The following is a 57115-nucleotide window of genomic DNA, read 5'->3' on the forward strand; positions in this document are numbered from 1 at the left end:
GCAGCGCCGGGAAGGTCGACTTGGCCTGCACCTCGTCCTTGCCGGCGGTCTTGCCGAGCTGTTCGGAACTGGCTTCGACATCGAGGATGTCGTCACGCACCTGGAAGGCCAGGCCCAGCGTCGCGGCAACGGTATCCAGCGTCGCCAGATCGGCGTCAGCTGCCTCGCCACACAGCGCGCCCATGCGTACCGCCGCGCGGATCAGCGCGCCGGTCTTGAGCGCATGCATGCGTTCCAGATCCTGCAACGGCTGCTGACGGCCGGTGGCATCGATATCCAGCGCCTGGCCGCCGCACATGCCGGCCGCGCCGGAGGCGTGCGCCAGGGTCTGCAGGCAGGCCACGCGCAGCGTGGCCGGCAGGGCCGCATCGGCGATCAGGCCGAACGCGCGGGTCTGCAATGCATCGCCGGCGAGGATCGCGGTCGCTTCATCGAAGGCGATGTGCGTGGTCGGTCGGCCGCGACGCAATGCGTCGTCGTCCATCGCCGGCAGATCGTCGTGGACCAGCGAATAGGCATGGATCAGTTCCACCGCCATCGCGGGGGCATCCAGCGTGCTTTCATCCGCACCGAAGATCCGGCCGCTGGCATACACCAGCAGCGGCCGCATGCGCTTGCCGCCACCGAGCACCGCATAGCGCATCGCCTGGTGCAGGCCACGCGGGGCATCGGTCGGGGAGGGCAGGCTGGCGTCTAGATGAAGTTCGATCCGGTCGCGCCAACGCGCGAACGTGGCCTCAACCGTCATGGCCGGGCGGGTCGAACGGGACGGCGGTGTCGGGCTGGGCCGGATCGCTGAGCAGGCGCACGCGCAGTTCGGCCTGTTCCAGCGCCTGCTGGCACTGGCGGTACAGACCGACACCACGTTCGTAGGCGCTGAGCGATTGTTCCAGGCTCATTTCGCCGGTTTCCATCTTCTCCACCAGCTGCTCCAGCTCTTCCAGCGACTGCTCGAAGTGGGCGACCGGGGAGGTTTCATTGGGGGACTTCTTTGCCATGCGCCAAGTGTGGGCCGCCGGCCCGGCGGGGTCAATTCACGCCGCGCCCGGCGTCCACTGCAACTGCGCATGATGGGCGTGCAGCCACGGCTGCAGGGCGGCACCGATCACGCGGTCGCCGGCCGCCAGCAGGGTTTCCTCATCGAACAGCAGGGGCAACTGGCGGCGTTGCCACGGCGGCAGGCCCTGCTGCTGCAGCAGGTCTTTGAGGGCGTGCGAATGCGCGCGCCCGGGCAGCTGGATGCGCTCACCGCCGCGCCGCGCCCGGATCTGCACCGGCGTATCGAAGCCATCGACCGCACCGATCAGGCGCAGCTCGCCGCCATCGGGCAGGGCCAGCGGCGCGCGCCCATCCCAGTGCACGCTCCAGTCGGCCGGCAGCGCCAGGCTGGCCGAGAGCAGGTGCAGTTGCCCGCGCCAGCGACGGATGCGGGCACCCTGCCAGGCGAACTGCGCATCGGCATGGTGCGCGGCCGGCAGCAGCTCGCGTTCGACCGCCTCGACACCCGCGGCCGGCAGCGGTGGCAGGCCGCTGCCACGCACCCAGTGCCGCAGCAGGCGCGCGCGCCGTTCGACCGGCTGCCGCATCAAGCGCGCGCAGTCGATCACGCCGGGGCCCACGCTGCAGCGTTCCAGCGCGTCGCGGTCGGCGCTGTCGAGCAGATGCTGGGATTGCGCGCACAACGCCGCGCTGCGCGCGAAGGCCGCGTCCGCCTGCGGCCAGCGCTGGCGCAGTTGGGGCAGCACGTGCAGGCGCAGGAAATTGCGGTCGGCGTCGTCGCTGGCGTTGCTGGGGTCTTCGATCCAGTCCAGCCCTTCGGCCTGCGCATGCGCGCGCAGGCTGCTGCGCGGAACCTCCAGCAAGGGCCGCCACACGGTGCCGGCGCCGAACGCGCTGGTCACCTGCATGGAGGCCAATCCATCCACGCCGGAGCCGCGCAGCGCCCGCAGCAGGAAGGTCTCGGCCTGGTCATCGCGATGATGGGCCAGCGCCAGGTGTTCGCCGGGCAGCAGCTGCGACGCGAAGGCCTCGCGCCGCGCATGCCGTGCGGCGGCTTCCAGCCCCTGTCCCCGGTTGCGCGGTACCTGCACGCGGATGACCCGCAGCGGGATGCTCCAGCGGGCGCAGACCTGCGTGCAGTGCACGGTCCAGGCATCGGCCTGCTCCTGCAGACCGTGATGGATGTGTACGGCGCGCAGGCCAGCCGTGCGCTGCGCCGGCGAGGTGGCCAGCAAATGCAGCAGGACGGTGGAATCCAGCCCGCCGCTGAAGCCCACCAGGACCGGATGGACGACAGAGGGCGGTGGCGGAAGCAGGGGGGTCATGGGGAGTGCGGCCTCAGGCAGACCGGCAGTATCGGGGCTGCGCGGTGGTGATGCCACGCCACGCCGTCATGGTGCGTCATCGTCCATCGCTGAGTGGCCCTGGCGGTCGATGCGATACCAGGTGCCGCCGACCATGGCGGTATGGCCGTGGTCGTCCGGCGGGCCCCGCCGGCAGCCTTGGCAGACCCGGGCCACGCCGTCCTCGAAGGCCCAGCCGAAATCGAACGTGGCCGGGAACGCCTGACGCAGCTCGGTATCGAAGTAGCCGATGCGCGCGCCGACGCGGCCGCGCACCAACCCTTCCACCACATAGTCCGGGCCGTTGTCGAAGGTGATCACCGGCAGCTGCCGGCCATCGGCGCGGACATAATGGAATCCGCCGCCGGCATGGACCGCCGCCAACCCGTCCTGATCGTAGGACAGCGAGGCCAACGCCTTGGGCGCGAGCGCAAGACGCCCGTTGGCCCACTGGCACCCGGCCAAAGGTTGCAGGCCGTCCTCCTCGGTCAGGGCGGCGCAGTCCGCGCCCGCGCCCCAGGCCAGGGCGGAGGCGAACAGGCCGGCCACCAGCAGCAGGGGCCGCACATGGCGGCCCCTGTGCGTTGCATTGCGGAGAGGCAGACGCATTACTTCGTATCGCCTGCCTGGCGCTCGAACGCGGTCGGCTTGGGCAGCTCGACCGGCACGCCCTTGGCGTCGCAGGTGCCGGCCTCGCACAGGCGCTGGCGCAGGCGCGGGGTGGCCTGCACGATCATGTGGTAGATCGCGTTCTGCTCCATCGTGCCGCGCACCGCCTTGCTGCCCGGGCCACGTGCCCAGATGCCGACGTCTTCGCCGCCATGGGATTCGCTCTTGGCCGGCACCAGCGCTTCCTGCATGTAATCGGGATGCTCGGTATCCACTGCGGTGAGGTCAGGCCGGCCAGTGGTCGGATCGAAGCTGCTCGGGTTGTGCGGATATCGCTTCGGCCCGACCGGCTGCTGGTTGGTGGCACCGGTGTAGCCCGGGCCGTTGGCGTAGGTCAGCGTCGTGTAGGGCAGGCCCAGGCCATCGCGGGCCAGCTCCAGCTTGCCGGCGCCGTCTTCGCCCCCCTTGTCCTTGACCTTGCCGAGGATCGGATTGCCACGCGCCGGATAGCCGACGAAGTTCAGCGTGTGCGAGTGGTCGGCGGTGACGATGATCAAGGTGTCCTGGTCCGAGGTCGCCTCGACCGCGGCACGTACCGCATCGGACAGCGCCACCGTGTCGGTCAGGGCGCGGTAGGCATTGCCGCTGTGGTTGGCGTGGTCGATGCGCGCGCCTTCCACCATCAGCACATAGCCTTCCTGGTGGCGCGACAGGTTCGTGATCGCGGCCTTGGTCAGCTCGGCCAGGCTCGGCTCACCGGCCGGATCGTCCTTGCGCTCGGCCTCGTAACGCATGTGGTCCGGCTCGAACAGGCCGAGGATCGCCGGTGCCTTCGCGGCGGCCTGCAGCTGCGCGGCGTTCCAGACATACGCACCCTGCGGGTGGGCCTGCTGCCACTCGGTCACCAGGCTGCGCCCGTCCAGGCGCTGGCCGACCTTGTCGTCGTATTCCGGATCGCGTTCTTCCACGGTGGTGAACTCGCCGCGGCCGCCGCCGAGGGCGACCAGCGGGCCGCGCCCGAAGCGCGCGGTCGAGAGCAGCTGCTGGGCGATGTCGCGGCAGCCGGCGGCCTTGGCCGCTTCCGGCACATCGGCATCGTTTTCCCAGTTGCGCTCCGGCGAGTGCGCATAGGTCGCCGCCGGGGTGGCATGGGTCAGGCGCGCGGTGGAGACCACGCCGGTCGCCATGCCGGCGCTGTCGGCCAGCTGCAGCCAGGTCAGCAGCCCCTTGTCCAAGCTGTCGGCGCAGTCATTGCGGGTGCCTGCGCTCACGCCGATCGCGCCCATGTGGGTCTTCACGCCGGTGGTGATCGCCGTCATCGTGCCGGCCGAATCCGGTGTCTGCGAATCGGTGTTGTAGGTCTTGCTGAACGCCGTGGCCGGGAAGCGCTCCCAGGACAGCAGGTTTTCCTCGCCCGGGTGGCCGTTGCGCTGGCCTTCGAAGATGCGCGCCGCCGCCACCGTGGTCAGGCTCATGCCATCCCCCAGGAACAGGATGACGTTCCTGGCCTTGCCGTCCATCGCCCCGGTGCTGGCCGCACGTGCCGCGCCGCTGCGGTACCACCACTGCGGGGTCTCCCCGGCGGGGTGGGCAATGGCCGGCACATCGACCTGGACCGCGCCGGCAGAGGCGCTGGAGGAGGGAGCGGTACTGGCGCAGGCGCCGAGCAGCAGGGTGGTGACGGCGGCCACCAGAGGCGTGAAACGGGACATGGACAGGCAAATCTCACATGTGAAACGGGCGTTCATTATGCAGAACGCCGCAAGGCACGCCGATGACACGCTGATTTTCCGTGCGCGCCTCGTTCCAGGGCGCCGCTTGGGCTAAGGTGCCTAGCTGTCAATTTACCTCTGGAACGCGCATGAAGCTGGTCTCTGCCTGGCTGCGGATCCCCTTCTGGCAACGGGTCCTCGGCGGCTTCGTCCTCGGCGCACTGGCCGGCTGGCTGCTCGGGCCGGCCGCTGAAACCTGGTTCGGGCCCCTGGGCGATCTTTACGTCACCCTGATCAAGATGATCGCGGTCCCGCTGGTGTTCTTCGCCGTGATCAACGCCATCTCCTCGCTGCACGGGCAGAAGTCCGTCGCGGCCCTGGGCGGGCGCACCTTCCTGTGGTTCATCATCACCGCCGCGCTGGCGGTCTGCGTGGGCCTGGCCGTCGGCACCGTCATGCAGCCCGGCAGCGGCGCGCTGAGCCTGAGCATGGACCACAGCTACACCCCGCGCGAAGTGCCCAGCGTGATCAAGGTGCTGATGGATGTGGTGCCCTCCAACGTGTTCTACGCGTTGACCGGCATCGGCACCCGTATCAATGCCGCCGGTGAAACCGTCCTCGCCGCCGGCCGTGGCTCGATCCTGCCGGTGATCTTCTTCGCCGGCCTGCTCGGCTTTGCCATGGTCAAGCTGGGCGACAAAGTCAGCGAAGCCCGCAAGCTGACCGGGCAGATGAGCGAGATCATGATCCAGGTGACCCGCTTCGTGCTGGAGATCACCCCGCTGGGCACCTTCGGCCTGATCGCCGGCCTGGTCGGCAGCTACGGCTTCGAGAAACTGCTGCCGCTCGGCAACTTCGTCCTCGCCCTGTACATCGCCTGCGCCGTGCACATCGTGGTGGTCTACGGCAGCCTGCTGCTCATGCACGGCCTGAACCCGCTGAAATTCTTCCGCGGCGCCGCACCCGGCATGCAGGTCGCCTTCGTCAGCTCCTCCAGCTTCGCCGCCATGCCTGCCGCGATGCGCTCGATCACCCACAACCTCGGCGTCAACAAGGACTACGCCTCCTTCGCCGTTCCCCTGGGTGCCAGCATCAAGATGGACGGTTGCGGCGCGATCTATCCCGCCCTGTGCGCGGTCTTCATCGCCCAGTACACCGGCGTCCCGCTCACCCCCGAGCAGTACATCGTCGTACTGATCGCCTCGGTGCTGGGCAGCTTCGGCACCGCCGGCGTCCCCGGCACCGCTGTGGTCATGGCCACCGTCGTGCTCAGCGCCGCCAACCTCCCGCTGGAAACCATCGGCTACCTCTACGCCATCGACCGCATCCTCGACATGATGCGCACGATGACCAACGTCACCGGCCAGATGCTGGTCCCGGTCATCGTCGCCAAGGAAACCGGCCTGCTCGACCGCGCGGTCTACGACAACCCATCGACCAACCTCGGCGTCGATGAAGGCGAAGAACGAACGTCCTGATGCAGGCACGAACGCAGCACCCAAAGACCGGCGAGAGCCGGTCTTTTTTTGCTTGTGTGCAACTGCTTTCGCATCTTCGCTTCTTCCTGCCGAACACGCAGATGTCTGGCATCGCCGGCCCCCACGACAAAGCGACTGGCTGAAGCTGTACAAGCAAACCCGGAGCGAGCCTGAATCCGCACCGTAAACTCCTGTATCACCCGGTGTAACACTGTTGATACACCCGCACTGCGCCTACCTGTCAGCGCCACGTGATCACCGCACCAACCCATTCATCCGCTCCAACGCCAACGCCCCTGTAACAGCAATGTTGCGTGCGGATAACACGAACCGCACAGAAACCCCGCAAATACGGGCGTTCCCAACTTGGCACGAATGCTGCTCCACCCCTCCGCATGTCATCGGAGGTCGCCATGGACAGCGTTGCCGCATACCGCACACGACACACCCCACTCTGGCTGCTCGCCGCCGCGCTCATCCTGCCGGCCGCCGCCCATGCCTCCGGCGCGCGCCAGGGCGTCAAAGCCCAGTCCGGCGAAATCGTCCTCCTGCGTGATGTCTCCGCACGTCCCGCCTACCGCCCCGCACCGCCGGGCATGGCCCTCATCGCCGATCCCTCACCGCAGCGCGAAGTCGGCCAGGCCCTGGGTACGTCCGCCGGCATGGACGAACTCAGCGACGATGACTACGCCTCGCTCGGCTCCAATACCGGTGCCGGCATTCCCCGCGGGGCCACCACGATCGAACGCGTTACCGGCCACACCGTCAACAGCACCCTGGGCAAAGCCACCGACAGCGGCATGCTCTCCAGCGGCCAGTTCAGCAACACCATCGGCGGGCCCATGGGCGCGGTCGGCAACGCCACGCGCGGCATCGGCGACCAGGTCCGCGGCGCACTCGCGCAGTTCCCGCTGGGCCAGCCTGCCGGTGGGCCGGGCAAATGAACACCGTGCTGCGCACCGTCCTCCTCAGCAGCCTGCTGCTCGCGCCGCTGGCCGCCCACGCCCAGCAGCGCAATGACTATGCCGCGATGCTCTCCTACCTCAACCAGAGCCGCATCGACGGCCGCACCCTGGCCGGCGCCGATGGCGCCATCACCGTCAACATGGCCGCCGGTGATCTCAACCAGCAGGCCAACCTGATGGGCATCGCCAATGGCCGCAACGCCCACATCACCGTGGACGCGCGCCAGCAGCAGTCCAACAACGTCAGCCTCAGCGACACCGCCATGGACGCCAGCGCCACACTCGGTGGCCAGGCACTGAACGGCGCCAGCGGCGTCGCATCGATCAACCAGGCCAGCGGCAACGGCAACGCGACGCTCAACGTCGTCACCGCCACGCTGGCGCAACAGGGCATACGCGAAACGAACGACGAGGCCTTGGCCGCGTCGGGCGCACTCGCGTCAGCAGGGGGGCAGGGGGCCGTCAACAGCGGTCGGTCGGCCGGAACTCGCAGGGTGGCGGTCGAAGCCTCCGCGCTGCAGGGATTCGACGGCGTCCTGCAACTCAATCAGATCGCGGGATCCGGCAACGCCACCGCAAACCAACTGAGCATTTCGGTGCAGTCCACCCCGTGAGTAGTCACATCCACCCGATTGTCTGTGATGAGAGAGAGGGCACCATGAACACCAACATGAAACGGACCGTACTGGCCATCGCCGTTGCCGCCGCATCCGCTTCCGCCGGCGCCAATGGCTGGGGCAATGACCGCGACAACCAGAACCAGAGCGCCAACATCAACCACCTGCACAACGTGGCTGAGACGCGCACCAATACCAACACCGATACCAACACCGAAACCAATACGAACACCAACACCGATTCGCGTACCTGGAACCGGACCTGGAACAACACCCGCAACAACAACAGCACCACCAACACCACCATCAACGACAACGTCACCAGCAACCGCAACGTGACCAGCAATCGCAACGTCACCGAGAACGTCAACAAGACCAGCAACATCCAGGCCGACGAACGCCAGGAGAAGAACAACCACGGTGTTGACGTCAACATCGAAAAGGACCTGCGCCTGAGCTCGGACATCCGCTTCTCGGGTGATCCGGAAATCACCGGCTCGATCGATATCGACTCGGCCGCCATCGCGATCATCGACAACCGCCAGTCGATCACCAACAACCTGGCGGGCAATACCCTCGTGACCAACAGCGCCTCGATCGCCGACGACGTCGGTGCCGATGCCTCCGGCAACCTGGGCTTCAACGTCGCCGCCGGTGACAACAACGCGCAGGACAACGCCGCCTCGCTGTCCGCGGCCGACGCGTCCTTCAGCTTCGGCATGGCCGATGCGGAAGTCTTCGTCAACCAGTTCGGCGGTGGCAACACCACCCTCAACTCCGGCGTAACCAACGCCGCGGGCCTGGGTGGCAATGCCTTCAGCGGCGCGTCCGGCAACATCGGCGCCAACGTCGCCTCCGGCAACAACAACGAGCAGAAGAATGCGCTCGCTGCATCGGTGGCCACCAGCGCCTATGCGACCTCGAGCATCAGCTCCAACCAGGTGTCCTCCGGCAACACCGTCAGCAACGCCGGCTACCTGCAGTCGATGACCGACACCGTGGACGTGAACCTCAGTGGTCGCGTTGCCGGTGCGACGTTGGCCGTGGGTGCAGGCCGTTACAGCGGCTCGGGTAGTGCCTACCAGAAAGACAACTACTACCTGGATACCTGGAGCGGCGCGCTGGACCATCCGAGCGGCAGCGAAACCGGTCATATCGACATGGATAGCGATATCCAGAATGCCACCGCCAACCCGAATCGTCCGGGCGTGGGCGGCATTGCGTTCGACACCGATGAGCGCGGCACCAGCCAGTTCGTGGAACTGGGCGTGGCCGACCTCTACGCGAGCCTGAGCGGCACCGTGTCCACCACCCGCTGGGTGAACGTGGATGCGACCAACACCGCGGCGTTGTCCGGCAGTGCGTTCTCCGGCGCCTCCGGCAACATCGGGGTGAACGTGGCCTCCGGTACCGGCAACCTGCAGGCCAACAGTCTGGCCCTGGCGGTTGCGCAGCCCTCCACCGGCGGCGGTGGTGGCGGCGGTCCGGAACAGTAAGTCTGTCCGCTTTCGCAAGCAGTACGCGTTGAGCGTAACAAACCCGGTCATCCGCCAATGACCGGGCTCCCCGGGAGCCCCTGTCCCTTCTCCCCCTTGGGGCAGGGGCTCCTTCCTGAGCCGGAGTACACGATGTCCACCCGAATGCGCACCTGGATGCTGGCCTGGGCACTGTCGATGCTGATGATGCCGATGGGTCTCGTGCGTGCCGGCGATGTCGGCTTCAGTGGCGTGCTGCCCAACGGGGCCGTGCTCACCCAGCGCGTGGAAAGCATGCAGGAACGGCGCTTCCGCAACGTGGTGAGGCAACACACCGATTACAGCTGCGGCGCGGCTGCCCTGGCCACGATCCTGCGCTACGCCTACCACCTGGAGGCGGATGAGGGCACGGTGATCGAAGGGATGATGGGGGTTTCGGATCCACAACTGGTCCACCAGCGCGGTTTCTCGCTGCTGGACATCAAGCGTTACGTCGAATCGATGGGCATGCGCGGCCGCGGCTACCGCGTCAACGAAGAGCGCCTGCGCTCACTGCGCGTGCCCGGGCTGGTGCTGATGGATGTGCGGGGCTTCCGCCATTTCGTGGTCCTCAAACAGGTCCGTGGCGATGTGGTGGATGTAGCCGACCCGATCCTGGGCAACCGCAGCATTCCCGTCAGCGAATTTCTCCAGGCGTGGCCGTCGCGCGCCGTGTTTGTCGTGATCGGTAGTGACTTCGATCGCAACACGGTCCTGCTGCAGCCCGGTGAACGGCCGAGTGCCCGTTCGCTGTATGCCAGGCAGGGACCGATCACCGATGCCGAATTGGTCGACTTCGGATTCACCCATGCCGATCTGTTTTAAGGAGGCACCATGAACATCGCACCCTGGACGCCCGGCATCGTATTGCTCGCGCTGCTGGGCATCGCGCCGGCGCACGCCGACGACAGCCGGCCCGGCAAGGGATTGAGCGAGATCCCCGATCCGGAATTGAACCTCATGCGTGGCCGCTACACCGTCGGTGGCAACACCGTGGCGTGGTTCGGCGTCACCATGGTCTCGCAGTGGCAGACCGCCGGCGGGCAGTCGGCGCAGAGCGCGCTGAAGCTGGGCATGGACTTCAGCCACGGTGGCAGCACGCCGAAGATCAGCTTCGCACCAAGCGTGAGCGTGACCGCGGCCGATGCGCCGCTGCCGGTGACACCCGGGCGCAGCGTGGAGTCCAGCGGCCTGCAGAACGTGGCCGGTCTGAGCCAGAGCATCCAGGTCGCCGGTGACGGCAACCTGGCCAGCAATGCCACCCAGTTGACCGTACGCGATGGCACCGCACCCACGCCCACCGGCGAAGGCGCGCACCTGGCCAGCGTGCAGCAGGGCGGTGTCAGTGCGTTGGCACAGCTGGAAGGCAACACGGCGAAGGTGCAGCTGCAGATCGAGGGTGTCGGTGCGGTCCAGCAGTGGATCCGCAACGGCAGCGTCGGCCAGAGCATCGCACTGGGCAGTGATGGACAGTCGGTGACCAACCGGCTGCAGATCGACCTCGTGCGGCAGTCGCTGGTCAACAACGTTCCGCTCAACCAGAACGTGGCGCAGGCGATGACGCTGGTACGTGGGGTAGGCATGGGGCCGGGCCAGTGATCCAGCGGCACGGCAGGGGGAGCGTCAACACAACGGTGGGCCAAGGCAATGCACACGATGATCCGCGCAACACCGCTGGCGCTGGCGGCGCTGGCACTCATGGCGGCTGCGTCCGCCCATGCACAGGCGCAACAGCCTGCGCCGGATGACGCGGCCGACGTCAAGGCGCTGATGGCGCAGCTGGAAAGCCTCAAGGCCAACTACGCGCAGGAAGTACGACGCCTGCGCGAACTGGACATGCAGGTGCAGGCCATGCAGGCACGGCTGACCGGCAAGACCGCGCCGGTCGCCGGTGCCGCACCTCCACCCCAACAGGCAGTGCCGGCAGGCACGCCCGCAGCGCCGGCCAGTGCCGACGGCTATGCCAGCTCGGCGGCCGAGGCCCAACAGGCCAAGCAGGAATCGCGGCGCAGCGTGGATGACGTCAAGCAGCAGCAGGCTGCGCTCTTCAGCCGCCGCTTTACACTCGAAAACAGCCTCTCCTACGCCCGCTATGACCGCAAGCAGCTCAGTCTCAACGGGTTCCTGGCGCTGGATGCGATCTTCCTGGGCAATATCGCCATCGAGAATGTCGAGTCGGACACGCTGACCTACAACCTGGCTGCGCGCTGGGGCGTCAGCCCGCGCCTGACCTTGAACCTGGACGTCCCCTATCTGGCGCGCAAGACGGTGTTCCAGAAGGGCGGCGCCGGCGGTTCGGCCGCGGCGATCGCGCAGGAAGAAACCACCGGCAACGGCATCGGCGATGTGGGCATGAGCGCCAACTACCGGCTGTTCGCCGAACGTGGGCGGCTGCCGGAAACCGTGCTGACCGTGGGTGCGACCGCGCCGACCGGGCGCGCGCCGTACGGGCTGGACTGGAAGGTGCTCGAGCGCGACGACGATGACTTCATCCGTTTCGCCGTGCCCGAACAGCAACCCACCGGCAATGGCGTGTGGCAGGCCAACATCGGCCTGTCGGCGGTGAAGACCGCCGATCCGGCGATCCTGTTCGCCAATATCGGCTACATCCATTCGTTCCCACGCAGCTTCGATGATATCGACGCCAACCCGGACACCACCAACCCGGGCGACGTGAAGCTCGGCGGCTCGTACTACTTCGGTGCCGGCGTGGCCTTCGCGTTCAACGAGCGCACCAGCCTGAGCATCTCCTTCAGCGACAAGCTGAGCGCGCGCGCCTCCACGCGCTACAAGAACGGCCAGTGGCTCAAGGTGATCGGCAGTGATGCCAACGCGGGCACGCTCAACCTGGGCATCACCTATGCCCTCAACCAGAAGACCACCCTGGTGAGCCTGCTCGGCATCGGCCTGACCCCGGACGCACCGGACTTCACCCTGGCCTTCAAGGTGCCGTACAGCTTGTGAGCGCGACTGCGCACACGCTCGTTGGTCGGCGTCAGCGCAGTTCGGGCAGCGCGAGCTGGTGCTTGCGGCACAGCCGGTAGACCGTCACCCGCGAGACCTGCATGTGGCGGGCGCAGGCGGTGATGTTGAAATCGTTCTGGCGCAGCGCATGCAGCAGGGTCTCGCGTTCGGCGACCTGCTTTGCCCCCTGCAGGCCACGCTCGACGGTGGGCAGCAGCGGTTGGCTCAGCTCCAGGTCCGCCGCGCTGATCAGCTCGGTATCGCTGACGATCGCCGCACGCTGCACCCGGTTGAGCAGCTCGCGCACATTGCCCGGCCAGGCGAAGCATTCCAGCGCCTGGATCGCCTCGGCGGTGAAGCCGCGCGCACGGGTGACGTGCCGGTGCCGGAAGCTGGCGAGGAAGTGGTGGGCCAGCAGCGCGATGTCGCTGCCGCGCTCACGCAGAGGCGGCAGGGGCAGGCGCAGCACATTGAGCCGGTAGAACAGGTCGCGACGGAAGTGGCCCTGTTCGACCGCCTTCTCAAGATCCACGTGGGTGGCGGCGAGCACGCGCACGTCCACCTCCAGCGGCCGATTGCTGCCGACGCGCTCGACCGTCCCCTCCTGCAGCACGCGCAGCAGGTTGGTCTGCGCATCCAGCGGCAGGTCGCCGATTTCGTCGAGGAACACGGTGCCGCCACTGGCCGATTCGAACAGGCCCAAGCGCCGCGTCGCCGCACCGGTGAAGGCGCCGCGCTCGTGGCCGAACAGCTCGGACTGCACCAGCGCGGCCGGGATGGCGCCGCAGTTCACCGCCAGGAACGGGCGCGCGTGGCGTGCCGACAGCGCATGCAGCGCCTGGGCGGCCAGTTCCTTGCCGGTGCCGGTTTCGCCGGTGATCAGCACCGGCAGGTCCACCGGCGCGTATTTGCGGATCGCCGCACGGGTCACCTGCAGCACGGCACTGTCGCCGATCAGGGACTGTGGGCCATGTTTGGCGGGCGGCGGTTCCGCGCCGGCCAGTTGCTGCAGCCGCTGCACGACGCGCGGCAGGTCGATCGGCGCGGTGTAGGTATCCACGCAGGCAGCGAGCAGTGCATCCAGCATCGGCGAGGCGCGCAGCGGCGCGGCCGGCAACAGGGCCAGCAGGCTCATGTGGCGGTGGTCGACCAGCAACTGCTGGAGATGGGCCAGGTTGGCCGGGACCGTGGTGCGCAGGTCCAGCAGGCCCACGACCTGGTCGCTGCCGCGCATGCCGATGCCGGCGCACTGTTCGGGGGCCACGCCGCGGACCTGCCAACCGGCCGCAGCGAGGGTCGCCCGTTCAAGCGCGAGGGGCTGCCCAAACCAGATCACACACCGGGCAGGAAAATCGGGGACAGCCGCCATGCGTCACCTTGTCGACGAGGATCGCGGGCGGTGTCTGCTGCCTGATCGGTTGCCACGGACGTGCCGCCCCACGTCCGGGTCCGTCCCCCGCCACGGTGCGCAAGCGCCGGGCGCGTCGCCGGCCGGGAAAACGGCGGTGACAGAGAAGGGAACGCGGGTTGGGCCGGTCAGCGGCCAGTGCCGGTCGCCCAACGAAAAAGGCCGCTGCAGGGCAGCGGCCTTCGATCGGGCGGTTCAACAGGGCGCGTCAGAGGTCGACGCGGCGGGCCTGCATGAACTTGCCGCCCCAGTAGCCGCTGACCAGGCTGTCGACGCGGACGTCCTTGCCGGTGCTGGGGGCATGCAGGAAGCGGCCTTCGCCGACATAGATGCCGACGTGGTCGACCCGGCCCTTGCGGCCGAAGAACACCAGATCGCCAGCCGCCAGCGCGTTGCGGTCATTGATCAGTTCGGCAGCGCCGTCATGGGCCATCTCGCGGGAAACGCGCGGCAGTTCGACGCCCAGCGCGGTCCGGAACACATAGCCGACCAGGCCACTGCAGTCGAAACCGCTGTCCGGCGAGGTGCCGCCCCAGCGGTACGGCGTGCCGAGCAGGGTCATCGCACGGCGCAGCAGGGACTGGACCTTGCCGTTGTCGGCAGCGCCGCCGACCACGGCATTGGCGCCGGTGCTGGCGTCGTAATTGGCGAGCAGGCGGCTCAGATCGCCGGCGAACATCGCCGAGCGGTCCATGAGAGGGATGGTGTCGTTGGCCGCCAGGTGCGGAAGCAGGGCGGCGAGGGTGGCGCTGGCAGCGGCATCGGCCTTGCTGCGGGCCGGCGCATCCGCTTTGGGCTTGGCCGGCGCGGAAGAATCAGGGGTGACAGTGACGGGGGATGCGGCAACCTCGGGAGCGGTCGTCGGTGCGGACTGTGCCCAGGCCGGAAGGCTGGCCAGGCAGAGTGCTGCAGCGAGGAAAGCAGGTCGGGCGCGTCGCCGGGTTGCGGCGGTCTGGCCTTTGCACGTCAGGTCGTCTGTCGTCACGCGGCGGTCACTGAATAAAAACGATGGGTGATGATGCCGTGTAAGCGCAGTGATTAGGTACAAATTTCGTTAATTTTTCGTTTAAAACTACGTGACTTTGGTCACAAATTTGGACCTTACCCCTGTTCAGTTTAGTTAAGGACGCGTTTCGCTCCCGTGTAGTGGTCCTTCCAGTAGGGCCCGCCCAGTGAGTCCAGCCGCACCGTGCCGCCGGTGCTGGGGGCGTGCACGAAGCGGCCTTCCCCGACATAGATGCCGACATGGAAGACGTTGCCCTTGTTGCCGAAAAACACCAGGTCGCCGGGCGCCAGGCGCTTGGGATCGATCTTCGGCCCCTGCACGGCGGCCAGATCGCGCGAGGTGCGCGGCAGGCGCAGGTCGAGCATCTCGCGGTACACATACGCGACCAGGCCGCTGCAGTCGAAACCGGATTCGGGGGTGTTGCCGCCGTAGCGGTAAGGCGTGCCGACCAGGCCGATCGCGCGCATCAGCACGGCGTTGGCGGCCTGCGGATCGTTCGGGGCCACGCTGGGCCAGACCTGGGTCGAGGCGGGCGGCGGGGCCGGGCGGGTGGTCTTGCCGCCGCTGCAGGCGCTCAGCAGGGCGATGATCGCCAGCAGGGCCAGCTGGCCGGGCAGGCGGGTCAGGCGCGAAACTGGCGTCATGTGCATGTTGTCCGGATAATGCGCGACCTTAGAAGGCCGTCATGATGGCGGCGTATCCGGCAGGCCACAACCCGCCTCACCCGTCTGCCCTCGGCAGTCTCCAGACCAGAGTTGCGCATGAAGATCGAAAAAGACCGCGTCGTCCGTTTCCATTACACCGTCGCCGAGCAGGGCCAGGAGCCGATCGAGAGCTCCAAGGACCGTGATCCGCTGGCGATCCTGATCGGCCACGGCAACATCATCCCGGGCCTGGAAAACGCCATGATGGACAAGGAGGCCGGCGCCACCTTCGAAGTGGACGTCAAGGCGACCGACGCCTACGGCGAGCGCCGCGAAGGCCTGACCCAGCGCGTGCCCAAGAAGCACTTCGGCACCAGCAAGCTGGTCCCGGGCCAGCAGGTCGTGCTGCAGACCAACTTCGGCCCGCGTGCGGTCACCGTCGAGAAGGTCGGCATGAGCGTGGTCGACGTCGACCTGAACCATCCGATGGCCGGCAAGGACCTGCACTTCAACGTCGAGATCGTTGACGTGCGCGAAGCCAGCAAGGAAGAAATCGAGCACGGCCACGTGCACGGCGACGGCGGCCACCAGCACTGAGTGCGGTGACCCTTCGTTGATCCAACGGCCCGCTTCGGCGGGCCGTTTTCGTTTGTGCGGCAGGCCCGCGCGCGCACGGCATAATGGTGGACCTGGTCAGCGGATTGCCTGTGAACGCAGCTTCTTCACCTTTGCAGCCGGTGGGTGCCCACGAGCGCATCGCCGTCATCGACATCCTGCGCGGGTTCGCGCTGCTGGGCATCCTGCTGATGAACATGGAGGCGTTCAGCAGTCCGCTGGATCTGTCGTTCACCGGCATCGATCCGCATTGGCAGGGCGCCGACTACTGGGCCGACGCGGCCATCTACGTGCTGGTCCAGGGAAAGTTCTTCACCCTGTTCTCGCTGCTGTTCGGCGCGGGCTTCTCGGTGATGGCGCAGCGCGCAGAGCTCGCCGGCCGCGCGTTCACGCCGTTCTATCTGCGCCGCAGTGCGGCACTGTTGCTGATTGGTCTGTGCCACGCGCTGCTGGTCTGGTCCGGCGACATCTTGGTCATCTATGCGCTGATCTCACTGCTGTTGCTGGCCTGCCGCGAGGCGCCGCGCAGTTGGCTGCCGGCGATGGGCGCGATCAGCTACCTGGGCGCGGCCGCCCTGGTGATGGTGCTGGGCGCCTTGATGAGCTGGATGACCAGCATGGAGCATACCCAGGCGCCGCTGCGCGAAGCCATCGCACAGGCCGAACAGACGATCGAACTGCAGCGTCAGGCCTACGCGCACGGCAGCTGGGCGCAGGCCGTGGGTCAGCGCCTGCATGATCTGGGCGCGATGTTGTCCGGGATCTTCGTCATCGGCCCGGAAGTGCTGGGCATGTTCCTGATCGGCAGCTGGTTCGCCCGCAGTGGTGCGCTGGCCGAGCCGGAGCGTTTCGCGCGGCTGTATGCACGGCTGCGCTGGGTTGCGCTGCCGACCGGCCTGGTCCTGATGCTGGGCAGTGCGATCTGGCACCCCTACCAGGCGCCCGGCACACTCGATCTGCCCGGCGGCGCAGCGTATGCGATCAGTGCGCTGGCCGGATTGCTGATGTGCCTGGGGTATCTGGCCTGGATCGTGCACTGGCGCGCGCGCCTGCAGCTGCTGGCACCGATGGGGCGGATGGCGCTGACCCATTACATCGGCCAGTCGCTGGTCTGCACCTGGGTGTTCTACGGCTACGGACTGGGGGCGTTCGAGACGATGCCGCGGCTGTGGCAGATCCCGTTCGCGCTGGCATTGTTCGCGGTGCAGGTCGCGATCAGCCATGCGTGGCTGCGGTATTTCCGTTTCGGGCCGCTGGAGTGGATCTGGCGCGCGATGACCTATCTGCAGTGGCCGCCGCTGCGTCGGGCCTGACACGGCGGCGCCACGTCCCCTCACGTCTGGATCGCGGCCGGTCGTGGCATGCTGGAGGTGCGCATGAGCGTCGGCACCGGCCCGTTGATGGCAGACCTGATCAACCACGCACGCCGGCGTTCGATCCTGCCCCTTACCGAGTTGAGCGATGCCAATGACGACGCAATACGACTATGACCTGATCGTGCTGGGCGGTGGTTCCGGCGGCTTGGCTGCGGCCTTCCGCGCGGCGCAGCACGGCCAGCGGGTGGCGATGCTGGAGCCGGGTGAACTCGGCGGCACCTGCGTCAACGTCGGCTGCGTGCCGAAGAAGGCGATGTGGCTGGCCGCCGATCTGTCCGGGCGGATCGGCCTGGCCGCGGCGATGGGCTTCGATGTCCCGGTGCGCCCGTCGCTGGACTGGAAGGAACTGGTGGTGCATCGCCAGGCCTACATCGCCAACATCCATGCCAGCTATCTCAAGCGCCTGGATGAGAACAAGGTGGTACGCGTGCCGCGCCGCGGTCGGCTGGTCGATGCGCACACGGTGGAATGCAGCGATGGCGTGCGCATCAGTGCCGCGCACCTGCTGATCGCGACCGGCGCACATCCGCAGCGCCCCGATATTCCCGGTGCCGGACTGGGGCTGGTCTCCGATGATTTCTTCAACCTGTGCAGCGCGCCGGCGCGGGTCGCGATCGTCGGCGGCGGCTACATCGCGGTGGAACTGGCCGGGCTGCTGCAGGCGCTGGGCAGCCGCGTGACCCTGCTGGTACGGGGTGAGCGCCTGCTCGAGCGTTTCGATGCGGAACTCACCGCGCAGCTTGCCGAAAACCTGCGCCATCAGGGCGTGCAGGTCCACTTCGGCTATCGCCTGCGCGAGCTGCAGCGTGACGGCGACGCCGTGGTCGCGCTCGGCCATGATGGGCCCGCCGATGGTCACTTCGATGCGCTGTTCTTCGCCACCGGCCGACGCGGCAACAGTGCCGATCTGGGGCTGGAAGCGGTGGGCGTGGTGGTGGGTGACAAGGGCGAGGTGGAGGTCGACGAGTGGCAGACCACCGCAGTGCCGAGCATTCATGCCGTGGGCGATATCGCCGGGAAGGTGGGGCTGACGCCGGTGGCGATCGCCGCCGCGCGCAAGCTGATGGACCGCCTGTTCGGCGGCCAGCCGCAGGCGAAGATGGACTATGAGAACGTGGCCAGCGTGGTGTTCTCGCACCCGGCGCTGGGCGCGGTGGGGCTGAGCGAAGAAGAGGCCTGCGCGAGGTACGGCGACGTCCGCGTGTACCGCAGCAACTTCCGCCCGATGCTGCAGGCGCTGGCCGATGGCACCCAGCGCAGCCTGTTCAAACTGGTCTGCGTGGGCGAAGAGGAGCGGGTGGTCGGTGTGCACCTGCTCGGCGAGGCGGCGGATGAAATCCTGCAGGGGTTCGCGCTGGCGGTGAAGATGGGCGTGACCAAGGCCCAGTTCGACGACACCGTGGCGATCCATCCGACCTCGGCAGAAGAAGTCGTACTGATGCGGTAGCAACGCGCATTCGCGCATCGCTCCCAAGGTTTGCGATGCAAACCTTGGGCCCCGCCTCACCATCACCCACATCCCCGCGCCTGTCGGCGCGCCCCCTTGACTCAAGGGGGCTGCTCCACCCGCCTGGTATCCGTGGGTGTCGAGCATGCGACAATTCCAGTTCCCCCGCTGCCCAGCCGCCTCCGTGCGGCTGTCCGCCGTCCTGATGTCGTCACCCGTTTCCCCGCTTCCCACCTCCTCCAGCCGCATCGCCGCCGGCGGCATCGCCCTGGCCGCGATCGGCGCCATTGCCGCCTCGGGCAAGGCGGTCATCGTCAAGCTGGCGTATCGGCATGGCGTGGATGCCACCACGCTGCTGGCGCTGCGGATGTTGATGGCCTTTCCGCTGTTCGCCCTGCTGGCCGTCTGGTCCGCGCGGCGCGCGCCGGCGCTGTCATGGGGCGATCGCGGGCGGGTGGTGTGGCTGGGTTTCACCGGCTATTACCTGTCCAGCCTGCTGGACTTCCAGGGCCTGCAGTACATCAGCGTCACCCTGGAACGGCTGATCCTGTACTTGAACCCGACGCTGGTCCTGCTGATCAGCCTGGTGCTGCTGAAAAAACGCCCCGGACGCTGGCAGGTCGCCGCACTGGTGCTCAGCTATCTCGGCGTACTGCTGGCCTTCGGCCATGACCTGCAGCTGGAAGGCGGGCGCATCGTGCTGGGCAGCGCGCTGGTGTTCGCCAGTGCGCTGAGCTATGCGCTGTATCTGTTCGGCAGTGGCCAGGTGGTGGCGCGGATCGGTGCGATTCGGCTGACCGCTTATGCCAGCTGCGTGGCCTGCGTGCTGTGCGTGCTGCACTTCGCGGTGCTGCATCCGATGTCGGCGCTGGGCCAGGCACCGGTGCCGGTGTACTGGCTGTCCCTGATCAATGCGACGGTGTGCACGGCGCTGCCGGTAATGGCGATCATGCTCGCGGTGAAGCGGATCGGCTCGTCGCTGGCCGCGCAGGTGGGTATGCTCGGTCCAGTCTCCACCATCGTGATGAGTCTATGGCTGCTCGACGAACCCATGGGGCCGTGGCAGATCCTCGGCACGGCGCTGGTCCTGCTCGGCGTGCTGCTGGTCAGCCGGGTCCGCGCGTGAACGCGGCCGCGATCGGCGATGACCCGGCGGCACAGGCGCGTGCGCGCATCCTGGCGGTGATCCGCGCGATCCCGCGCGGGCAGGTGATGGGCTATGGCCAGGTGGCGGCCAAGGCGGGGCTGCCGGGCAGGGCGCGGCTGACCGCGCGCGTGCTTGGCATGAATGACGACCCGGAACTGCCATGGCACCGCGTGCTGCGCTCTGACGGGCGCATCGCGATGCCGGAAGGCTCGGCCGGCTGGAAGGAACAGAGCCAGCGGCTGCGCGCCGAGGGCGTGGCGATCGAGCGGGGGCGGGTCAAGGGCATGCCGGCGGCCGGCGCGGACGATCTGGATGCCGCCCTGTGGGGCCCGGGCTGACGCTGCCTGGGCGTTGAACAAGGCGCGCTGGCGCGCAGCGTGCGGCCGGGTGCTGCGGCTATGATGGGCGCAGTTCCAAAGGATGCCCCCATGTTTCCGCGACTGCCTACCGTCACCAAAGCGTTGTTGATCGCCAACGCCGTGCTGTTCCTGCTGCAGCAGCCGTTCCTGCTCGGCAACGGCACCTTCGAGCCCTTCATGCTGCAGCCGTTGGGCGGCGGCTTCGATCCGTTCTCGCCGGGTGGCAACTTCCAGCCGTGGCAACTGCTCACCTATGGCTTCCTGCATGGGAGCTTCGGCCATCTGTTCTTCAACATGCTCGCGCTCTTCATGTTCGGTGCGCCGCTGGAACAGACCTGGGGCGAAAAGCGCTTCCTGACCTATTACCTGGTGTGCGTGGCCGGTGCCGGCCTGTGCCAGCTGCTGGTCGGCATGATGCTGGCCGACCCGGCCACGGTCCTGGGCGCTTCCGGTGGCGTGTTCGGCCTGTTGCTGGCCTACGGCATGCTGTTCCCGAACCAGCGCGTGATGCTGCTGTTCCCGCCGATCCCGATGAAGGCACGTACCTTCGTGATCGTCTTCGGCGCGATGGAGCTGATGCTGGGCGCCACCGGCTGGCAGCCGGGCGTGGCCCATTTCGCCCACCTGGGCGGCATGCTGTTCGGCTGGCTGTTGATCCGCTACTGGCGCGGCCAACCGCCGTTCAACAACCGGCGTCCGCCGGGCCCTCCGAAGCGACCCAATCACCTGCGCAGCATCAAGTAAGGCAAATAACAGGGACGGAGGTAGTTAATAACCACCTCCGTCCCCGTTAAATGAAAAGGGCGCCCGGTGGGCGCCCTTTTCGTCTGCTGTGTTGCAGCGCTCAGCGCCAGACCTTGATCTGGTCGTTGTCCACGCGCTGCATCGGCTGGCCCGGCTTGCAGGTGAAGGTGGCACCAAAGGCCGGCAGGTTGGACAGCGGGCCGTTGGTGCGCCAGCGGCCCGGGGCCAGGATGTCCGAGGTCACGCGCTGGGCGGCGACGTTCGGCGACAACTGCTGCGGCCACAGGTTCGCCCAGCCACGGAAGAAACCCTGCTGCGCGGCCGGCTTGGCGGCCGGTTCGACAGCCTTGTAAGCCTCCCACGCCAGTTCCAGGCCGGCCAGATCGGCCAGGTTCTCTTCGCGGGTGAGTTCGCCGTTGACCTTGGCCCCCTTGACGCCCGGGTAGTCGTAACCGCTGTACTGCGCGGCCACGCGGTTGCCGAACAGGGTCCAGGCGGTCTTGTCGGCCGGGGTCCACCAGCTGCGCAGTTCGCCCTTGGCATCGACCAGCGCGCCCTTGGCGTCGATCGCACGGGTCAGCTCGTGGGCGACCAGCGCGCCGTAGCTGCCGAACAGCTCGGCGGTATCGCCCTTGGCATTGAACACCGGGCCCTGCAGCACGGCGGCGGTGACGATCAGGCGGTTCTGCGCGATGTCATACGCCAGCGCCGGCTGCTGCGGCAGCACGTCCCAGCGGCGGTCGGCGTTGCCCTTGCCGATGCGCTTCATTTCTTCGCGGTGGCGCCAGGTGGAGGCGATCAGCATGTTGCCGCCGAAGCTGCCACGGCCCATCGGCTGCACGGTGTAATCCAGATCGCGCAGCGGGGTGCCGATCTCGATCTTCAGTGCGGCCAGTTTGGCCTGCGCTTCGGTCTTGGCTTCGTCGCTCATCCAGGTGCTGCGCTTGACCGCGTCGATCTGCACTTCGCGGATCTTGTCCACGACCAGGGCGGCCTTGCGACGGTCATCGGCCGACAGGTGCCTGGCCGCGTACTCGCGACCTACCATCGGGCCGGCAGCGACGTTGATCGCGTCCAGCACCTGCTCCCAGCGCGCCGGCGGCAGGGTCTGGCCACGGATCACGCGGCCGCGGAATTCGAACTCGGCGTCGCGGTAGGCCTTGGACAGGTACGGTGCCATGGCATCACCCACGCGCCAGCGCAGGTAGACCTTCCACTGCTCCGGCTTGAGCCGGGTGATCATGCCGTCGAGTTGCTTGAACAGCGCCGGATCGGACAGCGAGACCAGGTCGTCGTTGACGCCCTGTGCCTTCAGGAAGGCCTCCAGCTGCAGGTTGCGATAGCGGCTGTTGAGCTCCTTGGTGGAGATCGGCGCGTAGTTGTTGAACGGGTTGTTGATGCCCGCCAGCGACTGCGCGTTGCGCGCCAGTTCGGTTTCCAGGGCGATCACCGACTGCGACTCGGCATCGAGCTTGTTGGCCGGGGTGCCGGTCAGGGCCAGCACCTGCTTGACGTAATTGCGGTAGCGCCCCATCAGCGCGACGGTGTCGGCATCGGTGCGGGTGTAGAACGCCGGGTCCGGCAGGCCCATGCCACCCTGCATGAAGTAGCCGATGTGGCGGTCCAGCGCCTTCAGGTCCACGTCCGGCGCGAAGTTGAAGGCCACCGGGATACCGACCTGGTGCAGCGCGGCGATCGAGGCCGGCACGTCCTTGGCCTTCTTGATCGCGTTGATGCGGGTCAGCAGCGGGGCGATCGGGTTGGACCCGTCGGCTTCCACCGCGGCCTCGTCCAGGCCACTGGCCCAGAAGTCGCCCAGCAGCTTCTGCACGTTGCCCTGCGGTGCCTTCATCGCGCCATCCAGCAGTTCACGCTGCTGCTGGCGGGTACGGTCGGCCAGCTGGCCCAGGGCGGTGGTGGCGCCGGTCTGCGGTACCGGGTTGGCCTTCAACCAGGTCGCATTGGTGGCCTCGTAGAAGTCGCTGCACTGCGCGCTGACGGCCGGCGCGCGGGCGGCGGCCTTCTTCTTCGGCGCGGCATGCGCATCGTGTGCGATGACCAGGGAGGCCAGGCTCAGGCCCAGGGCAATGGCGAGCGGACGGAGGTTGGACATGTAAAGCGAATCCAGCGGGGATGAGATCGCGCGAGTGTACCAAGCAAAGCGAAACGAGCGTGATGGCAAGCGCGCGCCCAAAAAACAAAGGCCCGGGAAAATCCCGGGCCTCTGCATGGATCACATCACGCCGGGGCGTGACGGCTTACCAGATCACGACCTGCTGGTCGCCTGCACGCACCATCGGCGAGCCGGCCTTGCACTGGAACGCAGCGGCGAAGGTCGGCAGGTTCGACGGGGCACCCATTGCACGGAACTGCGCCGGGGCATGCGGGTCGGTCGCCAGACGGACCTTCATGTTCTCCGGGGTGTACTTGGTGCGCCACACGGTGGCCCAGTTGAAGAAGAAGCGCTGGTCGCGGGTGAAGCCGTCGACCTTCGGGTCTTCCTTGCCGGCCGAGGCCTTCTGCAGGGCGTCGTAGGCGGTCGCCAGGCCGCCCAGATCGGCGATGTTCTCGCCCAGGGTCAGCTTGCCGTTGACCGCCTGGCCGTCCACCTTGTAGCCGTCGAACTGCTTGATCAGCTTGCCGGTCAGGCCGCTGAAGTTCTTGGTGTCGGCGTCGGTCCACCAGTTCTCGAAGTTGCCGGTCGGCCCGAAACGGCTGCCCTGGTCGTCGTAACCGTGGGTCATTTCGTGGCCGATCACCGCACCGATGCCGCCGTAGTTCAGCGCGTCATCGGCCTTCGGATCGAAGAACGGCGGCTGCAGGATGGCGGCCGGGAACACGATCTCGTTCTGCAGCGGGTTGTAGTAGGCATTGACCGTCTGCGGGGTCATGCCCCACTCGGTCTTGTCCACCGGCTGGCCGATCTTGGACAGCGCGAACTTGTAGTTGAACGCGTTGGCGGCGCGGACGTTGCCCAGGTAGCTGTCGCGCCCGGTGCTCAGGCCGCTCCAGTCACGCCACTTGTCCGGGTAGCCGATCTTCGGGGTGAAGGTTTCCCACTTGGCGATCGCCTTGGCCTTGGTCTCGTCGCTCATCCAGGTCAGGCCCTGGATGCGCTCCTTGAGCGCGGCGGCCAGGTTCTTGACCAGTTCTTCCATCTTCGCCTTGGCTTCCGGCGAGAAGGCGACCTTGACGTACAGCTGGCCGAAGGCGTCGCCGGCATCGTTCTCGATGGTGCCCAGCACGCGCTTCCAGCGCGGCTTCTGCTCCTTCTGGCCGTTCAGGGTCTTGCCGTAGAAGTTGTAGCTCTCGTTGACGAACGCATCGGCCAGGTACGGCGAGGCGCTGTCCACGGTGTGGAAGCGCAGGTAGGCGCGCCACACCGACGGATCGGTATCGCCGAGTGCCTTGCTCACTTCCTGGTGGAAGCTCGGCATGGCCAGCGAGAATTTCTCGGGCGTGGCGATGCCCTGGGCCTTGAAGAACTCGCTCCAGCTGAAGTTCGGGGTCAGCTTGTCCGCATCGGCCACGGTGACCGGGTTGTAGAACAGCGAGACATCGCGCGACAGCTCGACGCTGGACTTGGACGCCTTTGCCAGGCGGGTTTCGAACTTGACCACGTCGGCGGCCTGCTTTTCAGCATCGGCGGTCGCCACGCCGGCCAGTTCCAGCACCTTGGCTACGTGGGCCTGGTAGGCCTTGAGCTTGTCGGCGTTCTTGGCGTCGGTGTAGTAGGTGGTGTCCGGCAGGCCCAGGCCGCCCTGGCTGGCGTAGGCCAGGTTCATGCTGGAATTCTTGAAGTCCGCTTCCGGACCGAAGCCGAACAGCACGTTCTCGCCCTTGGCCGCGCTGGTGCGCAGGTAGTTGGCGATCGCGTCCTTGTCCTGCAGGCCGTCGATGGCGGCCAGGTCGGCCTTGATCGGCTCGATGCCCTGGGCATTGATCTTGGCTTCGTCCATGCCGGTGGCCCAGAAGTCGCCGACGATCTTCTCGATGCCGGTCGGGTTCTTGACCGCCGCGACCTGCTCGGCGAGCTGGTGCTGCACGGCGACCGAGCGCTCGTCCAGGATGGTGAAGGCGCCCCAGCTGGTGCGGTCGGCCGGGATTTCATTGGCGGCCAGCCACTTGCTGTTGACGTAGTCGCCGAACGCGCCGCAGGCGTCCATGCTGGTGTCCAGATCGGACGGGTGGAAGGCGTTGTAGGCCGGCAGCTTGCTCTCGTCGAGCGTGTACTCGGTGGCGGCCGTGGCGGCCGGCGCGGCAGTGGAGGCTGCGCTGTCCGTCGCCGGGGTTTCGTTCTTGCCGCAGCCGACCAGCGCGGCCGAAACGGCCAGGGTCAGCAGTACCAGTTTGGGTGTACGAGCGATCACGTGATTGGCCTCCAGGCCGGAAAGTCATGCAGGAATGGCCCGCAAGGGCCCGTGGGCCAGACGATACGCCGCTGGCCCGGCCTGCAAGGGTGTCGAAGGTCATGGCCGATGGCAAGCGGCCTGATCCGGTCAATCGTGGACCAGGGCCCGGCCCGGTGACGGCCAAGGAAAAGCCCCGCCTTGCGGCGGGGCCCGGGGGTGTCATCCTTGGTGCGGCTTAGTTGGTCTTGGTACCGAAATCGTACTTGGCCTGCACGTACACCGCGCGACCGTACGGGTTGTAGATGCTGCTGTTGTACGGCGAGGCGACGTTGCCGGCGTAGCTGTGGGCCTGGCCGTCGGGCATCTTGTTGAACACGTTGTTCACCATCAGCGAGAGGGTCAGGTTGTCCAGCGCCCGGTAGTTCACGCTCAGGTTGTACGTGGTGTACGAGCCCCACTTGCCCGCCTTGTAGCCAGACGAATGCACGTAGTCGTAGCTCTCGCCCAGGTAGGACATGTAGTTCGGCGTCTTGCCGATGTAGTTGAAGTACAGCGTGGTGGTCCAACGGTCCTTGGCCCAGCCCACCGAACCATCGGTACGGACCTTGGCGTAGGCGTCGTAGTACCACATCGCATACGGGTCGCGCAGCAGATCCAGGTAGCCGTCGCCCGGCTGCGGCTGCAGCTCGCGCTTGAGGATGTTGGTGTAGTTGCTGGCGAACTGCAGCGAGCCGAAGCGGCCGATGTCCTGCACGTACTTGAAGCTGGCCGTCAGGGCCTGCAGGTTCTGGCGCGCCACGTTGAGCTTCGGCGTGAATATCTGCTCGATGTTGCCGGCCGCATCGCGGGTGATCCAGTCGGCGACGTTGTCGCAGCTGGCCGAGGTCGGGTTGTCCTGCCCGTTGCGGCAGTAATACTCCGCGCGCAGCAGCTGGTCCGAGCTCAGGGTGTCGACTTCGTTGTCGATCTTCCAGTTGTAGTAGTCCACCGAGACCGACAGGTTGTTGATCGGTGCCCAGACAACGCCGGCATTCCAGACATCGGCGGTGATCGGTTCCAGCTCGGTGTTGCCGGCCTGCACGCCGAACACCGACTCGTTGCCGTACGGGCAGGCGAGGGTATCGGCCGGCGCATAGCCGAGCTGGCCGCAACGGTAGTAATCGACCGCGCCGTTGGCGTAGTAACCGCTCTCGCCCTGGAAGGCGTCGGGCAGGGTGGGGGCACGGAAGGCGGTACCGTACTTGCCGCGGAACAGCAGGCTTTCGATCGGACGGAACTCGACACCCACGCTGTAGGTGGCCTTGTCGACGGTGTTGTCGGCGATCTTGTAGGCGTCGTAACGGCCGGAACCGGTGACGGTCAGCGAATCGATCAGCGGCAGGCGCAGTTCGGAGGTCAGCGCGTAGTTGCTGCGATGGCCATTGCCGGCCACCGAGGTGGTGCCCCACACGCTGCCGTCCATCAGCCGCTCGTCCGGGCGGTAATCCCAGCCTTCGCTGCCGGCCTCGGCGACGACGGCAAAACCGGCATCGCCACCGGGCAGGGTGAACAGCGAGCCATTGGTGATCTGGAAGCGGCCCAGGTTCTGCCAGGTCTTGCTCTCGTTGTAGGTGTAGCCGGTGAAGCTCTGGAAATCGCCGGCCGGCAGCTGCGAATAGAACGCGCCCCAGTTCGGGCTGTAGATGTTGTAGCCGTCATCGGTGGTGCCCAGCACCGGACCGAGCACGCGGTTCTCGAAGTAGCTGTCGATGTCATCGGCCCAGCGCACGAAGCCGCGCTCGGTCAGCTTGTATTCGCCGCGGCTGAAGCTGGCGCTGTAGTCCCAGTTGCCGAACGTGCCACGCCCGCCCAGGGTCACCTGGTAAGCCTTGTTGCGGTCGGTGTTGAGGATGTCCTTGTAGCCGTTCGGCCCGATGTCCTCCGGCGCGAACGCGCGCTGCAGATTCATGTACTGATCGGTGTCCTGATCATAGAACGCGCCGAAACTCAGGTCGCTGCCCCAGAACGTATAGCCCGAACCCGGGGTGTACTTGACCTCTTCCAGGCTGTACAGCGCATCGGCGAACAGGGTGAAGTTGTCGTTCACATCGAACGTCATCGAGCTGTAGAACTGGCTGCTTTCCTTGTCGTTCTTCAGCGTGCGGTAGCCGGCGCCGTAGGCCGAACCGCACGATTCGCCCGCCGCGCGGGTGCCGAGCACGGTGGTGCCGCCGAACTGGCCGGCGACGCTGGCGCAGCGGGTCGGATCCATCATCACGAACGCGTTGTTGTCCGCCGGCAGGTAGACCAGGAAGTCATTGGCCGGCACCTGCGCGCTGTAACCGACGCGGTTGTTGGTGCGGGTCAGGTCGCGCTGGTAGCCCCAGATCGGGTTGCTCTTTTCGTACTGGACGTTGACCAGCGCATTGAAGCGGTCATCGGCACTGTTGAAGCCCTTGGCCCCGCTGACGCGGATGTTGTTGCCACCGCCCTCGGAGGTGGCGCCGCCACGGACATTGAGCACACCGCCTTCCATACGCTCTTTCAGGATGATGTTGACCACGCCGGCGATCGCATCCGAACCGTACAGCGAGGACTGGCCGCCCGGCAGGATTTCAATGCGCTCGACGATGTCGATCGGGATGCCGCTGAGGTTGTTGAACGCATCGCTGCCGTTGTAGAGCGCCGGGTACTGCAGCATCGGGCGGCCATTGATCAGGTACTTGGTGTAACCCGGATCCAGGCCGAACATGCCGGCCGCTTCGGCGCCCTGGGTGAAGGAGGCCGCGGTCTGGCCGCCCTGCAGGCCGCCGGTGGTCAGCGAGGACTGCTGCAGGACTTCGGAAATGCTGGTGAAGCCGCGGGTCTGGATGTCCTCGGCGGTGACGGTCAGCACCGGCGTGTGGTTCTCGATCTCGGTCTGCGGGATCAGCGAACCGGTGACGGTGACGCGGTCGAGATTGGTGGCGCCGTTGTCCTGTGCGAAGACGGTAGCGCTGGTGAGCAGCAGGCCGGTGAGGACGGCGGCGGCAAGCGGGTGACGCGAGATCGAAGTACCTTGGCGAGACATGTGTAACCCCGTGTAGTGGTGATGTCGTGGCTTTCCCTTCCGTGGGACGTCTTGATGGCGTTCAACGGTGACCGGTCCCAGGCCTGTGGACCATCCTTGGCTGTTTCATTCTGCGTTCAGTTGAAACCGGTGTGCGGCGAACGTAACACACGCTTAACGTGAAATTCGCTGAATGGTCATCCTCGGCCGGGGACGAATATCGGTCCGCTCTGAAATCTTTTGAAAAACAATCGCCTGGGCATGGATGAAAATTTACTCATGTTCGGCCGATGAGCGAGTGCTGAATATGGCGCTGTTTAACAAGTGAGATTAAAAGCCGATTCGCATTCCGAAACCCGGGGGTTTGGACATGAAAAAGCCCCGCCTTGCGGCGGGGCTCCAGGGTCCATCCTAGGACGTGGAACTTACTTCGCGCCGAATTCGTACTTGGCCTGCACATACACGGCACGGCCGTAGATGTTGTAGAAGTAATTGTTGTACGGCGTACCCGAGGTGCCCGGGTAGTTGCTCGCCTGGTTGTCGGGCATCTTGTTGAACACGTTGTTGACCATGACCGAGAAGGTCATGTTCTCCGCCGCGCGGTAGTTCACGCTCAGGTTGTAGGTCGTGTAGGAACCCCACTTGCCGGCCTTGGCGCCCGAGGAGTGCACGTAGTCATAGCCGTTGCCGGCGTAGGCCAGGTAGTTCGGGGTCTTGCCGACGTAGTTGAAGTACAGCGTGGTGGTCCACTTGTCCAGGGCCCAGGCCAGCGAGCCATCGGCGCGCACCTTGGCGTAGGAGTCGTAGATCCACATGTTGTACGGATCGCGCAGCAGGTCCAGGTACTCATCGCCCGGCTGCGGCTGCAGCTCGCGCTTGATCATGTTGGTGTAGTTGGTGGAGAACTGCAGCGCACCGAAACGACCCAGTTCCTGCACGTACTTGGCACTGGCGGTGATGGCCTGCAGGTTCTGGCTGGCCACGTTCATCTTCGGGGTGTAGATATCGTCCAGCACGCCGGAGGCATCGCGGGTGATCCAGTCGTTGACGTTGTCGCAGCTGGCCGACGTGTTGTTGACCTGGCCGTTGCGGCAGTAGTACTCGGCCAGCAGCAGCTGGTCCGAGCTCAGCGTGTCGACTTCGTTCTTGATCTTCCAGTTGTAGTAGTCGACCGAGAAGGACAGGTTGCTCAGCGGTGCCCAGACCACGCCGGCATTCCACACATCGGCGGTGATCGGCTCCAGGTCCGGGTTGCCGGCGCGCTGGCCGAACACCGAGACGCTGTCATACGCGCAGCCGGTGGTATCGGTCGGCGCGTAGCCCAACTGGCCGCAGCGGTAGTAATCGGTCGCACCGTTGGCGTAGTAGCCACTCAGGCCCTGGAAGGCATCGGACAGGCTGGGCGCGCGGAATGCGGTGCCGTACTTGCCGCGGAACAGCAGGCTCTCGATCGGGCGGAACTCGACGCCGATGCTGTAGGTGGCCTTGTCGACGGTGCTGTCCCCGATCTTGAACGCGTCATAGCGGCCCGAGCCGGTGACAGTGAGCGAGTCGAGCAGCGGCAGGCGCAGCTCGGAAGTCAGCGCGTAGTTGCTGCGGTGACCCGCGCCGGCGACCGCGGTCGTGCCCCACACGCTGCCATCCATCAGGCGCTCGTCCGGGGTGTAGTCCCAGCCTTCGCTGCCGGCTTCGGCGACGACGGCGAAACCCGCATCACCGCCCGGCAGCGAGAACAGCGTGCCGTTGGTGATCTGGAAACGACCCAGGTTCTGCCAGGTGCGGCTCTGGCTCTCGGTGTAACCGGTGAAGGTGGCGAAGTCACCAGCCGGGATCGGCGCGTAGAAGGCGTCCCAGTTCGGTGCGAACACGGCGTAGCCGCTGCGGGTGCCGAGCTGCGGGCCCAGCACGTGTTCTTCGAAGTAGCTGTTGATCGGGTCGGCCCAGCGCACGAAGTTGCGCTCGGTCAGCTTGTACTCGCCGCGGGTGAAGCTGGCGCTGTAATCCCAGTTGCCGAGCGTGCCGCGGCCGCCCAGGGTGACCTGGTAGGCCTTGTTGCGGTCGGTGTTGAGGATGTCCTTGTAGCCGTTGGCGCTGATGTCTTCCGGCGCGAACGCGCGCTGCAGGTTCATCCACTGGCCACTGGTCTGATCCCAGAAGCGGCCGTAGCCCGACGCGGTGCCCCACCATGTGTAGTTGGAGCCGGTGGCGTACTTCACGTCTTCATAGCTGTAGAGCACATCGCCGAACAGCTGCAGGCTGTCGTTGGCGTCGAAGGTGAACGAGCTGTAGATCTGCGCGCTGTCCTTGCCGTTCTTGACCGTCTTGTAGCCCGGGCTGTAGATCGAGCCGCAGGACTGGCCGGCCGCACGCGTGCCGAGCACGGTGGTGCCACCGAACTGCCCGGCCACGTTGGCGCACAGGTTCGGGTCCATCATCAGGTAGGCGTTGCCGGCGGCCGGATTGACGACCAGGAAGTCGTTGGTCGGCACCTGCGCGGTGTAGCCGTTGCCGTTGGTGGTCCTAGTGACGTCGCGCTGGTAGCCCCAGATCGGATTGCTCGATTCGAACTGGGCATTGACCAGTACGTTGAGGCGATCATCGGCGCTGTTGAATCCAGTGGCCCCGCTGACGCGGAAGGTGCTGCCACCGCCTTCGGTGTAGGTGCCGCCGCGCACGTTCAGCACGCTGCCGTCCATCCGCTCCTTCAGGATGATGTTGACCACGCCGGCGATCGCATCCGAGCCGTACAGGGAGGACTGGCCGCCCGGCAGGATCTCGATGCGTTCGACGATGTCGATCGGGATGCCGCTGATGTTGTTGAACGTGTCGCCGCCGTTGTACAGGGCGGGGTAGGACAGCATCGGCCGGCCGTTGATGAGGTACTTGGTGTAGCTCGGGCTCAGGCCGAACATGCCGGCCGCTTCGGCACCCTGGGTGAACGAGGCGGAGGTCTGGCCGCCCTGCAGGCCGCCGGTGGTCAGCGAGGACTGCTGGAGCACATCGGCCACGCTGGTGAAGCCGCGCGTCTGGATGTCTTCGGCGGTGATGGTCACGACCGGGGTATGGGTTTCGATCTCGGTCTGCGGGATCAGCGAACCGGTGACGGTGACCTTGTCCAGGTTGGTGGTGCTGCTGTCCTGGGCGAAGGCGGTGACGGCGCTGGTCAGCAGCATGCCGGTCAGAACGGCAGCGGTCAGCGGGTGGCGAGACAGGGTGGAGCGATAGCGAGACATGGGCATCCCCGAGTGCAGTGTCGACGTGGGTGGGGGCCGTCCGTGGGAGCGATTACATTCATGGGTGAAGCTCTCCGTGCTTCGCCATCGAACGTAACACAGCCTTAACAATGCTTACACGGGTCAGTCACATGGCGATCAGGAATGAGGTGTAGAAGTTCTCGAAAATACTTATAAATCAATTATTTATTATTTTGTGTCGATGTGTAACAGTTGAGGTGATGAGCTGCAGCTGAATGCTTACATTTGAAATCGATTTCTGTTTTCGGGCTCTTGCCACCGTTTGAGGGATCTTTGCGACCTGCGTCGGGCCAGGGGCGGGCAGGGTCTGTCGGGGGCCTGAAACGAAACAAGCCCGGCGTGAGCCGGGCTTGTTGGGTGTTGCTGTTCTGGATGGATCAGAACTTGTAGGTGACGCCCATGTACATGTAACGACCGATCGAGTCGTAGTACGCGGTGCCCAGGTCGGCGCCGAAGTAGTTGACCGGCGGATCCTTGTCGAACGCGTTGTTCAAGCCCACGTAAACGTCCAGGCCGGTGTCCGGAATCGTGTAGCCGAACTGGAAGTTGTGGTAGGTGTACGACGGGTTGCGGATAGGGCTCTGCGAACCCGGGTTGGAGTTGTAGCTGTCCGGGGTGACGCGCAGATTGCCGTCCACGTAGCTCATGTCCCACGACGCGCGGAAGCCATCACGCTTCCAGGTCGTGTTGAACTGACCGCGCCAGCGCGGATCGGTGAACGAGGTCACATACTCGCTGTACTCATCCGGGAAGGCCTGGAAAGCCCACTCACGCGACTGGATCAGACGGGTGCCGACCAGGCGCATGGTGGTCTGGCCGCCGAGCAGGTTGAAGCGGTAGTCCATCTCCAGATCGACGCCGACACGACGCGACTTGGCGAGGTTTTCGGCCAATGCCACCCAGCGGATGATGCTGTACGGGGTTCCGGCATTGCCATCGGCGCGGGTGATCATGTCGCAGAACGAGTTGTTCTGGACGCCGCCGGGGGAGTCAACACAACGGGTTGCGTTGGTCTGGGCGGTGACCGAGCCGATCGCGTCTTCCAGCGTGATGCGCCAGTAGTCCACCGACATGCCGAAGCCTTCGATGAATTCCGGCTGCCATACAAAGCCCATCGACACCGACTTGGAGCGCTCCGGCTTCAGGTCCGGGTTGCCACCGCTGACGCCAGGGCGGGTTGCCGTATAGGTATCGATCCAGTTCGCCGGAATGCCCAGGGCGGCGCAGTTTGCCGCGCGCAGGGCCGGGTCCTTTGCGGTGCTGGGGCGGTTGCTGTTGGTGGTCAGCGTGTTGCAGGGATCGTTGACCGTCGCGAAGTTCTCGGACTGCGGGTTGTACAGTTCACCGATGCTCGGTGCCCGAACCGCCTTGGCCAGGGTGCCGCGGAAGCGCAGCGAGGACAGGATTTCCCAATCCAGGCCAACGTTCCAGGTCTTGGTCGAACCGATGGTGCTGTAGTCCGAGAAGCGACCGGCCAGATCCATGCTCAGGCGGTTGATGCCCGGCAGGTCGGCCAGCAGCGGCACAGTGGTTTCCACGAACACTTCCTTGACGTCGTATTCGCCGCCGCGGTTCGGAATTGCGTTCAGGAAGGTCAGGCCAGCAGCCGACATCGGATCGGTGTTTTCCTGGCTCTGCTCCTTGCGATATTCCAAGCCAGCAGCGATGCCCACATCACCAGCAGGCAGCGAGAACAGCGAGCCGTTGGCGACCGACGCGCTCAGCACCTGCTGGGTCAGCTTGGACTGATTCAGCGAGTTGGTGTTGAACCATGCTGCCGCTTCCGGGCTGATCTGGCCATTGCCCATCACGTTGAACGGCACGCAGCCGCCAACGAGAGCTGCCGAGTACTGGCGGCCGGTGTACGGGTTGATCGCCGCCGGGTTGACGGTGGTGCGGCAAGCGACGCGGCCGGTGGCCGGGTCAATCACGGCATCCAGACCCGCCTGCCAGCGTTCTTCGATGCGGTTGTTGACGTTGATACGGTCGATGTTGGTCTGACCGTAGTTGGCCGAGGCCTCGTAGCTCCAGTCGTCACCGAACATGCCTTCCAGGCCGATCACGGCGCGGGCGGTCGCACGTTCCACCTGCTCGCCACGGCGGCCGGCATCGACGTTGAAGCGCGACAGCTGCAGGGTGGTCAGGCCGTTGGCATCCATCAGCGCACCCAGTTCCGGGGTCACATAGGCATTGTCACGACGGATGCGCAGGGCGCGGGCGGTACCGACCTGATCGAAGGTCGGCTGGCCGAAGAACTCCGATTCGGTCTTGCTGTACTTGCCTTCGAAGAACAGGCGGTGATTGTCGTTCAGGTCGAAGTTAACCACGGTGTTAAAGCTGAAGCGGTCGAACGCCGGCTCCAGGTCAGCCACGGCATTCAGGTCGGCGAAGTCGCAATCCGTGCAGGTGTTGGCGCTGACGATGACGCCGTCGTAGCGGTTCTTGCGGAAGGTGCCGTCCGGGTTGAACAGATAACGGTTGGTACCGTTGAAGGCACCCAGCGTGAACGTACCGCCGTAGGACAGGGCATGGTTGCCGCCCGGGCCGCTCAGGATGGTCTGCGGGTTGCTTTCGCTGGACGGCTTGGTCGCATCGTACTTCGGGTTCGGAATCGAGGTCTGGTACTGGCGGCCGATGGCGCGGTCACCACGACCGAAGCGATCCTGGGTGCTGTATTCCATCGCGATAGCGGCGCTGCCGCGGCCGTCGGCGAAATCGCTGCCGCCGGAGAAGCTCACGAACGAGCGGCCGAAGCTGCCTTCGTCCGCCATGCCGGTCTGGCCGCGCAGCTCGAAGCCATCGAACTTCTTCTTCATGATGAAGTTGACCACGCCGGCGACGGCATCCGCACCGTAAACGGCGGAGGCGCCACCGGTGATCACTTCAACGCGCTCGATCCACTCGACCGGGATCGTGTTGACGTCAACCGAGGTCGAGCCCGGGCTTGCACCGACGTGACGGCGGCCATTGACCAGCACCAGGGTGCGCGAGGCACCCATGCCGCGCAGATCGAGCAGACCCAGGCCTGCAGTGCCGATGAAGCGCGTCGAGTTGCCGAGCGTGTACGTCGGGGTCAGCTGCGGCATCTTGGTCATCAGGTCGCCGATGTTCAGCGCCCCCGTGGTGCGGATTTCCTCTGCAGTGATCGCGGTGACCGGCGAGGGGGTGACGAAGCCGGTACGCGCGATGCGCGAGCCGGTGACGGTGACTTTGTCGAGCTCGGTCGTGGCGCTGCCGGCTTCCTGCGCCATGACGGGTGCGACGCCGAAGGCCATCAGGCCGGCCATCAGCGCGGACGTGAGCGGATGGCGCAGAGGCGCAGAACGTTGATTCATCATTTGGATCCCCACTGGATAATGTGCATGTCTCTCTTCCCTGAGTCCGTTACGGCGACGTTCATGAGCATTCCCTGCTCTCACTCGAACGTAACACAACGTTAACGATATTCACATGATGTCGTCACGTGGTATCCGTAATCGAGACATGTTGCCGTGCAACATCTCATTGATTACAGTCGGTTACCGAGCGTTGGCTGTGCGGAGTTTGCCCGTCTGAGCTTCGGCTGAATGTGCGTCGCCTTTGAAAATGCGTGAAATGCGACGTACGGCCTCACCAGCGCCCGCCCGCCCTGTGGCCCGGCCGGACCGGCTGTCCGGAGCTTGTATAGTGTTCTGTTCCCAGAGCCCCTTCCGGAGCCCCCGCAGTGAGTGCCAACCAACCCCGTCGTCCCCACGCCAGCCAAGTGCAGAAGGGCTTGTCGCCGCACCCGCGGGTCCGCAACGTGATCGCGGTGGGCTCGGGCAAGGGCGGGGTGGGCAAGTCCACCACCGCGGTCAACCTGGCGGTCGCGCTGGCCCGGCTGGGTGCGCGCGTGGGTCTGCTCGATGCCGATATCTATGGTCCCAGCGTGCCGGCGATGCTCGGCCTGAGCGGCCGTCCGGAAAGCCCGGACAACAAGTCGATCGAGCCGATGCGTGCGTTCGGGGTGGAAACCATGTCGATCGGTTACCTGATCGAGGACGAGACGCCGATGATCTGGCGCGGCCCGATGGCGACCTCGGCGATGACGCAGTTCTTCAACGACACGCTGTGGGACGATCTGGACTACCTGTTGATCGACCTGCCGCCGGGCACCGGTGACATCCAGCTGACCCTGACCCAGAAGATCCCGCTGGCCGGCGCGGTGATCGTCACCACGCCGCAGGACATCGCCACGCTGGATGCGAGGAAGGCGCTGAAGATGTTCGAGAAGGTCGAGGTGCCGGTGCTGGGCATCGTCGAGAACATGGCTGTGCATACCTGCAGCAACTGCGGGCAGGTCGAGCACCTGTTCGGCGAAGGCGGCGGCGAGCGCATGGCCGCCCAGTACGGCGTGCCGCTGCTGGGTTCGCTGCCGCTGGAAATCGGCATCCGCGAGCAGGGCGATGCCGGCACGCCGATCACCGCCGCCGCGCCGGAGTCCCCGGCCGCCCAGGCTTACGTGCGCGCCGCCGAGCGCCTGATCGAGGAAGTGGCCAAACGCCCGCGGGCCAGCATCCCGATCCTGTCGTCGCTGATCTGATTAGAATCGACACCCGGGCGCCCGTTGGCGGTGCCGTTGTCCCTTTTCGCACCCAGGACCCCCCATGAGCATCAAGAGTGACCGCTGGATCCGTCAGATGGCCGAGCAGCACGGAATGATCGAGCCGTTCGAAGCCGGCCAGGTCAAGCAGGCCAACGGCCAGCGCATCGTCAGCTACGGCACCTCCAGCTACGGCTACGACGTGCGTTGCTCGCGCGAGTTCAAGGTGTTCACCAACATCAATTCCACCATCGTGGACCCCAAGCACTTCGATCCGGGCAGCTTCGTGGACATCGTCGGCGATGAGTGCATCATCCCGCCCAACAGCTTCGCGCTGGCGCGCACCGTGGAGTACTTCCGCATCCCGCGCGACACCCTGGTGGTGTGCCTGGGCAAGAGCACCTACGCACGCTGCGGCATCATCGTCAACGTGACCCCGCTGGAGCCGGAATGGGAAGGCCACGTCACCCTGGAATTCAGCAACACCACGCCGCTGCCGGCGCGCATCTACGCCAATGAAGGCGTGGCGCAGATGCTGTTCTTCCAGGCCGACAGGGACGACATCTGCGAGACCTCCTACAAGGATCGCGGCGGCAAGTACCAGGGCCAGACCGGCGTCACCCTGCCGCGTACCTGAGCCCACGTCCCCGGTAGTGCCGGCCCACGTACCGGTAGTGCCGGCCGCTGGCCGGCAGCAGGCAGCCGGCTGCCGACAAGAAAAAAGCGCGGATCGCTCCGCGCTTTTTTTATTTCACCCGTAGCCGGCCAGCGGCCGGCACTACCGTCGTTTCAATGCTTGCCGGCCAGCGGCCGGCACTACCGTTGTTCCAGCTTGCCGGCCAGCGACCGGCATTACTTGCGGCCGAACAGCAACCCGATGCCGACCGCCACCAGGACCACCGGCCACCAGGTGAGAATCAGCTTTCCCATGTTCATGTTGGTCCAGCCCAGATTGCTGGCCAGCAGGAACAGGCCAACGAGGATCAGGACGATGGCGGCGACAAGGTTGGAACGCATCAGGGGCAGGGTCCGCTAGGGCTGGGGCGAATATCCTAGCCGTTCCTTCCAGTGCGCGACACGCTCGGCCAGCACGCCCGGATCAAAACGGTGCGCCTGCCCCTGGCCCCAGACCGGGCCCGGCCACGCCGGATCGCCGACATGGCGGCCGATCACGTGGAAATGCAGCTGGCGGACAATGTTGCCCAGCGAGCCGATATTGATCTTCTCGACCCCATCGGTGCCTTTGAGCGCCTTGCACGCCCGGTTCAATTCGGTGCGCAGCTTGTCCTGCTGCTCGCCGTCCAGGTCGATCCATTCGGTCACGCCGGCCAGGCGCGGGACCAGGATCAGCCAGGGATACCTTTCATCGTTCATCAATCGCACTTGCGATAACGGCCCTTCTGCGACCAGTACGCTGTCGGTGGCCAGGCGTGAATCCAGTTCGAACTCGCTCATCCAAGATGCTCCGCAAAGAAGTCCAGGGTGCGTTCCAGCGCCAGGTGGGCGCTGTCTGGATCATACGCATGTCCGACGCTGCGGTTGAAGGCGTGATCGGCCGGGTAGACGAAGGTGGCCATCTGCGGGAGCTTTTCGCGGTGGGCCTTGATCGCCTCCGGCGGGATGCTCTTGTCCTGGGCGCCGAAGTGGAACATGACCGGTGCCTTGGGCGTTTCGTCCAAGTACTTCACGTTGCGGGCGCCGTAATAGCTGACCGAGGGCAGGCCCAGCCGCAGTGCGGAGAGCAGGGCGATGCTGCCGCCCCAGCAATAGCCGACCGTGCCGACCTTCCCGGCCGGGGCCAGCCGCGAGGCGGCCGCGCGGACGATTTCCAGCGCCTTTTCGACCCCTAGCGCGTCGACCATGGCCAGGCCGGCGGCCACGCCATCGCTGTCGTAAGGCAGTTCCGGCGGTTCGGGGCTGTCCGGGGCCGACGCGGCCAGATCGAAGAACGACGGGGCCAGCACCGCATAGCCCTTGGCGGCGTAGTCGTCGGCCACCGCGCGGATGTGCGGGTTGGCGCCGAAAATTTCCTGGATCACCACCAGGCCCCCGCGCGGCTTGCCTTCCGGCGTTGCCTGCCAGGCGCGGACCGGTCCGTAATGCGTATCGAGCGTGACCCACTCACCCATGGTGCGAAACTCCAGCTGGTTCAGGCATTCATTATCGGCCCCGCGCGGGTTAGCGCGATGTCAGGGGGGGATGCCGTATCTGGCGGGATCGGCCCGATCCGGTTCAGGGGCGCGGACTGAACGCCGGTATACTTGCCGCCGTTTCCGGCCCCAGGTCCCCACGCCATTCCGGCATGGGCCCAGGCCCCCAGAGTCCTTGCGATCCATGTCCCAGCTGAACCCCAAAGTCGGCTTCGTCAGCCTTGGCTGCCCGAAGGCCCTTGTCGATTCCGAGCGCATCCTCACCCAGCTGCGGTCCGAGGGGTACGACATCGTTCCCTCCTACGACTCGGCCGACGTGGTGGTGGTCAACACCTGCGGCTTCATCGATTCGGCCGTGACCGAGTCGCTGGATGCGATCGGCGAGGCGATGAACGCCAACGGCAAGGTGATCGTCACCGGCTGCCTGGGCAAGCGCCCGGAGCAGATCCGCGAGGCCTACCCGAACGTGCTGGCGGTCTCCGGTCCACAGGACTACATGAGCGTGATGGAGGCCGTGCATGCCGCGCTGCCGCCCAAGCACGATCCGTTCGTGGACCTGGTGCCCGATTACGGCATCAAGCTGACCCCGCGCCATTACGCGTATCTGAAGATTTCCGAAGGCTGCAACCACACGTGCAGCTTCTGCATCATCCCCTCGATGCGCGGCAAGCTGGTCTCGCGCCCGGTCGATGAGGTGCTGCGCGAGGCCGAGCGGCTGGTGCGCGGTGGCGTCAAGGAACTGCTGGTGGTCTCGCAGGACACGTCGGCCTACGGCGTGGACGTCAAGTACGCCGAACGCATGTGGCGCGACAAGGCCTACCAGACCCGGTTGAAGGCGCTCTGCGAAGGTCTGTCCGAGCTCGATGCCTGGACCCGCATGCATTACGTCTACCCGTACCCGCACGTGGACGAGATCGTGCCGCTGATGGCCGAGAACCGGATCCTGCCGTACCTGGACATCCCGTTCCAGCACGCCAGCCCGCGCATCCTCAAACTGATGAAGCGGCCGGGCGCGGTCGACAAGACCCTGGAGCGCGTGCAGCGCTGGCGCCAGCTGTGCCCGGACATCACCGTGCGCTCGACCTTCATCGTCGGCTTCCCGGGTGAGACCGATGCCGAGTTCGAGGAGCTGCTCAGCTTCCTGGACGAGGCGCAGCTGGATCGCGTCGGTGCGTTCGCCTACTCGCCGGTCACCGGTGCGACCGCCAATGACCTGCCCGGTGCGGTGCCCGAAGAAGTGAAGCAGGAGCGCCTGGCCCGCTTCATGGAGCGCCAGGCGGAGATTTCCGCCGCGCGCCTGGAAGCCAAGATCGGCACCGTGCAGCAGTGCCTGGTCGATGCCATCGAAGACGGCATCGCGGTGGCGCGTTCGAAGGCGGATGCGCCGGAGATCGACGGCCTGGTGCATATCCAGAATGCCGACGAAGCCAAGCTGCGTGTCGGCCAGTTCGTCGATGTCGAGATCACCGAGAGCGACGATCACGACCTCTTCGGTGACGCGATCATCGCCGCCGAAGCGCGCAAGCCGTTTGATCTGCAGGTGCTGTGACCGCATCGGCGTCGACGGCCGATAGCGGCGGTCGACGCCGCTTCATCGCGCCGCCGCGCGATGCGGTGGAGGCGGCCTGCTTCGCACAGCCGATCTACGCGGGGCTGGGCGGGTTCCGGGACCTGATGGTGGCGCCTGATTGGCCCACCGTCGCAGCGCTGGACGCGCGCCTGGCGTTGCCGGACAAGCATCTGGTCGAGCAGGACGCGACGCTGCTCGCCGACGGCCTGCACTATGAAACGCGCATCGCCGGGCGTGGCCAGATCGCTACCCGTGCGGATAACTGGCACGACCTGTTCAATGCCCTGGTCTGGGCGCGTTACCCGTCCATCAAACAGGCGCTCAACCGGCAGCAGTGCCGGCATATCGCGGCGATGGCGCCGGGGCAGCGCAACCGCGCGCAGGCGGCACTGACCCAGTTCGACGAGACCGGCGTCATCGTGCGTGTGCGCGATCCGGCGCTGCTGGGCGCATGGGACCGGCACGACTGGCCGGCGCTGTTCGTGGAGGGGGCAGGGCACTGGCGCAACGGTGGGATCGCGGTCGCGGCGGTGATCGGGCATGCGCTGCTGGAGCAGGCCCTGTTGCCGGAGCGCCTGCTGGTCGGCAAGTGCGTGGTGGTGCAAGGCGATGACGATGCCGCCGCGATCGCCGTGGCAGCGCGGGCGATCACGGACGGTGCGCTGCTCACTGATCCGCTGGAGCTGCGGCCGTTGCCGCTGGCGGGGATACCCGGGTGGCACGTCCACCAGGGTGCGGGGTTCTACGCGCAGGTCGAGTATTTCCGGCCGCTGCGCGAAGGGCGCGTGTATCCCGCAGCGCTGTTGTAGATCCACGCCATGCGTGGATGCACTCCCGGTCAGCCGGGATACGCCACCGACAGGATCGCGAACCCGTGGCGGCCGCTCGGCAACTCCACCTCGAACTCATCGTCCACGCGCTTCTTCAACAGCGCACGCGCCAACGGCGAATCGATGCTGATCCAGCCCGCACCGGCGTCGGTCTCGTCCGGGCCGACGATGCGATACACGTGGATGTCGCCCGAGTCGACGTTCTCCAGCTCGACCGTCGCACCGAAGAACACCGCGTTCGGATCGGTCGGCGCGGTGTCGACGATCCGCAGCGCCTCCAGGCGCTTGGTCAGATAGCGCACGCGCCGATCGATCTCACCCAGTTGCTTCTTGCGGTAGGTGTACTCGGCATTCTCGGAGCGGTCGCCTTCCGCGGCGGCCGCCGCCAGTGCCTTCACCACTTCGGGGCGCTTGTGACGCCACAACTCATCCAGTTCGGTCTTCAACCGCTGGTGGCCCTGTGCGGTGATCAGGGCCGTGCTTTTTTCCGCGGGGGGACGCCAACGCGACATCAGGTCTGCTTGTGCTCGTCAAAAGGTGCCGCGCCACACGGCGCGACACGCAGTATCAACGCTTTCCGCCGAAAATGCCGCCGAGCAGGCCGCGCACGATCTGGTTGCCCAGCCGGGTGCCGACGGTGCGCGTGGTCTGCTTGGCCATGGTTTCGATCATGCCCTGGCGGCGCTTGGTGCCGAAGATCGCATCCTTGATCGACTGCCCGAAGCCCCCTTCCTGCGCCTCGTCCTGCTGGCGGGTGCGGGCCTTCGGCGCATCGGCCTGCTCGACGGTCTTCTGCGCGCGCTGCGCCAACAGTTCCGCGGCGGATTCGCGGTTGATCGCGGTGTCGTAGCGGGCGCCGACCGGGCTGCCGGCACGTACCTGGGCACGTTCGGCCTCGGTGATCGCGCCCATCCGGCAGCGCGGTGGTGCGATCTGGGTCTGCTGCACGGGCGAGGGAATACCCTTGTCCTGCAGCGTGGACACCAGCGCTTCACCGGTACCCAGCTTGGCCAGCGTAGCGGCCACATCCAGTTTCGGATTGGGCACGAAGGTTTCGGCGGCGACCTTCACCGCTTTCTGGTCGCGTGGCGTGAACGCACGCAGCGCATGCTGCACGCGGTTGCCGAGCTGGCCGAGGATGTTGGCCGGCACGTCATCCGGGAACTGCGAGCAGAAGTACACACCCACGCCCTTGGAGCGGATCAGCCGGACCACCTGCTCGATGCGCTGCACCAGCGCCGGCGGTGCGTCATCGAACAGCAGGTGCGCTTCATCGAAGATGAAGACCAGCTTGGGCTTCTCCAGATCGCCGACTTCCGGCAGCGTTTCGAACAGCTCCGAGAGCAGCCACAGCAGGAAGGTCGAATACAGCCGCGGCTTGAGCACCAGCTGGTCGGCGGCGAGGATGCCGATCACGCCGCGGCCATCATGGTTGACCCGCATGATGTCGGCCAGCTCCAGCGCCGGCTCGCCGAAGAAGGCTTCGCCGCCATCCTGGGACAGGCGCAGCAGTGAGCGCTGGATCGCCGCGACCGTCTGCGCACTCACCAGACCGTACTCGGTGGAGATGTCCTTGCGCTCCTCGGCGACCAGGCCGAGCAGGGCGCGCAGGTCATCCAGGTCGAGCAGCAGCAGGCCGCGGTCGTCGGCGAGCTTGAACACGATGTCCAGCACGCCGGCCTGGGTGTCGTTGAGCTCCAGGATGCGGGCGAGCAGGGTCGGGCCCATCTCGCTCACCGTGGTGCGCACCGGGTGGCCGAGCTTGCCGTACAGATCCCAGAAAATGGACGGGCTGGCGGCGGGCGCATAGTCGGCCACGCCCAGGTCCTTCGCACGCTGCAGCAGCGCATCCGTCCCGGCACCGGCTACGGCGAGGCCGGAGACGTCACCCTTCACGTCGGCCAGGAACACCGGCACGCCGATCCGCGAGAAGCCCTCGGCCAGCGTCATCAAAGTGACGGTCTTGCCGGTTCCGGTCGCGCCGGCCACCAGGCCGTGCCGGTTGCCTAGCCGCGGCAGCAGGGTGACGGGGATATCGTCGGTGGTGCCTTTGCCGAGCAGAATCGGATCCATGGTCAACTCGCAGTGTGAATAGGCGGGATTCTAAACGTCGGCATGGGCCGGCCGGCAGACGGGTTGCCCCGATGCAAGCGGCACGGCTACTCTGCCCCATCGTTCGCACACAGTGCCAAAAATGCCCGTTCCTGTCTTGCTTGTCCGTGGTTGGCCGTTGCTTGCCGTCGCCGCGATGCTGTCGTTCGTCCCCGAGGCCCATGCCCAGCGCGTCTCCGCCCGCGACAAGGCCAAGGTGGAAGCGCTCGATCAGCGCATGATGGCCGCCGAGAAGCGCTACAACGCGGCGCTGGTGCTGGTGAACAACGCCGACCCCAAGGGCACCAACGAGGCCGATGCCGCGCTGGAGGACATGGAGGACGTGATCAGCGCCTGCGTGGCCCAGAAGGGCTGCCAGGTCAGCAATCTGCTGCCGACCTACAAGCGCCTGCTCAAGAGCAACGCCGACAGCCAGCAGGACAGCGAAGACGGCGCGGCCATCGCCGACGGCACCCTGCTGGAGGCCGACCCGGACCATGTCGGGCCATTGGCTGCCGATGTCCCCGAAGCTGCCCGCGCCGCGGCGCTGCTCAATGACAAGCGGCACGCCTTCGACACCATGGTCGAGTACAACCCGGCCGTGCAGGCCGGCATCCGCCGCTGGCTGACCGACATGCGCCCGGCGCTGCTCACCAGCTACGAGAATTACCAGAACCTGCGCGCGGTGATGTGGCCGGAGTGGGAAAAGCGCGGCCTGCCCGAGGCGCTGCTGTTCGGCATCATGGCCAAGGAATCCAACGGCCGCGTGCATGCGTCCTCGCGCGCCGGCGCGGCCGGGCTGATGCAGTTCATGCCGGCTACCGGCCGTCGTTTCGGGTTGGGCCCGGACGGCACCGGCTTCGATACCCGGTTCGATGCACGCAGTGCCGCCGAGGCCAGTGCGACCTACCTCAACGAGCGCATGCGCGAGCTCAACAACAGCGTCGAGCTGTCGCTGGCCGGGTACAACGGCGGCGAAGGCCGCGCCATCCGCGTGTTCCGGCAGTACCCGGGGCAGGGCTTCTGGACCGACAGCGTCTACAACCAGTTCCCGGGCGAAACCAAGGACTACGTGCCGATGGTGATCGCCGCGGCATGGATCTACCTGCACCCGCAGCAGTACGGCGTGGAGTTCCCGAAGATCAGCGCGCAGCCGGCCACGATCCGCCTGGCCAAGTCGACCACGATCTACGAGCTGACCATCTGCCTGGGCAGCAGCGGTACCCGCGACGGTTACATGCGCGCGCTGCGCAACCTCAATCCGCGCTATGAGGCCGACGGCTGGATTCCGGCCGGCACGATCATCAACGCGACCACCCGCATCGCCGGCCTGTACAACCGCTTCTGCGTCAGCGGTCCGCGCGCCGATCTGGCCCGCACCCTGATCACCGCCGACCTCAATGCCGCGATCGTGCGGCCCAACGCGGTCAGCTATACCGGCAACGTGGCAGTGGGCAGCGTGGTCCCGGTCGCCCAGGCCCAGGCCATGCCGGCCGTGACCCCGGCAGCGCCTGTCGCCGTTCCGGCCGCCAAACCGAAGGCCAAGCCGGCCCGCAGTTACAAGGTCGGTAAAGGCGAGACCCTGGGCAGGATCGCAGCAAAGTTCCAGTGCGACGTGCCCACCCTGGCGCGGGCCAATGGCCTCAAGGCACCGGCCTATTCGCTCCGGCAGGGCCAGAGCATCAAACTGCAGGGTTGCGACAAGTAAGCCATAACCGGGTAGGCTCGCCGGCATCACGCCTGCGGCCGCCCGGCCCAGCACATCCATCGCAGCGCCGGCCGTGCCCGGCGCTCACCGCAACACGCATACAGGACAGCAAGATGGATATCACCGCGATCAACGAGATGTTCGCCAACATCCGTGAAAACACCGATTGGGACCTCAACGGCCCGATGCTGTGGGGCTACTTCTTCGTCAACACCACCCCGGAGCCGCTGCACGGCCTGGGCGAGAAGCTGGTCGAGCTCGGTTACAGCCTGGTGGAAGTGTTCGAGCCGGACCTGGAAGAGGGTGAAGCCCCGTACCACGTGTTGCACGTGGAGCGCGCCGAAGTGCACACCGAAGCCTCGCTGGACGCCCGCAACCATGAGCTGCAGGCCCTGGCCGAAGCAAACGGCGTGGAAGACTACGACGGCATGGACGTCGGCCCGGTCGAGATCTGATTGGCGCGATCCGATCGAACCGGACACAACGAAAAACGCCCCGGGAAACCGGGGCGTTTTCATTGGTGCGGATCGCAGGGTCTACCGGTAGTGCCGGCCGCTGGCCGGCTCCCCAAAATAGCTGCGATGCCGGCCAGCGGCCGGCACTACCGTTACTTCAACGTCGCCAGCGCCTGCCCCAGCTGCACCGCATGCTCGGCATCCAGATGCGGCGCGAACTCGGCCACGCCGGGCGGCAGCAGCACGATCACGGTCGAGCCGTAATTGAAGCGCGCCATCTCCGCGAAGCGCGCCAGGGTGATGCCCTTGCCGCGGTAATCCTTGCGCGTGATGGTATCGCCGTAGGCCGGAATCTCCTCGCCGCCCCACACCGTCTCCACGCCGGAGACCAGGAGCGCGCCGACCATCACCGAGACCATCGGGCCGAAATCGGTATCGAAGTGGCAGACCAGGCGTTCGTTGCGGGCGAACAGCCCCGGTACCTTGTTCACCGCGGCCGGGCCGACACTGAACAACCGCCCCGGCACATGCACGGTCTCGCGCAGGGTGCCGGTCCACGGCATGTGCACGCGGTGGTAATCCTTCGGCGACAGGTACACCGTGGCGAACAGACCGTGGTGGAACACCTCGGCATCCTTGGCGTCGCCCAGCAGTTCGGCGGCGGTGAAGGACTGGCCCTTGGCCTGGAAGATGCGCCCGTCTTCGATCGTGCCCAGCTGGCTGATCCGGCCATCGGCCGGCATCACCAGCGTGCGCGGATCGGCATCGGCCACGCGTGCGCCCGGCTTCAACGCACGGGTGAAGAACTGATTGAAGGTCGGATAGCTGCGCGGGTCCGGATTGGCCGCTTCAGCGAGGTTCACGCCGAACTTCGCGGTCACGGTGTCGATCAGCCAGCGCGAGATCCGCGGGTTGCTGGAATACGCCAGTCTGCGCGCCATGGACGACAACAGGCGGTGGGGCAGGGCGTAGCTCAGCGTGGTCATCAGACTCATGGGGCGGATTTCTCGGTCAGCAGGTGCAGGTCGCGGGCGATGGCCTGCGCTTGGAAAGGAGGGCGGATCAGACCGGCCAGGCGGCCTTCCGGGTCCAGCACGGCCAGGCTGGCCGAGTGTTCGAGGGTGTAATCCTCGGGGTTTTCATCGAAGTGCTTGCCGGGCACCTTCTGGAACACGAAGCCCAGCGAGGTGGCAAAGCGCTCCAGCGACGGCACATCGGCGGTCGCGGCCAGGGTGTCCTTGTGGAACGCGTGCACGTACTCGCCCAGCCGAGCCGGGGTGTCGCGCTCGGGATCGACCGAAATGAAGACCAGCCGCGGACGCAGCGTCTCGGGCAGGGCTTCCCACTGTTTCTGGGCCTGGGCCAGGTCGGCGAGGGTGGTCGGGCAGACGTCCGGGCAGAAGGTGAAGCCCAGGAACACCAGGGTCCAATGTCCCTTCAGCTCGCCCGGGATCAGGCGGGTGCCGTCGGACTGGCCCAGGTTGAAATCGGGCAACGGGCGCGGTTGCGGATAGAACGTGATCGATTCGGTGGCGGGCCGGTCACCGCCCGGCGTGGGCGCGAAGACCTTCTGCGCCACGACCAGGCCCAGCCCGGCGGCGAGGGCGATCAGCAGGATGATGCCGACATTGCGATTGAACATAAGGGCCCCGTCCCGGAAGTGGCCACCATGATAGAGGGATGGGGGCGGCGGCGTCCTGTGGGTGGCCAGTCCACCGTTTCGACTGCAACGGATGCCCCGGCCCGCCCCAGCGCCTATAATCGAGGGCCACATTGTCTGTTGCCCCGCCATGACTGCCGAAACGGCCGCCGAACTCCACACGATCATCGATCTGATCCGCTACGGCACCAGCCGTTTCAACGCCGCCGGGCTGACCTTCGGGCACAGCTATGACAACGCCCTGGATGAGGCCACCCAGCTCGTCCTGCACAGCCTGCACCTGCCGCATGACCTCGGCCCGGCCTATGGCCAGGCACGGCTGCTGCAGGAAGAGAAGGTGCGCGTGCTGGACCTGTTCCAGCGTCGCATCGACGAGCGTGTTCCGGCCGCCTACCTGACCGGTGAGGCCTGGTTCGCCGGCCTGAGCTTCAAGAGCGACACGCGCGCCCTGGTGCCGCGCTCCCCGATCGCCGAGCTGATCGAGTGTGGCTTCGAACCCTGGCTGGCCGGCCGCGACGTCCATCGCGCGCTGGACCTGTGCACCGGCTCGGGCTGCATCGCCATCGCCATGGGCCACTACTACCCGAACTGGGAAGTGGACGGTGTCGACCTGAGCGACGAGGCGCTGTCGCTGGCCGAAGAGAACAAGGAACGTCTGCAGGCGCACAACGTCACCCTGCTCAAGTCCGACCTGTTCAACGGCCTGACCGGCCGTCACTACGACCTGATCGTCACCAATCCGCCGTACGTCACCAACGACGAGACCGATGCCCTGCCGCGGGAATACTCCTACGAGCCGGAAATGGGCCTGCGCGCTGGCGACGATGGCCTGGACCTGGTGCTGAAGATCCTGCGCGACGCCCCGCTGCACCTGAGCGAGGACGGCCTGCTGATCTGTGAAGTGGGCGAGTCCGAACAGCACCTGATCAAGCTGCTGCCGGAAGTCGACTTTGCCTGGGTCGAGTTCAAGGTCGGCCAGATGGGCATCTTCTCGGTCGAGTGCCGCGAACTGATCGCCCACAGCGCCCGCATCACCGAGCTGGCCAATGCCCGATAGGCCGGCCCGCGCCCCGCGCATCCGCTGGGCCGAACTGGTCCTGCTGATGCCGATGGTGTTGTTGCTGCCGTTTGCAGTGGTCATCGTGATGATGGCCGTGCGCAGCGGTGTCGCCTGCCATGTCGGCGACACCCTGCATTGCCGCTACGCCGCCGAACCGGCGCAGCAGCTGTGGTACCACCTCAAGGGCGTCGCCTATGGCAGCGCCGGCCTGCTGGCCGGGGTGGCGGTGATGCTCTGCGTGTTCGTCGACAGCGCCCTGCTGCAGCGCCAGAAGTTGCTGTCGCGCGGTCTGTCGGCGGCGCTCATGCTGGGTCTGGTGGTCGCTGTGGCCACGGTCGTGGCCAGCGTCACCGGCACGCCCGAGGGCTGGAGCGCAGGCTGGGGGCGTCCGGTGTTCATTCTCAGTTTCACCCTGCTGCCGGCCATCGTTGCCGTGCGCCACCTGCCGCGCGTGCTGCGCGCCGCCTTCCCACGTCATGCGGTTTCCCATGTCCAGTAATACCTTCGGCAAGCTGCTCTCGGTCACCACCTTCGGCGAATCGCACGGTCCGGCGATCGGCTGCGTGGTGGACGGCTGTCCGCCGGGGCTGGAGATCAGCGCCGACGAATTCGCCCACGACCTGCAGCGGCGGGCCACCGGCAAGAGCCGGCATACCTCCGCGCGACGCGAAGCCGATGAGATCGAGATCCTGTCCGGTGTGTACGAAGGCCGTACCACCGGCACCCCGATCGGGCTGCTGATCCGCAATACCGATCAGCGCAGCAAGGATTACACCACCATCGCCCAGCAGTTCCGCCCGGGCCATGCCGACTACAGCTACTGGCAGAAGTACGGCATCCGCGATCCGCGCGGTGGCGGCCGCTCCTCCGCGCGCGAAACCACCATGCGCGTCGCCGCCGGCGTGATCGCCAAGAAGTGGCTGCTGCAGCGTCATGGGGTCACCGTGCGCGGCTACCTCTCGCAGCTGGGCGAGATCACCCCGACCGGCTTCGACTGGTCCGCGGTGGAAGACAACCCGTTCTTCTGGCCGGTCGCCGACCAGGTGCCCGCGCTGGAGAGCTACATGGACGCGCTGCGCAAGTCCGGTGACTCGGTCGGCGCGCGCGTCAACGTCGTGGCCGATGGTGTGCCGCCGGGCTGGGGTGAACCCATCTACGGCAAGCTCGATGGCGATCTGGCTGCGGCGCTGATGAGCATCAACGCGGTCAAGGGCGTGGAGATCGGCGACGGCTTTGCCAGCGCTGCGCAGAAGGGCACCGAACACCGTGACCTGCTGACCCCGCAGGGCTTTGCCAGCAACCATGCCGGCGGCATCCTCGGCGGCATCTCCACCGGCCAGCAGGTCACCGCCTCGATCGTGCTCAAGCCGACCTCGAGCCTGCGCCTGCCCGGCGCCACGGTGGACGCCAGCGGCGCCTCGGTCGAGGTGATCACCACCGGCCGTCACGATCCCTGCGTCGGCATCCGCGCCACCCCGATCGCCGAGGCAATGATGGCCTTGGTGCTGATGGACCAGGCGCTGCGCCATCGCGCGCAGTGCGGCGATGTCGGCGAGATCACCCCGCGGATCCCGGGCACGATCGATGGCTGATCGGCGCCCCAAGGTCTGGGTCAGCCAGCCCCTGTTCGACGATGTCGTCGCGCCGCTCGGGCAGCATTTCGACCTGGCCATGACCGGCGACGTCACCCTCTACACGCCGCAGATGCTGGCCGAACAGCTGGCCCACGTCGACGGCGCGCTGATCACCCTCAACGAACGCATCGGCGCGGCCGAGATCGCCGATGCGCCGCAGCTGCGCGCGATCGCCAATGTCGGCGTCGGCTACAACAACCTCGATATCGACGCGCTCAGCGCCGCCGGCATCCTGGCCAGCAATACGCCGGATGTGCTGACCGAAACCACCGCCGACCTCGGCTTCGCGCTGTTGATGGCTACCGCGCGCCGCATCACCGAATCCGAACGCTGGCTGCGTGACGGCCAGTGGGGGCAGTGGTCGTTCCAGACCATGCTCGGCGCCGACATCCACGGCAGCACGCTGGGCATCCTCGGCATGGGCCGCATCGGCCAGGGCATCGCCCGCCGCGGCGCGCACGGCTTCGGCATGCGCGTGCTGTACCACAACCGTTCGCGGCTGCCCGAGGCCACCGAGGCCGAGGTCGGCGCGCAGTACGTGGACCTGCATACCCTGCTGGCGCAGGCCGATCACCTCGTGCTCGTGCTGCCTTACAACGCCTCCTCGCACCACATCATCGATGCCGGTGCACTGGCGAAGATGAAGCCGACCGCCACCCTGGTCAACATCGCCCGCGGTGGCATCGTCGACGAGCTGGCGCTCGCCGATGCGCTGGCCAACGGACGCCTGGCCGCGGCCGGGCTGGATGTGTTCGAAGGCGAGCCGACGGTGCGCCCGGAACTGCTCGCCCTGCACAACATCGTGCTGACCCCGCATATCGGCAGCGCCAGCCAGGCCACCCGCCGGGCGATGGTGCAGCTGGCCGTGGACAACCTGACCGCCGCACTGGGGCAGGGCCCGGATGCCGGCCAGCCGCCGAGCGCGATCAACGCCGATGCTGTCGCTGCCGTGAAAGCCGGCGGCGCGACCGTGGGCGGCAAAAAAATCGACGACGCAAAACGATAGGGAACCGCGCCGGCCAACAGGCGAGGTTCCCGAACCGGTAGGTACCGACCCTGAGTCGGTACACCCCCCCAAGGCACGGCAGGTACCGATCGTTGGTCGGTACACACCCCCAAAGCACGTTACGTATCGGCCACGGGTCGGTACACCCAACAGAGGTTCTCATGAGCAATCCAGATCGTCGTTTCCACGTCGCCGTCGTCGGTGCCACCGGTGCTGTCGGCGAAACCATGCTGGCCATCCTGGCCGAGCGCAACTTCCCGATCGCCACGCTGAGCCTGCTCGCGTCCTCGCGTTCGGCCGGTGGCGAGATCGAGTACCAGGGCGAGAAGATCAAGGTCCAGGACCTGAGCACGTTCGATCCGAACGGCGTGGATATCGCGCTGTTCTCCGCCGGTGGCAGCGTCTCCAAGGAGTTCGGTCCGACGTTCGCCGCCGCCGGTGCGGTGGTGATCGACAACTCGTCGGCCTTCCGTTACGACGATGACGTCCCGCTGGTCGTCTCCGAAGTGAACCCGGAGGCGCTGAAGAACCGCCCGCGCGGCATCATCGCCAACCCGAACTGCTCGACCATGCAGATGGTGGTCGCGCTCGCCCCGCTGCACCGTCAGTACGGCATCGAGCGCATCAACGTGGCCACCTACCAGTCCGTCTCCGGCGGTGGTCGCTCGGCGCTGGAAGAACTCGGCAAGCAGACCGGCCAGCTGCTCAGCTTCCAGGAAATCGACCCGCAGCGCTTCCCGGTGCAGATCGCGTTCAACCTGATCCCGCATATTGATGATTTCCAGGAGAACGGCTACACCAAGGAAGAGATGAAGCTGGTCTGGGAAACCCGCAAGATCCTCGGCGATGACAGCATCCTGGTGAACCCCACCGCCGTGCGCGTGCCGGTGTTCTATGGTCACTCCGAAGCGGTCACCATCGAAACGCGCGACAAGGTCACCCCGGATGCCGCGCGCGAGCTGCTGGCACGTTCGCCGGGCGTGGAAGTGGTCGACCGCCATGAAGCCGGCGGCTACCCGACCCCGGTCACCCACGCCTCGGGTACCGATGCGGTGTATGTCGGCCGCATCCGCGAGGATCTGTCGCATCCGCGCGGCCTGAACCTGTGGATCGTCTCGGACAACATCCGCAAGGGCGCGGCCCTCAATGCCGTGCAGCTGGCCGAACTGGTCGCTGCCGAAGGCTGATCGCAGGGGTGCCGGCGGCATGGGGATGCCGCCGGCCGCCCGCATCGAAACATCGCCGATCACGGGGGGAGCCGCTATATTGGCCGCCATGAAGAACCGGGCTCCGGGCGCACTGCGTCCGCTCAAGTATGTGTCGACGCTGCTGCTGGCCCTGGCCAGCAGTTCCGCCCTGGCCCTGGGCCTGGGCGATATCCGGGTGCTGTCCAAGCCGGGCCAGCCGCTGCTGGCCGAAATCCCCGTCATCTCCGCCGACCCGGCCGAACTGGAGAACCTCCGCGTCGCCTTGGCCTCGCCGGCGACCTTCGCCAGGGTCGGGCTGGAACGGCCGTCCGGGCTGGTCAGCGAGCTGCAGTTCGAGTTGACCCGCAATGCGCAGGGTCGCGCCGTGGTGCGCGTCAGCAGCCAGAGCTCGGTGGTGACCCCGTCGCTGAATTTCCTGATCGAAGCCGATTGGGGGCAGGGCCGTCTGATCCGTGAATATTCCGCCCTGGTGGACGCGCCCAACAGCGCGGTCGCCGTGGCCGAACCGGAGATCGTCGCCCCGGCGGGCGCGATGTCCAATGCCATCCTCCGCGAGCCGGCACCGGCGGCAGCGCCCGTCGCTTCGGCACCGCCGCGCCGTGCGGAGCCGGCTGCCACGCAGCGCCCGGTCGCGCCGCGCGCTGCGCCGGCCATAGCGGCTGCCGCCGATGGCAGCGTCACCGTGCAACGGGGACAGACGCTGTCGCAGATCGCCGGTTCGCTGGCGCGCGAGCAGGGCATCAACCGCAACCAGGCAATGATTGCGCTGCTGCGGGCCAATCCCGACGCCTTCATCCGGGGCAACGTGAACCTGCTCAAGCAGGGCGCCGTGCTGCGCACGCCGGGCGCCGAGGGCGTGGCCGAGATCGATGCACAGCAGGCTGCGGCGATCGTCCGCGAGCACACCGCGCAGTGGCGGCAGTCGCGCGCCGCCATCCCGCAACCGGCAGACAGTGGCGTCGCCGCTGCGCCGACACCTGCCACCGCGATCGCGGCAGCGAGCCAGGGCGCGCGCCTGGAAATCGCGCCGGCCGTCGCCGCCGCCGGCATCACCGCAGGCACAACCACCGGCACCGCTGCCGGCACCGAGGGCGACATGCTGGGTAACGAACAACTGCGTCAGGCCAAGGAAGACGTCGCCACCCGCGATGCCGAGATCCAGGAACTGCGCGAGCGCGTGGCCGAGCTGGAAAAGCTCAAGGCCCAGCAGCAGTCGCTGATCGCAATGAAGGACAACGATCTGGCCGCCGCGCAGCAGCGCCTGGAGCAGGCGCCCGGGACGCGCGACAGCGCCGGCGGTGGCTGGTACTGGCTGGGCCTGGTGGTGCTGCTGCTGGTGGTCGGAGGCTGGGCGCTGCTGCGCCGCCGCAAGCCATCGCCCTTGCCGCCGCTGTCGGGTGATGGGCTCGAGGGCGCCTCGCTGGCGGCGGCCGTGCCGGCGGCCGATGCTGTGGATGCGCTGGCCGCGCAGCAGGATGACGCGTATCGCGCGCCCGACGAAGAGGCCGTTGCAGAGGCCGACGTCTACGCTGGACTGCGTCGCGAGCCGGTCTTCGCGCTCGACGCGTCCTCGCACGAGGCCGCCCCGCACGACCGCATCGACGATGCACGCTGGAGCACCCCAGCGACGGACGAGGCGCCGGTGTTGCCGGAGGTCGAGGCAACCGCTGCGTCAGCCTACGGCATCGACGCCGACGCCCAGCATGTGAACGTGGACGACGCGCTGTTCCGCGAACCGGCCCCGCTGATCGAGCCGCCGGCCCATGCGCTGGAAGCTGCGGCGCAGCCGTCGTTCCGCGGTGTGTTCGAGTTCCCGGACGAGTCGGTAACCGCCGAAGAACACGCTTCGGATGCGGGCGACGATCGCGCCGGCCACGATGCTGCGCCGGCCATCGCCATCGCCAGCGGAGACGAGACCTCCGAGGCTGCCGATCCGGCCGTCGAAGAGGCGCCCATCGCGCCCATCGGCAGTCCTGGCCGTGATCGCCTGGAACTGGCCATCGCGTACCTGGACCTGGGTGACGCCGAAACCGCGCGCACCCTGCTGCATGAAGTGGCCGTCGGCGCCGATCCGCACAGCCAGGCCGAAGCACGCGAACTGCTGGCGCGGCTGGGATGAGCGACGCCCGCCCGGTAGCAGTGCGGGAGCGCCGCCTGGACTACGTCGAGTTCGCCTCGCGCGATCCCGCCGCGAGCCGCCGCTTCTTCGAACAGGTGTTCGGCTGGTCGTTCGTGGATTACGGCCCGGACTACACCGCCTTTGACGATGGCCGCTTCCAGGGCGGTTTCTTCCGTGCTGAGCCGCAGACCGCCTCCGCCGGTGGCGCACCGTTGCTGGTGATCCATGCCGACGACCTGCCGCCCATGCTCGAGGCCGTGCTGGCCCAGGGCGGGCAGGTGGTCAAGCCGGTGTTCGCGTTCCCGGGCGGCAGCCGGTTCCAGTTCCTGGAGCCCGGCGGCAACGAGCTGGCCGTGTGGTCCGAGCGCGACGCCGCCTGATGCACTACCCGGCGCCCGCGCCGGTTCTCCCGAAAACACAGAGGTTCACCATGCGCTACGCACTGGGCGTGGAATACGACGGCAGCGAATTCAAAGGCTGGCAGCAGCTCGGTGAGAGTGGCTGCCCCAGCGTGCAGGCCAGCCTGCAGGACGCGTTGTCCTCGGTGGCCAATGCGCCGATCCAGGTCGTCTGTGCCGGGCGTACCGATGCCGGCGTCCACGGCGAATGCCAGGTCGTGCACTTCGATACCGATGTCGTGCGCGATCCACGCAGCTGGATGCTGGGGACCACCACCCGCCTGCCACGTTCCATTGCGGTGCGCTGGTGCGTGCCGGTGGCCGACGAGTTCCATGCGCGTTTCGCGGCGCGTGCGCGCCGCTATCGGTATCGCCTGCTCAATCGCCAGGTCCGTCCGGCGCTGTACCGGCAGACCCTGAGCTGGGAGCGCCGGCCGCTGGATGCCGGGCTGATGCACGCCGCCGGCCAGGCCCTGCTCGGCGAGAACGACTTCAGCGCCTTCCGCAGCGTGCAGTGCGAGGCCCTGCACGCACGCCGGAACATGCAGTCGCTTTCGGTGACCCGTCAGGGCGAGGTGGTGGAGGTCGCCGTTCAGGCCAATGCATTCCTTCATCACATGGTGCGCAATATCGTCGGTTCATTGATCCTGGTCGGTTGTGGTGAGCAGCCGGTCGCGTGGATGGGGCAACTGCTGGCCGGGCGCGACCGCACCGTGGCCGGCCCGACCGCTCCGCCACAGGGATTGGTTTTCGTTGGTCCCCTGTACCCCGACAACTGGCAGCTGCCTGCCGAGGTCACCTTATGAGCCGCTCCTTCTACCGCACCCGTATCAAGTTCTGCGGCATGACCCGTGCCGGCGACGTGCGCCTGGCCGGCGAGCTGGGCGTGGACGCGGTCGGTTTCATCTTCGCCCGCGAGAGCAAGCGCCGGGTCGCGCCGGCCGAGGCCCGGGCCATGCGCCAGGCGATCGCGCCGATGGTCGACGTGGTGGCGCTGTTCCGCGACAACAGCAAGGAAGAGGTGCGCGAGGTGCTGCGCACCGTGCGGCCGACCCTGCTGCAGTTCCATGGCGAGGAAGACGAATCGTTCTGCCGCAGCTTCAACATGCCGTACCTGAAGGCCGTCGCCATGGGCGGCAGGGACGAGGTCAATGCCCGTCAGCTGCAGCTGCGTTTCCCGAGCGCGGCCGGCTTCCTGTTTGACAGCCACGCCCCCGGCGGTGGCGGCGGCACCGGCGTGGCCTTCGACTGGACCCGCCTGCCGACCGGCCTGCATCGGCCTTTCCTGCTGGCCGGCGGGATCACCCCGGACAACGTGTTCGACGCGATCGTGGCCACCCTGCCGTGGGGCGTGGATGTGTCCAGTGGCATCGAATCCGAACCGGGCATCAAGGACGGCTACAAGATGCGCAAGTTCGTCGAAGAAGTCCGCCGCGCCGACTGCCACGAGGCAGATTGATCAGCCGGACCTGCGGGTAGGTCACGACCGTTGGTCGTGATGCGGTAGTGCCGGCCGCTGGCCGGCAACCTGATATATCTGCGGCCCACCGGTTGGCCACGACCGTCGGTCGTGGCGCACTCATCCCTGCAGCTGCGCCTGCAGCCACCCGGCCAGCGCATCCACCCGTGGATCCGCCGCGCCCTCGGGCGTGGCCAGCACCCAGAACCCGCCGGTGGCGCCAAATCCCCAGGGGGCCAGCAGCCGCCCGGCCGCCAGCTCATCGGCTACCAGCGGCTCCGGCGCGATCGCCACGCCCAGTCCGGCCACCGCCGCTTCCAGCAGGTAATACAGATGCTCGAAGCCGCTGCCCAGCTGCAGCTGCGCAGGCTCCAGCCCATGCGACAACGCCCACGCCGGCCACGCCTGCGGGCGTGAGGCGGTGTGCAGCAGCGGTTCGCCCAGCAGCGCGGAGGGCGGTTGATGCCGCAGCCGTGCCGCAGCCGGGTGCTGTGGACTGACCACCACGCCCACCCGCTCCGGCGCCAGCTCCCGCACCTGCCAGCCGCGCGGCCACGGTGGCTGGGCCAGCAGCAGGACCGCATCCAGACCCTGCTGCTCGGCGGTGAAGCTGCCGTCCTGCGCGGACCAGTGCAGCGGCAGCTGGGGCAGGGCAGTCTGCAGGGCCTGCAGGCGCGGGATCATCCAGCGCGCCAGGATGCTGCCGCTGCAGCCGAGCACCAGCGCTTCGGGCCGCTGTTGGCGCTTGAGGGCCACCACCGCCTCGCGGATCTGCTCGAAGGCGCCCTCGCAGGCGGCCTGCAGATCCTCGCCGGCGCGGGTCAGGCGCAGCCCACGCCCTTCGCGCTGGAACAGCACGACGCCCAGGTGGTCCTCCAGCAGGCGCAGCTGGCGGCTGATCGCGCCATGGGTGACATGCAGGGCGTCGGCGGCCCGACCGACGCCGCCCAAGCGGGCGGCCGCCTCGAAGCTGCGCAGCGCATTGAGCGGGGGCAACGGTCCGTCGGTCATGTGAGTTTTCCTGACAGGTCGTGGCAGATATTATCGATATTCCTGTCATGACAGGTGCGTTAAATTGGCAGCCTGTCTCCACCGGCTGTCGCGCTATGTCTGCTTCCCCCGTCTCCCCCATCGTCGATTTCCACGCCTACCCCGATGCCAACGGCCATTTCGGACGCTACGGCGGGAGTTTCGTCGCCGAGACCCTGATCGGGCCGCTGCAGGAGCTGGCCGCCGCCTATGACGAAGCACGCCGCGATCCGGCCTTCATCGCCGCCTACGACAAGGACCTGACCCATTACGTGGGCCGTCCCAGCCCGATCTACCACGCCGAGCGGCTCAGCCAGCAGGTCGGCGGCGCGCAGATCCTGCTCAAGCGCGAGGACCTGAACCACACCGGCGCGCACAAGATCAACAACACCATCGGCCAGGCGCTGCTCGCCGCGCGGATGGGCAAGACGCGCATCATCGCCGAGACCGGCGCCGGCCAGCACGGCGTCGCCAGTGCCACCGTGGCCGCGCGCCTGGGCCTGGAGTGCGTGGTGTACATGGGCGCCACCGACATCGAGCGGCAGAAGATCAATGTCTACCGCATGAAGCTGCTCGGTGCGACGGTGGTGCCGGTC

Annotated in this window: 49 protein-coding genes and 1 pseudogene (2 of these 50 cut by a window edge); 29 read left to right on the plus strand and 21 right to left on the minus strand. The window is 66.8% G+C overall.

The genetic code is table 11. The features are described 5' to 3' along the window. The 5 genes from HDC96_RS00515 to HDC96_RS00535 form a co-directional block, all read right to left on the minus strand. Positions 1-748, minus strand: partial view of a farnesyl diphosphate synthase gene (locus HDC96_RS00515; RefSeq protein WP_179458305.1) — the 5' portion only. The gene continues 131 nt to the left of window position 1, outside the view; 748 of the gene's 879 nt are visible here — the first part of the coding sequence; the start codon lies at positions 746-748; its stop codon lies beyond the left edge, outside the window. Next, positions 738-998, minus strand: a complete 261-nt coding sequence (locus HDC96_RS00520; RefSeq protein WP_176989251.1) for an exodeoxyribonuclease VII small subunit — start codon at positions 996-998, stop codon at positions 738-740. Before HDC96_RS00520 ends, HDC96_RS00515 begins: the two co-directional genes overlap by 11 nt. Before the next feature lie 36 nt (positions 999-1034). Next, complete coding sequence (tilS, locus tag HDC96_RS00525) at positions 1035-2324, minus strand: tRNA lysidine(34) synthetase TilS (RefSeq protein WP_179458306.1); 1290 nt, start codon at positions 2322-2324, stop codon at positions 1035-1037. Between the two features lie 66 nt (positions 2325-2390). Further along, positions 2391-2951: a WG repeat-containing protein gene (locus tag HDC96_RS00530; RefSeq protein WP_179458307.1), complete on the minus strand. Its 561-nt coding sequence runs from the start codon at positions 2949-2951 to the stop codon at positions 2391-2393. After that, positions 2951-4663 (minus strand): alkaline phosphatase, encoded by a 1713-nt coding sequence (locus HDC96_RS00535; RefSeq protein ID WP_179458308.1) that lies wholly within the window; start codon positions 4661-4663, stop codon positions 2951-2953. Before HDC96_RS00535 ends, HDC96_RS00530 begins: the two co-directional genes overlap by 1 nt. Positions 4664-4812: 149 nt before the next feature. On the opposite strand from HDC96_RS00535, the gene HDC96_RS00540 reads away from it, so the two are divergent. From HDC96_RS00540 to HDC96_RS00570, 7 genes are all read left to right on the plus strand, one after another. After that, complete coding sequence (locus HDC96_RS00540) at positions 4813-6141, plus strand: dicarboxylate/amino acid:cation symporter (protein ID WP_176989255.1); 1329 nt, start codon at positions 4813-4815, stop codon at positions 6139-6141. A gap of 413 nt (positions 6142-6554) precedes the next feature. Continuing rightward, positions 6555-7085: a hypothetical protein gene (locus tag HDC96_RS00545; RefSeq protein WP_179458309.1), complete on the plus strand. Its 531-nt coding sequence runs from the start codon at positions 6555-6557 to the stop codon at positions 7083-7085. Next, positions 7082-7720 (plus strand): hypothetical protein, encoded by a 639-nt coding sequence (locus HDC96_RS00550; protein ID WP_257018543.1) that lies wholly within the window; start codon positions 7082-7084, stop codon positions 7718-7720. Before HDC96_RS00545 ends, HDC96_RS00550 begins: the two co-directional genes overlap by 4 nt. Positions 7721-7764: 44 nt before the next feature. Further along, a complete protein-coding gene (locus tag HDC96_RS00555) occupies positions 7765-9219 on the plus strand; it encodes an adhesin (RefSeq protein ID WP_179458310.1) in 1455 nt (484 codons plus the stop codon). 156 nt (positions 9220-9375) lie between these two features. After that, entirely contained in the window at positions 9376-10062 is a 687-nt protein-coding gene (locus tag HDC96_RS00560; RefSeq protein WP_176989521.1) for a C39 family peptidase, read from the plus strand. 9 nt (positions 10063-10071) lie between these two features. Continuing rightward, positions 10072-10836 (plus strand): hypothetical protein, encoded by a 765-nt coding sequence (locus HDC96_RS00565; protein ID WP_179458311.1) that lies wholly within the window; start codon positions 10072-10074, stop codon positions 10834-10836. A 48-nt stretch (positions 10837-10884) separates the two neighbouring features. Next, on the plus strand, positions 10885-12201 hold the full coding sequence (locus HDC96_RS00570) for a hypothetical protein (protein WP_179458312.1): 1317 nt from the start codon (positions 10885-10887) through the stop codon (positions 12199-12201). Positions 12202-12232: 31 nt separating this feature from the next. Here HDC96_RS00570 and HDC96_RS00575 read toward each other — a convergent pair whose 3' ends face one another. From HDC96_RS00575 to HDC96_RS00585, 3 genes are all read right to left on the minus strand, one after another. Continuing rightward, positions 12233-13570, minus strand: coding sequence for a sigma-54 dependent transcriptional regulator (locus HDC96_RS00575; RefSeq protein WP_179458313.1), 1338 nt, complete (start codon positions 13568-13570; stop codon positions 12233-12235). Between the two features lie 247 nt (positions 13571-13817). Beyond that, entirely contained in the window at positions 13818-14579 is a 762-nt protein-coding gene (locus tag HDC96_RS00580) for a C40 family peptidase (protein ID WP_218842042.1), read from the minus strand. A 146-nt stretch (positions 14580-14725) separates the two neighbouring features. Beyond that, a complete protein-coding gene (locus HDC96_RS00585) occupies positions 14726-15265 on the minus strand; it encodes a C40 family peptidase (protein ID WP_179458315.1) in 540 nt (179 codons plus the stop codon). Positions 15266-15376: 111 nt separating this feature from the next. Between HDC96_RS00585 and HDC96_RS00590 the strand changes: the two genes are divergently transcribed. From HDC96_RS00590 to HDC96_RS00615, 6 genes and pseudogenes are all read left to right on the plus strand, one after another. Next, the gene (locus HDC96_RS00590) at positions 15377-15856 is read left to right on the plus strand and encodes a peptidylprolyl isomerase (protein WP_088433264.1); all 480 of its coding nucleotides are present in this window, start codon (positions 15377-15379) and stop codon (positions 15854-15856) included. 83 nt (positions 15857-15939) lie between these two features. Then, positions 15940-17345: pseudogene (locus tag HDC96_RS00595) on the plus strand (DUF418 domain-containing protein). Further along, on the plus strand, positions 17342-18697 hold the full coding sequence (gene gorA, locus HDC96_RS00600; RefSeq protein WP_179458317.1) for a glutathione-disulfide reductase: 1356 nt from the start codon (positions 17342-17344) through the stop codon (positions 18695-18697). Before HDC96_RS00595 ends, gorA begins: the two are co-directional and overlap by 4 nt. A 205-nt stretch (positions 18698-18902) precedes the next feature. Further along, entirely contained in the window at positions 18903-19823 is a 921-nt protein-coding gene (locus HDC96_RS00605) for a DMT family transporter (protein WP_179458318.1), read from the plus strand. Beyond that, entirely contained in the window at positions 19820-20182 is a 363-nt protein-coding gene (locus tag HDC96_RS00610; RefSeq protein ID WP_319210956.1) for an MGMT family protein, read from the plus strand. Before HDC96_RS00605 ends, HDC96_RS00610 begins: the two co-directional genes overlap by 4 nt. Before the next feature lie 90 nt (positions 20183-20272). Then, positions 20273-20947, plus strand: coding sequence for a rhomboid family intramembrane serine protease (locus HDC96_RS00615; protein ID WP_179458319.1), 675 nt, complete (start codon positions 20273-20275; stop codon positions 20945-20947). Between the two features lie 100 nt (positions 20948-21047). Here the strand turns inward: HDC96_RS00615 and HDC96_RS00620 are convergent, their stop codons facing one another. The 5 genes from HDC96_RS00620 to HDC96_RS00640 all read right to left on the minus strand — a co-directional run bounded on the left by HDC96_RS00620 (position 21048) and on the right by HDC96_RS00640 (position 34916). Further along, entirely contained in the window at positions 21048-23060 is a 2013-nt protein-coding gene (locus HDC96_RS00620) for a M13 family metallopeptidase (RefSeq protein ID WP_179458320.1), read from the minus strand. Positions 23061-23205: 145 nt separating this feature from the next. Beyond that, the gene (locus HDC96_RS00625) at positions 23206-25314 is read right to left on the minus strand and encodes a M13-type metalloendopeptidase (protein ID WP_179459567.1); all 2109 of its coding nucleotides are present in this window, start codon (positions 25312-25314) and stop codon (positions 23206-23208) included. A 220-nt stretch (positions 25315-25534) separates the two neighbouring features. After that, entirely contained in the window at positions 25535-28348 is a 2814-nt protein-coding gene (locus tag HDC96_RS00630) for a TonB-dependent receptor (protein ID WP_179458321.1), read from the minus strand. Positions 28349-28752: 404 nt separating this feature from the next. Beyond that, entirely contained in the window at positions 28753-31560 is a 2808-nt protein-coding gene (locus HDC96_RS00635; RefSeq protein WP_179458322.1) for a TonB-dependent receptor, read from the minus strand. Positions 31561-31958: 398 nt separating this feature from the next. Beyond that, a complete protein-coding gene (locus HDC96_RS00640; protein WP_179458323.1) occupies positions 31959-34916 on the minus strand; it encodes a TonB-dependent receptor in 2958 nt (985 codons plus the stop codon). A gap of 368 nt (positions 34917-35284) precedes the next feature. On the opposite strand from HDC96_RS00640, the gene apbC reads away from it, so the two are divergent. Together apbC and dcd are read left to right on the plus strand one after the other, a co-directional pair. Then, entirely contained in the window at positions 35285-36142 is an 858-nt protein-coding gene (gene apbC, locus HDC96_RS00645) for an iron-sulfur cluster carrier protein ApbC (protein WP_179458324.1), read from the plus strand. Positions 36143-36206: 64 nt separating this feature from the next. Further along, a complete protein-coding gene (dcd, locus tag HDC96_RS00650) occupies positions 36207-36779 on the plus strand; it encodes a dCTP deaminase (protein WP_179458325.1) in 573 nt (190 codons plus the stop codon). Between the two features lie 215 nt (positions 36780-36994). Here dcd and HDC96_RS00655 read toward each other — a convergent pair whose 3' ends face one another. From HDC96_RS00655 to HDC96_RS00665, 3 genes are read right to left on the minus strand one after another with little or no spacing between them, the layout of a single operon-like run. Beyond that, a complete protein-coding gene (locus tag HDC96_RS00655; protein WP_167390309.1) occupies positions 36995-37159 on the minus strand; it encodes a DUF5668 domain-containing protein in 165 nt (54 codons plus the stop codon). Positions 37160-37174: 15 nt separating this feature from the next. Beyond that, on the minus strand, positions 37175-37597 hold the full coding sequence (locus tag HDC96_RS00660; protein ID WP_176989270.1) for an HIT family protein: 423 nt from the start codon (positions 37595-37597) through the stop codon (positions 37175-37177). Continuing rightward, complete coding sequence (locus HDC96_RS00665) at positions 37594-38271, minus strand: dienelactone hydrolase family protein (RefSeq protein ID WP_179458326.1); 678 nt, start codon at positions 38269-38271, stop codon at positions 37594-37596. Before HDC96_RS00665 ends, HDC96_RS00660 begins: the two co-directional genes overlap by 4 nt. 205 nt (positions 38272-38476) lie before the next feature. Between HDC96_RS00665 and rimO the strand changes: the two genes are divergently transcribed. Next, positions 38477-39841: a 30S ribosomal protein S12 methylthiotransferase RimO gene (gene rimO / locus HDC96_RS00670; RefSeq protein ID WP_179458327.1), complete on the plus strand. Its 1365-nt coding sequence runs from the start codon at positions 38477-38479 to the stop codon at positions 39839-39841. After that, complete coding sequence (locus HDC96_RS00675; protein WP_179458328.1) at positions 39838-40671, plus strand: DUF3025 domain-containing protein; 834 nt, start codon at positions 39838-39840, stop codon at positions 40669-40671. Before rimO ends, HDC96_RS00675 begins: the two co-directional genes overlap by 4 nt. 29 nt (positions 40672-40700) lie before the next feature. On the opposite strand, the gene greB is transcribed toward HDC96_RS00675, so the two are convergent. Continuing rightward, positions 40701-41204: a transcription elongation factor GreB gene (greB, locus tag HDC96_RS00680; RefSeq protein WP_019182651.1), complete on the minus strand. Its 504-nt coding sequence runs from the start codon at positions 41202-41204 to the stop codon at positions 40701-40703. A 55-nt stretch (positions 41205-41259) separates the two neighbouring features. Then, positions 41260-42765: a helicase HerA-like domain-containing protein gene (locus HDC96_RS00685; RefSeq protein WP_179458329.1), complete on the minus strand. Its 1506-nt coding sequence runs from the start codon at positions 42763-42765 to the stop codon at positions 41260-41262. Between the two features lie 121 nt (positions 42766-42886). On the opposite strand from HDC96_RS00685, the gene HDC96_RS00690 reads away from it, so the two are divergent. Both HDC96_RS00690 and HDC96_RS00695 read left to right on the plus strand, forming a co-directional pair. Further along, entirely contained in the window at positions 42887-44491 is a 1605-nt protein-coding gene (locus HDC96_RS00690) for a transglycosylase SLT domain-containing protein (protein WP_179458330.1), read from the plus strand. Positions 44492-44604: 113 nt separating this feature from the next. Beyond that, on the plus strand, positions 44605-44946 hold the full coding sequence (locus HDC96_RS00695; protein ID WP_179458331.1) for a ribonuclease E inhibitor RraB: 342 nt from the start codon (positions 44605-44607) through the stop codon (positions 44944-44946). 152 nt (positions 44947-45098) lie between these two features. On the opposite strand, the gene asd is transcribed toward HDC96_RS00695, so the two are convergent. Next, the gene (asd, locus tag HDC96_RS00700; RefSeq protein WP_179458332.1) at positions 45099-45941 is read right to left on the minus strand and encodes an archaetidylserine decarboxylase; all 843 of its coding nucleotides are present in this window, start codon (positions 45939-45941) and stop codon (positions 45099-45101) included. Continuing rightward, a complete protein-coding gene (locus HDC96_RS00705) occupies positions 45938-46588 on the minus strand; it encodes an SCO family protein (RefSeq protein WP_179458333.1) in 651 nt (216 codons plus the stop codon). The genes asd and HDC96_RS00705 overlap by 4 nt, the downstream gene beginning before the upstream one ends. A 148-nt stretch (positions 46589-46736) precedes the next feature. Here HDC96_RS00705 and prmB point away from each other — a divergent pair, with 148 nt between their 5' ends. From prmB to HDC96_RS00750, 9 genes are all read left to right on the plus strand, one after another. Then, positions 46737-47663, plus strand: a complete 927-nt coding sequence (gene prmB / locus HDC96_RS00710; RefSeq protein WP_179458334.1) for a 50S ribosomal protein L3 N(5)-glutamine methyltransferase — start codon at positions 46737-46739, stop codon at positions 47661-47663. Further along, positions 47653-48165: a hypothetical protein gene (locus HDC96_RS00715; RefSeq protein WP_179458335.1), complete on the plus strand. Its 513-nt coding sequence runs from the start codon at positions 47653-47655 to the stop codon at positions 48163-48165. Before prmB ends, HDC96_RS00715 begins: the two co-directional genes overlap by 11 nt. After that, complete coding sequence (aroC, locus tag HDC96_RS00720) at positions 48155-49258, plus strand: chorismate synthase (RefSeq protein WP_179458336.1); 1104 nt, start codon at positions 48155-48157, stop codon at positions 49256-49258. Before HDC96_RS00715 ends, aroC begins: the two co-directional genes overlap by 11 nt. After that, a complete protein-coding gene (locus tag HDC96_RS00725; RefSeq protein WP_179458337.1) occupies positions 49251-50306 on the plus strand; it encodes a D-glycerate dehydrogenase in 1056 nt (351 codons plus the stop codon). The genes aroC and HDC96_RS00725 overlap by 8 nt, the downstream gene beginning before the upstream one ends. Before the next feature lie 161 nt (positions 50307-50467). Beyond that, positions 50468-51493: an aspartate-semialdehyde dehydrogenase gene (locus HDC96_RS00730; RefSeq protein WP_179458338.1), complete on the plus strand. Its 1026-nt coding sequence runs from the start codon at positions 50468-50470 to the stop codon at positions 51491-51493. An 88-nt stretch (positions 51494-51581) separates the two neighbouring features. Beyond that, entirely contained in the window at positions 51582-53633 is a 2052-nt protein-coding gene (locus HDC96_RS00735; protein ID WP_179458339.1) for a FimV/HubP family polar landmark protein, read from the plus strand. Beyond that, positions 53630-54013 carry a VOC family protein gene (locus HDC96_RS00740; RefSeq protein WP_179458340.1) on the plus strand — a complete coding sequence of 128 codons (384 nt, stop codon included), beginning with the start codon at positions 53630-53632 and terminating at the stop codon, positions 54011-54013. Before HDC96_RS00735 ends, HDC96_RS00740 begins: the two co-directional genes overlap by 4 nt. 50 nt (positions 54014-54063) lie before the next feature. Then, on the plus strand, positions 54064-54837 hold the full coding sequence (gene truA, locus HDC96_RS00745; protein WP_176989286.1) for a tRNA pseudouridine(38-40) synthase TruA: 774 nt from the start codon (positions 54064-54066) through the stop codon (positions 54835-54837). Next, complete coding sequence (locus HDC96_RS00750) at positions 54834-55490, plus strand: phosphoribosylanthranilate isomerase (protein WP_179458341.1); 657 nt, start codon at positions 54834-54836, stop codon at positions 55488-55490. The genes truA and HDC96_RS00750 overlap by 4 nt, the downstream gene beginning before the upstream one ends. Positions 55491-55610: 120 nt before the next feature. On the opposite strand, the gene HDC96_RS00755 is transcribed toward HDC96_RS00750, so the two are convergent. Then, the gene (locus HDC96_RS00755; protein WP_179458342.1) at positions 55611-56501 is read right to left on the minus strand and encodes a LysR family transcriptional regulator; all 891 of its coding nucleotides are present in this window, start codon (positions 56499-56501) and stop codon (positions 55611-55613) included. A gap of 95 nt (positions 56502-56596) precedes the next feature. On the opposite strand from HDC96_RS00755, the gene trpB reads away from it, so the two are divergent. Next, a protein-coding gene (trpB, locus tag HDC96_RS00760; RefSeq protein WP_123730627.1) for a tryptophan synthase subunit beta crosses the window boundary here: on the plus strand, positions 56597-57115 show its 5' portion. The gene runs 708 nt beyond the window's last position; 519 of the gene's 1227 nt are visible here — the first part of the coding sequence; its start codon is at positions 56597-56599; its stop codon lies off the right edge, out of view.

The sequence above is a fragment of the Stenotrophomonas sp. JAI102 genome, from assembly GCF_013409105.1.
In the GTDB taxonomy this organism is placed as follows: domain Bacteria; phylum Pseudomonadota; class Gammaproteobacteria; order Xanthomonadales; family Xanthomonadaceae; genus Stenotrophomonas; species Stenotrophomonas maltophilia_AA.

Bases quoted from the DNA above. Each gene is read 5' to 3' on its own strand.
- tilS (WP_179458306.1), bottom strand. From the start codon at position 2,324: ATGACCCCCCTGCTTCCGCCACCGCCCTCTGTCGTCCATCCGGTCCTG.
- HDC96_RS00570 (WP_179458312.1), top strand. From the start codon at position 10,885: ATGCACACGATGATCCGCGCAACACCGCTGGCGCTGGCGGCGCTGGCA.
- gorA (WP_179458317.1), top strand. From the start codon at position 17,342: ATGACGACGCAATACGACTATGACCTGATCGTGCTGGGCGGTGGTTCC.
- greB (WP_019182651.1), bottom strand. From the start codon at position 41,204: ATGTCGCGTTGGCGTCCCCCCGCGGAAAAAAGCACGGCCCTGATCACC.
- HDC96_RS00565 (WP_179458311.1), top strand. From the start codon at position 10,072: ATGAACATCGCACCCTGGACGCCCGGCATCGTATTGCTCGCGCTGCTG.
- HDC96_RS00545 (WP_179458309.1), top strand. From the start codon at position 6,555: ATGGACAGCGTTGCCGCATACCGCACACGACACACCCCACTCTGGCTG.
- HDC96_RS00560 (WP_176989521.1), top strand. From the start codon at position 9,376: ATGCTGGCCTGGGCACTGTCGATGCTGATGATGCCGATGGGTCTCGTG.
- HDC96_RS00575 (WP_179458313.1), bottom strand. From the start codon at position 13,570: ATGGCGGCTGTCCCCGATTTTCCTGCCCGGTGTGTGATCTGGTTTGGG.
- HDC96_RS00555 (WP_179458310.1), top strand. From the start codon at position 7,765: ATGAACACCAACATGAAACGGACCGTACTGGCCATCGCCGTTGCCGCC.
- HDC96_RS00740 (WP_179458340.1), top strand. From the start codon at position 53,630: ATGAGCGACGCCCGCCCGGTAGCAGTGCGGGAGCGCCGCCTGGACTAC.
- rimO (WP_179458327.1), top strand. From the start codon at position 38,477: ATGTCCCAGCTGAACCCCAAAGTCGGCTTCGTCAGCCTTGGCTGCCCG.
- HDC96_RS00660 (WP_176989270.1), bottom strand. From the start codon at position 37,597: ATGAGCGAGTTCGAACTGGATTCACGCCTGGCCACCGACAGCGTACTG.
- HDC96_RS00690 (WP_179458330.1), top strand. From the start codon at position 42,887: ATGCCCGTTCCTGTCTTGCTTGTCCGTGGTTGGCCGTTGCTTGCCGTC.
- HDC96_RS00640 (WP_179458323.1), bottom strand. From the start codon at position 34,916: ATGAATCAACGTTCTGCGCCTCTGCGCCATCCGCTCACGTCCGCGCTG.
- HDC96_RS00630 (WP_179458321.1), bottom strand. From the start codon at position 28,348: ATGTCTCGCCAAGGTACTTCGATCTCGCGTCACCCGCTTGCCGCCGCC.
- HDC96_RS00755 (WP_179458342.1), bottom strand. From the start codon at position 56,501: ATGACCGACGGACCGTTGCCCCCGCTCAATGCGCTGCGCAGCTTCGAG.
- HDC96_RS00715 (WP_179458335.1), top strand. From the start codon at position 47,653: ATGCCCGATAGGCCGGCCCGCGCCCCGCGCATCCGCTGGGCCGAACTG.
- dcd (WP_179458325.1), top strand. From the start codon at position 36,207: ATGAGCATCAAGAGTGACCGCTGGATCCGTCAGATGGCCGAGCAGCAC.
- HDC96_RS00520 (WP_176989251.1), bottom strand. From the start codon at position 998: ATGGCAAAGAAGTCCCCCAATGAAACCTCCCCGGTCGCCCACTTCGAG.
- truA (WP_176989286.1), top strand. From the start codon at position 54,064: ATGCGCTACGCACTGGGCGTGGAATACGACGGCAGCGAATTCAAAGGC.
- HDC96_RS00685 (WP_179458329.1), bottom strand. From the start codon at position 42,765: ATGGATCCGATTCTGCTCGGCAAAGGCACCACCGACGATATCCCCGTC.
- HDC96_RS00535 (WP_179458308.1), bottom strand. From the start codon at position 4,663: ATGTCCCGTTTCACGCCTCTGGTGGCCGCCGTCACCACCCTGCTGCTC.
- HDC96_RS00530 (WP_179458307.1), bottom strand. From the start codon at position 2,951: ATGCGTCTGCCTCTCCGCAATGCAACGCACAGGGGCCGCCATGTGCGG.
- HDC96_RS00620 (WP_179458320.1), bottom strand. From the start codon at position 23,060: ATGTCCAACCTCCGTCCGCTCGCCATTGCCCTGGGCCTGAGCCTGGCC.
- HDC96_RS00605 (WP_179458318.1), top strand. From the start codon at position 18,903: ATGTCGTCACCCGTTTCCCCGCTTCCCACCTCCTCCAGCCGCATCGCC.
- prmB (WP_179458334.1), top strand. From the start codon at position 46,737: ATGACTGCCGAAACGGCCGCCGAACTCCACACGATCATCGATCTGATC.
- HDC96_RS00705 (WP_179458333.1), bottom strand. From the start codon at position 46,588: ATGTTCAATCGCAATGTCGGCATCATCCTGCTGATCGCCCTCGCCGCC.
- HDC96_RS00735 (WP_179458339.1), top strand. From the start codon at position 51,582: ATGAAGAACCGGGCTCCGGGCGCACTGCGTCCGCTCAAGTATGTGTCG.
- HDC96_RS00540 (WP_176989255.1), top strand. From the start codon at position 4,813: ATGAAGCTGGTCTCTGCCTGGCTGCGGATCCCCTTCTGGCAACGGGTC.
- HDC96_RS00615 (WP_179458319.1), top strand. From the start codon at position 20,273: ATGTTTCCGCGACTGCCTACCGTCACCAAAGCGTTGTTGATCGCCAAC.
- HDC96_RS00695 (WP_179458331.1), top strand. From the start codon at position 44,605: ATGGATATCACCGCGATCAACGAGATGTTCGCCAACATCCGTGAAAAC.
- asd (WP_179458332.1), bottom strand. From the start codon at position 45,941: ATGAGTCTGATGACCACGCTGAGCTACGCCCTGCCCCACCGCCTGTTG.
- aroC (WP_179458336.1), top strand. From the start codon at position 48,155: ATGTCCAGTAATACCTTCGGCAAGCTGCTCTCGGTCACCACCTTCGGC.
- HDC96_RS00635 (WP_179458322.1), bottom strand. From the start codon at position 31,560: ATGTCTCGCTATCGCTCCACCCTGTCTCGCCACCCGCTGACCGCTGCC.
- HDC96_RS00655 (WP_167390309.1), bottom strand. From the start codon at position 37,159: ATGCGTTCCAACCTTGTCGCCGCCATCGTCCTGATCCTCGTTGGCCTG.
- HDC96_RS00750 (WP_179458341.1), top strand. From the start codon at position 54,834: ATGAGCCGCTCCTTCTACCGCACCCGTATCAAGTTCTGCGGCATGACC.
- HDC96_RS00585 (WP_179458315.1), bottom strand. From the start codon at position 15,265: ATGCACATGACGCCAGTTTCGCGCCTGACCCGCCTGCCCGGCCAGCTG.
- HDC96_RS00550 (WP_257018543.1), top strand. From the start codon at position 7,082: ATGAACACCGTGCTGCGCACCGTCCTCCTCAGCAGCCTGCTGCTCGCG.
- HDC96_RS00730 (WP_179458338.1), top strand. From the start codon at position 50,468: ATGAGCAATCCAGATCGTCGTTTCCACGTCGCCGTCGTCGGTGCCACC.
- HDC96_RS00590 (WP_088433264.1), top strand. From the start codon at position 15,377: ATGAAGATCGAAAAAGACCGCGTCGTCCGTTTCCATTACACCGTCGCC.
- HDC96_RS00665 (WP_179458326.1), bottom strand. From the start codon at position 38,271: ATGGGTGAGTGGGTCACGCTCGATACGCATTACGGACCGGTCCGCGCC.
- HDC96_RS00725 (WP_179458337.1), top strand. From the start codon at position 49,251: ATGGCTGATCGGCGCCCCAAGGTCTGGGTCAGCCAGCCCCTGTTCGAC.